This window comes from Pseudomonas sp. MDT1-16 (assembly GCF_054898115.1).
Map to the genome: position 1 here is coordinate 5,229,536 of NZ_CM142717.1, position 57,264 is coordinate 5,286,799.

Genomic DNA, 57,264 nt, shown 5'->3' on the forward strand with positions numbered 1-57,264 from the left:
CACCGAAAAAGCCTGGCGCATGGGCCACCGCATCTATCTGCATTGCAGCGATGCTGCACAGCGCGACGATCTCGATGCGCGTCTGTGGGCCTTCAAGGGCGAAAGCTTCGTGCCTCATGGCCCTGCTGAAAATGAGCCCGACGGTTTGATTGTGCTGGGTCTTGGCGATGACTGCGGTCAGCATCAGGACCTGCTGGTCAACCTCGACTTGAAGGTCCCGGCCTTTGCCAACCGGTTCGCCCGCGTGGCGGAAGTGGTGGTGGAAGATCCGACCATTCGTACGGCTGCGCGGGAGAGTTTCCGCTTCTACCGCGAACAGGGCTATCCTCTGCAAGATCACCGTTTACAGCGACTCTGAGCATTCCGATGGACACTCCAAAACCGCAACAAAAGTCCGCGCACCTGCTGGACGACCTCGAGTCGATCCGCCAACTGCTCGGCGATGACAACCTGCAACCACCCTTGCTCACCGACACGGTCGAGGAAGGTGATCAGGAACAGATTCCGATGCTGTTCGATATGGTCGGCGTCAACCCGCCAACCCTCGCACCGGCTGCGCCCGCCCCTGCCGCCCAACCGGCACCCTCCGCCAGTGGGGGTCCGGACGACCTGCTGCACCTGGACAGCGAACTGCGCGCCGCCGCGCAATTGATCATGCAAGACGTGATCGACGACTTCGCGCCGCACATCGAAACCGAAATCAAACGCCGCCTCAGCGCGCGGATGGAACGGTTGTTGAGCCAGTACGAGTAACCCCCCATCCCCTGTGGGAGCGAGCTTGCTCGATAGCGATGTAACAGCCAGCAGAGATGTTGAATGTTATGCCCTCATCGCGAGCAAGCTCGCTCCCACATTAGTTCTGCGCCCTGTCTGCACCTGCTCGCCCTACGCCCCATGCCCCGCTATACTTGCCGGCTTTTCCTGAATAAATGCCAATAGGGTCCCGCCGCGCATGGATAAGACCTACCAGCCGCACGCCATTGAAACTTCCTGGTACAACACCTGGGAGTCAGAGAATTACTTCGCCCCGCAAGGCGCGGGCGAGTCCTACACCATCATGATCCCGCCGCCGAACGTCACCGGCAGCCTGCACATGGGTCACGGCTTCAACAACGCGATCATGGACGCCCTGATCCGTTTCCGTCGCATGCAGGGTCGCAACACCCTTTGGCAACCGGGTACCGACCACGCCGGTATCGCCACGCAAATGCTGGTGGAGCGTCAACTCGAAGCCCAGGGCCAGAATCGCCACGATCTGGGCCGCGAAAAATTCCTCGATAAAGTCTGGGAATGGAAGGATCAGTCTGGCGGCAACATCAGCCGTCAGATCCGACGCCTCGGCTCGTCCGTGGACTGGAGCCGCGAGCGCTTCACCATGGACGATGGCCTCTCGGAATCGGTGAAAGAAGCCTTTGTGCGTCTGCACGAAGACGGCCTGATCTACCGCGGCAAGCGCCTGGTCAACTGGGACACCAAGCTGCACACGGCGATTTCCGACCTCGAAGTGGAAAACCACGATGAGAAAGGTTTCCTGTGGAACCTGAAATACCCGCTGGCCGACGGTGCCAAGACCGCTGAAGGCAACGATTACCTGATCGTCGCGACCACTCGTCCGGAAACCATGCTCGGCGACGCCGCCGTAGCGGTTAACCCGAACGATGAACGCTACCAGGCCCTGATCGGCAAATTTGTCGAGCTGCCGCTGGTCGGCCGCCGCATTCCGATCATCGCCGACGATTACTGCGATCCAGAATTCGGCACCGGCTGCGTGAAAATCACCCCGGCCCACGATTTCAACGACTACGAAGTTGGCAAGCGCCACCACCTGCCGCTGCTGAACATCTTCGACAAGAACGCCGCTGTATTGCCGGCCTGTCAGGTGTTCAACCTCGACGGCACGCTCAACGAAAGCATCGACGGCAAGATCCCGGCCGAATACGCCGGCCTCGACCGTTTTGAAGCGCGCAAGCAGATCGTTGCTGCGTTCGATGCTGCCGGCCTCTTGGTCAGCGTCAACGATCACGCCCTGAAAGTGCCGAAAGGCGACCGTTCCGGGACCATCATCGAGCCATGGCTGACCGACCAGTGGTACGTGTCGACCAAGCCATTGGCCGAGCCTGCGATTGCCGCCGTTGAAGACGGCCGCATTCAGTTCGTGCCCAAGCAATACGAAAACATGTACTTCTCGTGGATGCGCGACATCCAGGATTGGTGCATCAGCCGTCAGCTGTGGTGGGGCCACCGGATTCCGGCCTGGTACGACGAGTCGGGCAAGGTCTATGTCGGTCGCGACGAAGCCGAAGTCCGTGCCAAGCACAACCTCGGCCCGGACATTGCCCTGCAACAGGACAACGACGTTCTCGACACTTGGTTCAGTTCCGGCCTGTGGACGTTCTCCACGCTCGGCTGGCCTGAGCAGACCGAATTCCTGAAGAAATTCCATTCCACCGACGTGCTGGTCACCGGCTTCGACATCATTTTCTTCTGGGTTGCCCGGATGATCATGCTCACCATGCACTTGGTGAAGAACGAAGACGGCACGCCGCAGGTTCCGTTCAAGACCGTTTATGTTCACGGTCTGGTGCGCGATGGCCAGGGCCAGAAGATGTCCAAGTCCAAGGGCAACGTTCTGGACCCGCTGGACATCATCGACGGTATCGAGCTGGAAGCGCTGGTGCAGAAACGCACCTCCGGCATGATGCAGCCGAAACTGGCGAAGAAGATCGAGAAGCAGACCCGCGACGAATTCGCCGACGGCATCGCCAGCTACGGCACTGACGCCCTGCGTTTCACCTTTTGCTCGCTGGCCTCCACCGGTCGCGACATCAAGTTCGACATGGGCCGCGTTGAAGGCTATCGCAACTTCTGTAACAAGATCTGGAACGCCGCGCGCTACGTGCTGGACAAGGGCGAAGACTGCGGCCAGAACGGCGAGGCTTACGAGCTGTCGCTGGCGGATCGCTGGATCATTTCGCAGCTGCAACGCACCGAAGCCGAAGTGACCCGTCAACTCGATCAGTTCCGTTTCGACCTGGCCGCACAAGCCTTGTACGAGTTCATCTGGAACCAGTATTGCGACTGGTACCTGGAACTCTCCAAGCCTGTGCTGTGGGACGAGAACGGTCCGATCGAGCGTCAACGTGGCACACGTCGCACGCTGGTACGGGTGCTGGAAGTTGCCCTGCGTCTGGCGCACCCGTTCATGCCGTTCATCACCGAAGAAATCTGGCAGCGTATCGCGCCGCTGGCCGGTATCGAAGGCAAGACGATCATGCTGCAACCCTGGCCAGTGGCCAATGAAGAGCGCATCGATCCGGCCGCCGAGAACGACATCGAATGGCTCAAGGAGTTGATGCTCGGCACGCGCAACATCCGTGGCGAAATGAACATCGGTCCAGGCAAGCCGCTGAACCTGTTCCTGAAAAACGTCAGCGCCGAAGATCAGCGTCGTCTCACCGAGAACGAAGCCTTGCTGAAGAAGCTGGCTCGCCTCGAATCGATCACCGTGTTGGCCGCCGGCGAAGAAGCGCCGCTGTCCGCCACGGCTCTGGTCGGCGAGATGGAAGTGCTGGTGCCGATGGCTGGCCTGATCGATAAAGATGCCGAGCTGGCGCGTCTGGACAAGGAAATCCTGCGTCTGCAGGGCGAAGTTCAGCGCGTGGGTGGCAAGCTGTCTAACGCTGGCTTCGTCGACAAGGCTCCAGCCGAAGTCATCGACAAGGAACGCGCCAAACTGGCCGAGGCTGAACAGGCCCTGGGCAAGCTGGCCGAGCAGCATGCGCGGATTGCCAGCCTGTAACGGCAAATCGCAATGAACAAGGGAGGCCCGAGACGGCCTCCCTTTTTTGTGCCTGCCCCTTTTCGCTTTCTGTAGGAGCGAGGCTTGCCCGCGAAGAACGATAACGCGGTCTACCTGATTGACCATGTCGCGTCCTTCGCGGGCAAGCCTCGCTCCTACAGGAGGATCCCCGCGTTGCCATCGACTGTGGGACAATACCCGCCACTTTTAGCCATACCCGAATCGACAACGCCCATGAACGCCCCCCGTACACCAAGACCTGCGCGCAAGAAGCCTGACACCGCCACCCCGGCCAAAGCCGTGGAGCCTCGTGAGAAGGCCAGCCTGCATCCGCGCAACCGCCATCAGGGTCGTTACGACTTCCCGGCGTTGATCAAAACCACGCCGGAACTGGCGAAGTTCGTGATCATCAACCCGTATGGCAAGGAAAGTATCGACTTCGCCAGCCCGGACGCGGTGCGTGTGTTCAACCGGGCGCTGCTCAAATCGTTCTATGGCATCGCCCACTGGGACATCCCGGCCGATTACCTCTGCCCCCCGGTTCCGGGCCGTGCCGATTACGTGCATTTCCTGGCCGACCTGCTGGCCAGCGTCAACGACGGCGAGATCCCGCGCGGCGCGCCGGTCAAGGTGCTCGATATCGGCATGGGCGCAAACTGCGTCTATCCGCTGATCGGCTACAGCGACTACCGCTGGCACTTCCTCGGCTCGGAAGTCGACCCGACGGCCGTGGCCGCTGCCAAAGCCATCGTGCAGTCGAACGGGCTGAACAAAGCCATCCAGTTGCGTCTGCAAAGCAATCCCAAGCACATTCTGCTGGGCCTGCTGGAACCCGGCGAACGCTTTGACCTGACCATGTGCAACCCGCCGTTCCACGCATCTATGGACGAGGCCACCAAGGGCAGCGAGCGTAAATGGCGCGCGCTGGGCCGTGCCGACCCGAAACGCAAGCTGCCAGTGCTGAACTTTGGCGGTCAATCGGCCGAACTGTGGTGTGAAGGCGGCGAAGCACGGTTTGTGACGCAATTGATCGCCGAAAGCGCCCATTTCCAGCACAAAGTACTGTGGTTCAGCACCCTGGTTTCGAAGGCCTCGAACCTGCCGGCGATCCAGACGGCGCTGAAAAAGGCGGGCGTACTGGAAAGCCAGGTCGTGGAAATGTCCCAAGGGCAGAAGCAAAGCCGCTTCGTCGCCTGGACCTTCCAAACCAAATCCGAGCAACAAACCTGGCGCGAACGCTGGGCTCGCAAAAGCTGAGTAGCAACTGAAACAGCGATTGGCCCCTGGTCAATCGCTGAATCGCAGACGCAAAAAAACCGTGCCCGGATTGCTCCGGAGCACGGTTTTTTTTACTGCGTCTTACTTGTTAACAGCGTCGGTCAGGCCTTTGGCCACAACCAGCTTGATAACTTTCTTGGCAGCGATTTCGATGGCAGCGCCAGTCGAAGGGTTGCGGCCAGTACGGGCAGGACGCTCGGTCACTTTCAGTTTGCCGATACCTGGCAGAGTGATTTCGCCGCCGTTTTCCAGCTGATCGGCAACGATTTGGCCCAGTTGGTCCAAAGCATTACGCGCGGTGGTTTTTGGCGCGTCGATAGCTTCAGCGATGTCGGCGATCAGTTGGTCTTTAGTAAGAGCCATGTAGTGTTCCTTCCCTATCAAATTCATATGGATTGCAGAGTGCAGTGTCAGCCATCGAGCCCGATCTTCTGGATCTGGCACCCTCGGCCAATAACCACGGGATCGGGGTTATAGATACCGAAATCAGGGTTTGGTTCGACCTGACAAATGCTGAATGCACGCTTAACGCAGTGACTTCGCGTAAGACCGGGCAAAACTAGCACAGAGACGGGGAAATATCCGCCTCTAGCTACCCAAATGGTCAGCTTTATTACCCTAAAACCGTAAAAAACAGCATAAGCGTCATCGGACACCCGCGAATCGCCCTTCGTGCCGCGCCGAAACCAGTGGTTGCGGTACACTGAGCGCTTTTTCGGGGAGCACGCCCTCCTCTCTTCAATCAGCCGAGAAGCCCATGCCGATCCGTCATTGCATCGTCCACCTGATCGACAAAAAACCCGACGGCACACCAGCAGTTCTCCATGCTCGCGACGAAGCACTGCCCGAGTCGAGCGCCATCGAGTACATGCTTGCCGACCTCAACGAGAGCTACAACGCCAAACAAGGCAAGGCCTGGGGTTTCTTCCATGCCGAGTCCGGGGCGCATCCGTTCAGCGGCTGGCTGAAGGAATACCTCGATGGCGGCAAGGATTTCACCGCGTTTAGCCGTGTGGCGGTAGAACATCTGCAAAAGCTGATGGAAGAGTCGAACCTCTCTGTGGGCGGTCATGTGCTGTTTGCGCATTACCAACAAGGCATGACCGACTACCTGGCGATCGCCCTGCTGCACCACAGTGAAGGCGTTGCAGTGACCGATCAGCTGGACGTGACCCCGTCCCGGCATCTGGATTTGGGCCAACTGCATCTGGCGGCGCGGATCAACGTCTCCGAATGGCAGAACAACAAGCAGTCCAAGCAGTACATTTCGTTCATCAAAGGCAAGAACGGCAAAAAGGTTTCGGAGTATTTCCGCGACTTCATCGGCTGCCAGGAAGGCGTCGACGGCCCGGGCGAAACCCGCACCTTGCTCAAGGCGTTCAGCGACTTCGTCGAAAGCGAAGACCTGCCGGAAGAATCCGCCCGCGAGAAAACCAAGACTCTGGTGAATTACGCCAGCAGTCAGGCAAAATTGGGCGAGCCCATGGGCCTGGAAGAACTCTCGGAACTGATCGACGAAGAGCACCCGAAAGCCTTCTACGACCACATTCGCAACAAAGACTACGGCCTGTCCCCGGAAATCCCGGCAGATAAACGTACCCTCAATCAGTTCCGCCGCTTCACCGGTCGCGCCGAAGGCCTGTCGATCAGCTTCGAAGCGCACCTGCTGGGCTCGAAGATCGAATATGACGAAGAAGCCGGCACGCTGATCATCAAAGGCCTGCCGACCCAACTCACTGACCAGCTCAAGCGACGCAACTGATGTTGGGCGGCGTGCTGAAGAAAATCCTGCTGATCTTGCTGGTGGTCGTGGTTTATCAGAACTGGGGCAAGATCGAGCGGGTGTTCCACCCGGCGCAAGTGGTGTCCGAGCAGACTCAGGCCAAGGCCAACGTCGTGCTCTACGCCACCGAATGGTGCGGATACTGCAAATTGACCCGGCGCTTTCTCGACCAGAAAGGCATTCCGTACAAGGAATTCGATATCGAGAAAGATGCCGAGGCGCGCAAGGCTTATGAGGCGCTGGGTGGCGGCGGGATTCCGATCATCGATGTGAACGGGACGTTGATTCGCGGGTATGACCCGGATGCGATTCTCGCGGCCCTAAAATAATTCGATCGGGGTAATTAATACTTGTGTCAGCGTGCCTCGATGCGGAACCCGAACCGCGGAAAATGCACATGCACCAACCCGCCACGCTCGTCTTCACGGCGCAAAATCAATTCCTCACGCCCCGCAAACAGCAGCTCACCGGCCACCGAATCAACGCCGTAGTCAGTGGCCGCAATCACCACCAATTGGCCCACCTCAAACCCGTTCGGCTCATCGAACTGCTCATCCGGCAATGCGGCCGGTGTGGCATTACGCGCGACCTCCAGCGCCTCCTCGGACGTCATCTCGCTGAACGCGCCATGACCGAAGCCCATCACGCGCCCGAACCATGCGCTGACCGCGGGATAGGCATCAACCAACGGTGAAGTTACCGGTGTGGCTTTGAGGAACCACAGCGGATGGGCCAGGGCAAAGTCGGCAATCGACGGCTCGCCGAACAGGAAGTCGCCCTGTTCGCGCTGAAGCTGCTGCTCCAGACGTCCCATGATCGTCGGCCATTGATGCTTGGCCTGCTCTGCGGACAAACGTGTAGCGCTGCCTCCACTGAACAGCCCGGCGCGATCGGCCATGAATGCCTTGATCGCCTCTGGCGGTAATGCGCCAAAGCGCACGGCCACCGATTCCGGCTGAAACACCAGGCTCACTGCATGCTGGAACACCACAGAATCTGCCCACGCTGCGAACGTCGCGGCGATCATTTCCTGACCTTCCGGGAAGAACGCCGGCAAGGCTTTTTCCTGTTCCAGACGGCGGGCGATCAGCGACGTGTCGCAATAGATATCTGCGCCAATCTGCAACACCGGTGTCTTGCGGTAGCCGCCGGTCAGCGCGGTCAAATCGGGTTTAGGCATCACCGGCGAGATCTTCACCGAGCGCCAGGACAGCCCCTTGAAACCCAGCAGCAGGCGGGCCTTTTCGGCGAAAGGGGACGTCGGGTAATGATGAAGAATTAACTCTGACATGCTCGGCTCCGCCGCTGGGAAAGGAATCCGCAGCTTAGCGCGCAATACGCCAGCAGCCTACAGATCTGCCTGATGGGCACTGATCATTCAGATTGATAAGCCCGCAGAAAAGGTCGTCACCAGACATTCCTTGGCGCTTTTCTTGAGTTTTTTGATCAAGCGTTCCTGACGCAGCGCTTCGCTTTTGTCGCGGCAGACTTCGGTGTAAACCAAGGCCACGGCTGGGCTGGAGAGGAAGAATCGCGCACCCTTGCCGCTCTGGTGAGTGGCGAATCGGCGCACGGGATCATTACTGATCCCGCAGTAGAGCGAACCATTGGCCGCGCGTACGAGGTAGACGAACCAGGGTTTGCTCACCGGCGTGTCGGCATCGACGGAGATTTCGCAGAGGGTGTTCACGTGACGATCAAGGCTTGAAAGGAAACAAGCCGCGATCTTATCAGCGACTGGCCTGGAATGCCTTCAGCCCCTTCAAGGCCTGAGCACGAACGGCGTTTCTCACCAACGGCGTCCAGCCCAGCAGCAGACCTTTAGTGCCCAGCGCCTGTCGAGACCAAGTCCACATGTCGAAGCTGTCGTGATGCTCGCAGATCTTGCCATCGCGAAAAAAGAAGCGAGCCTGAATATCGTTGACCACCGTGTTGCCGGTCTGGCTGAACAGGTACGTTGCCACCCAATGGGCACCGCCCGTGCGCTCATCGCTGCGCACGTTATCGAACGTCAGGGAAAAGTCCTTGGCCCGGGTGGTGAGCATGCGCCACATGTCGCCGGCATCGCGGCCATGCAGCTCGCCGAACGCTGGATCACTGAACACCACGTCATCGGTATAGCAGGCACTCATGGCCTCGGCATCCAGCCGCTGGAAGGCTTGGTAGAACTGGGTGATCAATGCGCTGTGGGCATCACTCATGGGCAGGTTCCCTGATGTGCAAAGCTTCGAAAGATTGCCTGCACGATAGTCAACAAACGCCTGGAACACTATCGGCATTCGTGGGCCGAATACCGACAGTGCGCGGGTGTCAGACCTTTTCGCTTTCGACCTGGACGTACAGCGAACGTCCGGCACCGAGGCCGGCGATAATCGCCCCGAGGCCAATGATGCCGAAGATCCAGCCCAGGGCGTTCCAGCCGCCGGTCCAGTCATGCACGATACCCACCGCGAACGGCCCCATGGACGCCAGGGTGTAACCAAAGCCCTGGGCCATGCTCGACAGGTTCGCCGCGACATGCGAGTCCCGCGAGCGCAGCACAATCAGCGTCAGCGCCAGACTGAACGTACCACCCTGCCCCAGACCGAGCAGGATCGCCCAGCCCCACAAGCCTTCGATCGGAGCGTAGAGGCAACCGAATAAACCGCCAAGGGTCAGTAGCATGACGATAACGATCGCCAGACGCTGATCCTTGCCGCGGGTTGCCAGCCACGGCGCGGCCAGTGAACTGGCCAACTGGATAAGGACAGAACCCGAGAGCACCAGGCCGGCCTGGGTCGGGGTCAGGCCGCGGCCAATCAGGATCGACGGCAACCAGCCGAACACGATGTAGGCCAGAGAAGATTGCAGGCCCATGTAGAGCGTCACTTGCCAGGCCAGCGGATCACGCAACAGACCGCGAACCCGATAGGCGACGTTGTGCGCACCGTGTTTCTGACCGACTTGTGGCAACCAGAAAATCGCCGCGACCAATGCCGGCACCACCCAGAAGCCGAGACCCAGTGCCCAGCGCTTGTCGAAATGCTCGCTCAACGGCACGGTCGCGCCCGCCGCCATCGCCGCGCCCAGACACAGCGCCATGGTGTAGACGCCTGTCATGGTCCCGGCGTGTTTAGCGAAGTCGCGCTTGACGATACCCGGTAACAAAACGCCTATCACGCCGATGCTCGCACCGGCCAGCACGCTGCCGGCAAACAGGCCGATTGTGCCGAACGAACTGCGCAGGATGATCCCGCCGGCCAACATCAAAAGAATCCCCAATACCACCCGTTCGGCGCCGAAACGTCGTGCCAGCACGGGCGCCAGCGGTGCAAACAAGCCGAGGCACAGCACCGGCAACGTCGTCAGCAAACCGGCCTGAGCTGACGACAAACCGAGAGTCTTCGAGACCTCGCTGAGCATCGGCGCCATGCTCGACAGCGCAGGGCGCAGGTTCAGCGCCACCAGAATCAGGCCCAGCAGCAACAGCCATGGACGACGCAGGATCGGGTGGCTTTGCTGGACTTCTTCGTCATTGGCCTCGGCGTCGATCAGCAGTTCTTCGAGCTCCGCCGTGCGCTTGGGTTGCGTGATGTTGCTGTTATTGGCAGACATGGAATTCTCGGTTTCAAGGTTCATTGATCAACTGCCTCGACAGGGCTTTGGCCCGTTCCGGGTCGCGTTGCTCGACGGCATCAAGCAGTGCGATATGAAGGTCGAACACCTCCTGGCGTCGGGGGCTGATGTTCAGGGTCTCGCGCAGATGCGCGCCGACGATGCTGGAGAAATAGCGATACAACTCGCTGAGCGTCGGGTTGTGCGCGGCGTCCACCAGACGGCGGTGGAACACCAAGTCGCAGGCGATATAAGTGTCGAGATCGCCGTGATAGTGGCTGCCGCTGACGCCCAATGCTTCGCGCAACGCCACAAGGTCTTCGTCGGTACGCCGCAGTGCGGCCAGACCGATGGCCTCGACTTCCAGAATGTGCCGAGTCTCCCGGGCTTGCTCGTGGGAGCAGCGGGACAACGCCTTCAGGGTGTCGAGCGGATCAACCACCGCCCGCAGGTAGCTGCCATCGCCCTGACGGATTTCGATCAACCCGGAAAACGCCAACACGCGCATGGCTTCGCGCACGGTGTTACGGCTGATGCCCAGTTCTGCGGACAGTTCAGGTTCTGTGGGCAAGCGCTGACCGACCACCCAAACGCCTTGGTTGATGCGCAGGCGCAATTGGTCCAAGGCCTGGTCGACCAGGGACCGTTTAACTAGCGGAGAAATGTCTGACATAGGATTCGCCCTTTCATCCAATCATAGGATGAATTTTCTGACATGTTAGTCAGCATCACCCAAGAGAACAAGCGCCAAAGGAGCAGGATTCGATTACCACGACTGAAAAAACCTTCATTACCACTGTCGGAAACACCTTCGAATTGAGGATTTGCCCTACGACCATTCAGGCCAGGAACTGACTTCATACAGTGCTCCCGCCCTTCAGACTCAAGGACCTTACCCCGCAGGCATTTTCGTCTGCGACTTTGAAACAGATGGAAAACCCCATGGAAGAAGTCAACTTCGGTAAAAAGCACAGTCACTCTTTCTTTCTGCAGAAAAGTCAGGAGATGATCGCGGTACGCAGTCAGGCGGGGAAAAAACTCGCCTCGGCGCTGTGCTGCGAGCAAGCGCATCAGGCGATAGGCGACAGTGAACGGGTGATGCACATCGAAGACGCGGACGTACAGGTCTTCAAACTGCCACCGGATTCGGATCTGTCCAAGCGCAAGGCTTTATTGCGCGAATTGCCAGACGTGCGTTTCGCCGCAAGTGTGCTGGTCGATCCTCTTACTCAAGAACCCGTTCTTTACACAGAGAACATCTTTTTGAAATTCACTGATCAACTCACCCCTACACAGTGCCTGGTCACACTCAATGAGCTGGGAATGACCATCAAGCAACAAGTCCCCTACGCGGCCAACGCATTCTTCGTTCACAACAAAGACTGTCACGGTACGGACGTGTGCTCACTCACACTCAAACTGCTGGAGCGTGAAGACATCGAATACTGTCACCCTGAAATACTGCGCCAGGGACAACGCAGGGCCATCCACGATAACCAGTGGCACCTGAAAAAAACCACGGTCACCTATCAGGCTCAGATCGACGCGAGTGCCAACGTCGAAGCCGCTCATGAGTTTGCTCAGGGCCTAGGTGTAGTGATCGCCGTCATCGACGACGCCATTGATATCGACCATCCCGAATTCGCCGGTCCCGGCAAAATAGTCGGTGCACAGAACTTTGATCGCCGCAATTCCAAACAAGGCCCACGACCGAAAAACGCCCTCGAACGCCACGGAACAGCGGCCGCGGGCGTAGCGTGCGCCAATGGCCAGGTCGGTGCCAGTGGGGTCGCGCCACGGGCGCGCCTGATGCCGCTCAAACTCACCAAACCCCTAGGTGCACGCGCTGAAGCCGATGCCTTTTTTTGGGCCGCCGATAATGGGGCTGACATCATTTCCTGCAGCTGGGGCCCCGCTGAAGGTCATTGGGCCGATCCTACCGATCCCAGACACACCCAAACGTTTCCATTGGCGGCCAGCACGCGTCTGGCCATTGAATATGCTGCGACCAAGGGCCGCAATGGCAAAGGTTGCGTCATCTTTTTCGGGGCCGGCAACGGTAACGAGAGTGTGGACAATGATGGTTACTCCAGCCATCCAATGGTGATTGCAGTCGGCGCCTGCAATGACCAAAGCCGCCGCAGCGCCTACAGCGACTTCGGTAAAGCGCTCTGGTGCTGCTTTCCCAGTGGCGACCAACCGCACCCGGATCCGAAATTCAAACCCGCCACTTCAATCCCGCAAACCCGGGGAGTTCGCACAACGGACCTGAGTGGCAAGTTTGCCGATTCGAGCAATGGCGCCTTCACCGATTTATTCAGCGGCACCTCAAGCGCCTGCCCGGGAGCCGCCGGAGTGGCTGCGCTTGTGCTGGGTGTCAACCCGATGCTGGATCGCCAGGCAGTGCGACAAATCCTTGCCGATTGCTGCGACAAGATCGGGCATGCCGACGATGGACCGCTCGGCCACTATGACCTCAATGGCCATAGCCACTACTACGGGCACGGGAGGCTCAACGCCCTTCGTGCCGTACACCTGGCACTCGAACGCCTGTAGCGAATCTGCACGAACAAAAAAGCCCCGCAGAAAATTCTGCGGGGCTTTGAGTTAACGCTATGATTCAACCCATCAATGCAGAATCTGACTCAAGAACAACTGGGTCCGCTCATTCTGCGGATTATCGAAGAAGTCGTTCGGCGCGGCCTGTTCGACGATTTCGCCCTTGTCCATGAAGATCACGCGATTGGCCACGGTGCGGGCGAAGCCCATTTCGTGGGTTACGCAGAGCATGGTCATGCCGTCTTCAGCCAGGCCGATCATGGTGTCCAGAACCTCTTTCACCATTTCCGGGTCGAGCGCCGAGGTCGGTTCGTCGAACAGCATGATTTTCGGTTTCATGCACAAGGCACGGGCAATCGCCACACGCTGTTGCTGACCGCCGGACAGTTGCCCCGGGAATTTATGCGCCTGCTCCGGAATGCGGACGCGTTCCAGGTAATGCATGGCGATTTCTTCGGCCTGGCGCTTGGGCATCTTGCGCACCCACATCGGCGCCAGCGTGCAGTTCTGCAGGATGGTCAGGTGCGGGAACAGGTTGAAGTGCTGGAACACCATGCCGACTTCACGGCGGACCGATTCGATCTGCTTGAGGTCGTTGGTCAGCTCCACGCCATCGACCACGATGCGGCCCTGCTGGTGTTCTTCCAGACGGTTGAGGCAACGAATGGTGGTGGACTTGCCGGAACCCGACGGGCCGCACAGGACGATACGCTCGCCCTGTTTAACGTTCAGGTTGATGTCTTTCAACACGTGGAACTGGCCGTACCACTTGTTGACGCCCTGCATCTGAATAATGCCTTCAGGGCTCACAGGCTGTTTGATCGCTTCACTCATAAACTACGCTCCTAACGCTTGTGGCCAGTGTCCAGCTTACGTTCCAAATGCATGGAATAGCGGGACATACCAAAACAGAAAATCCAGAACACCAGGGCCGCGAACACATAGCCTTCGGTGGCCATGCCCAACCATTTCGGGTCGGCGGCAGCTTGTTTGACGCTGTTGAGCAAGTCGAACAGGCCGATGATGATCACCAGGCTCGTGTCCTTGAACAGCGCAATGAAGGTGTTGACGATGCCAGGGATCACCATCTTCAGGGCTTGCGGCAGAATCACCAGGCCCATGCTGCGCCAGTAACCGAGGCCCATCGCGGCAGCCGCTTCGTACTGACCTTTGGGAATCGCTTGCAGACCACCGCGCACCACTTCGGCCACGTAAGCCGACTGGAACAGGATCACGCCGATCAGCGCCCGCAGCAGTTTGTCGAAGTTCATGCCTTCAGGCAGGAACAACGGCAGCATCACCGAGGACATGAACAGCACCGTGATCAACGGCACGCCGCGCCAGAATTCGATGAAGGTCACGCAGACCACCCGAATCGCCGGCATGTTCGAACGACGGCCCAGCGCCAGGACGATACCCAGCGGCAACGCACCGGCAATACCGACGGTGGCGATCACCAGGGTCAGCATCAGGCCGCCCCATTGGCTGGTCGCCACGGCGCTCAGGCCGAACACGCCGCCGTGCAGCAGGCACCAGGCGACAATCGGGTACAGCACCAGGAAGCTCAGGCCATACACCGCTTTATGGTGAAAACGCGAGATGAACAACGGTGCCACGCCGATGACCGCCAGCCACACGGTCAGGTCCACGCGCCAGCGCAGGTCCACCGGGTAGTAGCCGTACATGAACTGGCCGAAGCGCTGCTGGATGAACACCCAGCAGGCGCCCTCCTTGGTGCAGTCAGCCTGGGTGGTGCCGACCCAGTTGGCATCGAGGATCGCCCAGCTCAGGATCGGCGGCACCACCAGGTAGATCAGGTAGAACGCGAACAGGGTCAGCAGGGTGTTGAGCCAGCTGGAGAACATGTTGGCGCGCATCCACGCCACGACACCGATGCTGCGGCTCGGGGGTGGCATGTCAGGTTTGAAAGTATGAGTCGTCATGCGCTTTTCCTTACCGCTCGATCAGCGCAATGCGCTTGTTGTACCAGTTCATCAGCAGGGAAATGCTGATACTGATCGCCAGGTACACGCTCATGGTGATGGCAATCACCTCGATCGCCTGCCCGGTCTGGTTCAGCACCGTACCGGCAAACAACGAGACCATTTCCGGATAACCGATACCGGCCGCCAACGAGGAGTTCTTCGCCAGGTTCAGGTATTGGCTGGTCAGCGGTGGAATGATCACGCGCAGGGCTTGCGGGATGATCACCTTGCGCAGCGTCGGACCGTTGCGCAAACCCAACGAGTGCGCCGCTTCGGTCTGGCCGTGGCTGACCGACTTGATGCCCGAACGCACGATCTCGGCGATGAACGCCGCGGTGTATACGGTCAGGGCCAGGGTCAGCGCCAGCAGTTCAGGGATCAGCACCCAGCCACCGACGAAGTTGAAGCCCTTGAGCTCCGGCATTTCCCAATGCACGGGGGCGCCGAAGATCAGCGCACACAGCGCCGGGATCACCAGCAACAGCGCCAGGCCGGTCCAGAACTTGCGGAACGGAACGCCGGTGGCTTCGAAGCGTTTGTTGGCCCAGCGGCACATCAGCACGATGGCGACGATGGCCACGACGACGCTGACCACAAACGGCCAGAAACCGTCCGCCGCCAACGCTGCGGGCATATTCAGGCCGCGGCTGCTGACGAAGAAGGTGTCGCCGAAGTTATGGCTGTTGCGTGGCCCTGGCATGGTCAGGAACACCGCGAAGTACCAGAACAGGATTTGCAGCAGCGGCGGAATGTTGCGGAAGACTTCCACATAAACAGTCGCCAGTTTGGCAATGATCCAGTTCTTCGACAGCCGTGACACACCGACGATGAACCCGAGGATCGTCGCCAGGATCACGCCGATGAAAGTCACCAGCAGCGTGTTGAGCAAGCCGATGACAAACACCCGGGCATAACTGTCCGATTCGGTGTAGTCGATCAGGTGTTGAGCGATGCCGAAACCGGCACTGCGCTCCAGAAAGCTGAAGCCGGAGGTAATGCCCCGGTGCTGAAGGTTGGTCTGTGTGTTATCGAACAGATACCAGCCCATCGAGACCACCGCCACAATGGTGATGATCTGAAATAGCCACGCACGCACTTTCGGATCGCTGAGGCTGAGCCTCTGCTTTGGTGCGCCGATTGAATTTTGCATGAAGTGCCCCGCAAATAATGGAACAGAACATCACCCGGCGGTTGGCCCACCGGGTGATAGAACCATCAGCGCACTGGTGGTGCGTATTGAATGCCGCCGTTGTTCCACAGAGCGTTCAGCCCGCGGTCAATGGCCAGTGGAGTGCCCTTGCCGAGGTTTTTCTCGAACACTTCACCGTAGTTACCTACTTGCTTGACGATCTGAACGACCCAGTCTTTCTTCACTTTCAGGTCTTTGCCGTATTCACCGTCAGCGCCCAGCAGACGAGCAACGTCCGGGTTCTTGGTGGCTTGGGCTTCAGCTTCAACGTTTTTCTGGGTGATGCCCATTTCTTCAGCGTTGAGCATCGCGAACAGGGTCCACTTGACGATGCTGAACCACTCTTCGTCGCCTTTACGCACGACCGGGCCCAGAGGCTCCTTGGAGATGGTTTCCGGCAGAACGACGTAGTCGGTCGGGGTCGCCAACTTGCTGCGTTGTGCGTAGAGCTGGGATTTGTCGGAGGTCAGCACGTCGCAACGACCGGATTCCAGCGACTTGGCGCTTTCATCGGAGGTGTCGAAGGTGATCGGGGTGTATTTCAGACCGTTGCCGCGAAAATAGTCGGAAACGTTCAGCTCGGTGGTGGTACCGGCTTGAATGCAGATGGTGGCGCCGTCGAGCTCTTTAGCGCTCTTCACACCCAGTTTGTTGTTCACCAGGAAGCCGATGCCGTCGTAGTACGTTACGCCGGCAAACACCAGACCCATGCCCGAATCGCGCGAGCTGGTCCAGGTGGTGTTACGCGACAGCACGTCGATTTCGCCGGACTGCAGCGCGGTGAAGCGCTCTTTGGCGTTCAACTGGCTGAATTTGACTTTGGTCGCATCGCCGAAAACGGCAGCGGCCACAGCGCGGCAGACGTCAGCGTCGATGCCGATGATCTTGCCAGTGGAGTCTGGAACCGAGAAGCCTGGCAGGCCGTCACTTACACCGCACTGTACGAAACCTTTCTTCTGCACTGCATCCAGGGTTGCACCCGCCTGAGCGAACCCACTGACACCGAGTACTGCGGCTGCAGTCACGATAGCCAGGGTGGATTTCAACATCTTCATTCAAACCTCCAGTTTTGCTCTTGTTGTGTCGGAGCTTGAGTCCAGTCGCACCCTTATGAGGCGTTGTTGACCCGTGTTGGCTTTTTTTGGGGTCAACCGACGTAAGACCTGCGCTATGAGTCTAGTAGGAGAAAATCCACATCATGGACAACTCACTTCTCACCAATCGGCCGAACGGGCTGTAGCCCTTTCACGTTCGCGAAGCCCGTAGCGGCCACTGGCGAACATCCATCACCGGATTCTTTGCTATCCCACCGCCAGCAGTACACTGATAGTGTTACCGCAAGGCGCGAGATGGGTTGCACCGTTTTCCCATAGCAAAGCCCGTACCAGACCGCTCGCAGAAGCGATTGCGCGACAGGTCAATAGCAATACTTGTAGCCTTGCGACATCTTCTTAACTGATCAACCAAGCGCGCACTCACCTCTCGCACTCAATGAGAGCGCATGCACAAAATTGGAGCAACCATGACCGAGCCCTTGATTCTTCAACCCGTAAAGCCCGCAGACGCCTGCGTTATATGGCTGCACGGCCTGGGCGCCGACCGCTACGACTTCCTGCCGGTGGCCGAAGCGCTGCAGGAAAGCCTGCTGACCACCCGCTTCGTTCTGCCTCAGGCGCCGACCCGAGCCGTTACCATCAATGGCGGTTACGAGATGCCGAGCTGGTACGACATATTGGCCATGAGCCCGGCACGCGCGATCGACCGCGAGCAGCTGGAAGCGTCGGCGCAACGGGTCTTTGATTTGATAGAAGAGCAGCGCGCCAGCGGAATAGACGCCTCGCGGATCTTTCTGGCAGGTTTTTCCCAAGGTGGCGCGGTGGTGTTACACACCGCGTTTCTGAAATGGCAGGGGCCGTTGGGTGGCGTACTTGCCCTCTCGACTTATGCACCGACCTTCAGCGACGAACTGGAGCTTTCCGCCAGCCAGCAGCGCATTCCTGTGCTGTCTTTACACGGCCAGTACGATGACGTCGTTGAAAACGCCATGGGCCGGACCGCCTACGAGTATTTAAAGCAGCATGGTGTCACCGCGACATGGCAGGAATACCCAATGGGCCACGAAGTGTTACCCGAGGAAATTCGCGATATTGGCGTCTGGCTCGCCGAGCGCTTGCGTTAACCGCTTATGTAAAAACAGCCCATTGATCCATCCCACTACGCCGCGCCCGATTCTTGCATTACACTGGCCGGCGTATATTCCTTAATCAATTGATGAGATGACCGTGCTCAAAGCACTCAAGAAAATGTTCGGTAAAAGCGAGACTGAGCAGCTCGCGCCAGTCTCCAGCGCTCCGTCTCACCATCCCAGCCACCGCACCGACGGTAATCAGTCTGGCCGGACCGCAACCGTAGCGGTACCGAAGCACGAACCGATGGCCACACCGACCGTCCAACCCGTTGAGGCTCAAGCCTCTGAAGAACCGAGCAGCGAAGCTGCGAAACCTGCCAAACCGCGTCGCGAACCGAAGCCAAAAGCGCCGGTTATTCCCTGGAAACTTGAAGACTTCGCCGTCGAACCCCAGGAAGGCAAAACCCGTTTCCACGATTTCAAACTCGCCCCTGAACTGATGCACGCCATCCAGGACCTGGGCTTCCCGTATTGCACGCCAATTCAGGCACAGGTGCTTGGCTTCACCCTGGCGGGCAAAGACGCCATCGGTCGCGCCCAGACCGGCACCGGCAAAACCGCCGCATTCCTGATTTCGATCATCACCCAACTGCTGCAAACCCCACCGCCGAAAGAGCGTTACATGGGCGAGCCGCGGGCGCTGATCATTGCGCCGACCCGTGAACTGGTGGTTCAGATCGCCAAGGACGCGGCCGACCTGACCAAATACACCGGCCTCAACGTCATGACGTTTGTCGGCGGCATGGACTTCGACAAACAGCTCAAGCACCTCGAAGCCCGTCATTGCGACATCCTCGTGGCCACCCCGGGCCGTCTGCTGGACTTCAACCAGCGCGGCGACGTGCACCTGGACATGGTCGAAGTCATGGTCCTGGACGAAGCCGACCGGATGCTCGACATGGGTTTCATCCCACAAGTGCGTCAGATCATTCGCCAGACTCCGCCGAAGGACGAGCGTCAGACGCTGCTGTTCTCCGCGACTTTCACCGAAGACGTGATGAACCTGGCCAAGCAATGGACTACCGACCCGTCCATCGTCGAGATCGAGTCGCAGAGCGTGGCCAGCGAAAACGTCGAGCAACACATTTACGCCGTGGCCGGCGCCGACAAATACAAACTGCTCTACAACCTGGTCAACGACAACGGTTGGGAGCGGGTGATGGTGTTTGCCAACCGCAAGGACGAAGTGCGGCGCATCGAAGAACGCCTGGTCCGTGATGGCGTCAATGCCGCGCAACTGTCCGGCGACGTGCCGCAGCACAAACGCATCAAGACCCTCGAAGGTTTCCGCGAAGGCAAGATCCGCGTACTGGTCGCCACCGATGTGGCCGGCCGCGGCATTCACATCGACGGCATCAGCCACGTGATCAACTTCACCTTGCCGGAAGTCCCGGACGACTACGTGCACCGTATCGGTCGCACCGGTCGTGCTGGCGCCGATGGCGTGTCCATCAGTTTTGCCGGTGAAGACGACTCCTACCAGCTACCGTCCATCGAGGCACTGCTGGGGCGCAAGATCAGCTGTGAAACGCCACCGACGCATCTACTGCGGGCGGTTGAGCGCAAGGGTCCGTAACGCGGGTCGCACTAAAAGAGGCGCAGCCGGAAACGGACTGCGCTTTTTTTTCGTCCGGCTTTTTTTCAACAGAAGCTTGCTCGTGATAACTAAAAGTCCATAATGGACAAATTAGTTTACTTCCAGCCCCGGAGCCGACCATGTCCAGTACGCCTTACGTGATCACCCAACCTCAGGCCCGCGAGCTGCTGGCGCAGGTCGACGTGCCGCAGATCCTGCGCAAACTGTTCCGCGACCTGGCTGCCGGACAAGCCGTGCAACCGGCGCAGCAATTGGTTGAGTTCCCGCAGGGCGCTGGCGACTTCATCAACTACCTGGGCGTGCTGGCCGAAGACGGCGTTTACGGGGTCAAGACCTCGCCGTACATCGTGCGTGAACAAGGCCCGTTGGTGACCGCCTGGACGCTGCTGATGTCGATGCAGACCGGCCAGCCGCTGTTGCTCTGTGATGCCGGCGAACTGACCACGGCGCGCACCGCTGCAACCACGGCCGTGGCGGTCGACGCTCTCGCCCCGCTAAAGGCCCGGCGCCTGGCGATCATCGGCAGTGGCAAGGTCGCCCAGGCGCACCTGCACTACGTCAAAGGTCTGCGTGACTGGCAAAGCGTCAGCCTCTACTCGCCGAGCCTGAGCGACAAGAATCCCAAAGTATTGGCGCAGCTCAAAAGCCTCGATCCACGCCTGACCATCGTCGACAGTCGTGAAGCGGCCATTCAGGACGCTGACGTGATCATGCTCTGCACCTCGTCCGCAGGGCCGGTGATCGACCCTTCAAGCTTGAGCAAACCGGCGCTGATCACCTCCATCAGCACCAACGCACCACGGGCCCATGAAGTACCGCCGCAGAGCCTCAATGACATGCAAGTGTTCTGCGACTATCGTCTGACCACCCCAGGCTCGGCCGGCGAAATGCTGATTGCCGGTGAACAGCATGGCTGGGACAAGCACGCGATCATCGGTGACCTGCCGGATCTGCTCAGCGAAAAAGTCCAGCGCCCCGACTACGACCGCCATGTGTTCTTCCGCTCCATCGGTCTGGGCCTGGAAGACATTGCGCTGGCCAATGCCCTTTACCAACTACAGCACTAACACCACGAACCCTTGTAGGAGCGAGGCTTGCCCGCGAAGGCGGTGTGTCAGTAAACATAAATTTCGACTGATACACCGCCTTCGCGGGCAAGTCGGATCGCCGCCCGCTCGCTCCTACAGGGGTCATCTACACATTCGGCATTTACGCCCCATCAGGAGACGTTCATGAGCCAGGCAGATTTCATCATCATCGGCGGCGGGATTGCCGGCGCTTCCACCGGTTTCTGGCTGTCGCAGCACGCCCGAGTGATCGTGCTCGAACGCGAATCTCATCCGGCTTACCACTCCACCGGACGTTCGGCCGCGCTGTTTACCGCCGCATACGGTACGCCTCAAGTTCGGGCGCTGACCCAGGCCAGCCGTGATTTCTTCGACGCGCCGCCAGCCGGTTTTTGCGAACACCCGCTGCTGACCCCGCGTGGCGAGATGACCGTGGACTTCACCGGCGACCCCGCCGAACTGAACAATCAATACCAGAGCGCCAAAGCCACGGTGCCGGAAATGCAGCTGCTCAGCGCCGATGAGGCCTGCGTGCGCTTGCCGATCCTGCGCCGGGAAAAAGTCCATGGCGCGATTTACGACCCGACCGCCAGCGACATCGACACCGATGCCCTGCACCAGGGTTACCTGCGCGGTATCCGACGTAACAAGGGCGAAGTTCATACCGACAGTCAAGTCCTGAGCCTGACCCGTGATGCCGAAGGTGTCTGGCAAGTACACACCAACGGTCAGACCTTCAGCGCCCCGATCATCATCAACGCGGCAGGCGCCTGGGCCGACAAAATCGGTGAGTTGGCCGGTGCCAAACCACTGGGCCTGCAACCCAAGCGGCGCGCGGCGTTCATCTTCGCCGGCCCCGAGGGCGTGGACATCCATCATTGGCCAATGCTGGTCAGCCTCGACGAATCCTTCTACATGAAGCCCGACGCGGGGATGTTCCTCGGCTCGCCAGCCAACGCCGACCCGGTAGAACCGCACGACGTGCAGCCCGAAGAGTTGGACATCGCGATGGGCATCTACCAGATCGAAGAAGCCACCACCCTGACCATCCGCCGTCCGACCCGCACTTGGGCCGGCTTGCGCAGTTTCGTGAGCGACGGTGATTTGCTGTGCGGTTTCGATCCGCAGGTACCGGGGCTATTCTGGGTAGCGGCACAAGGCGGTTATGGCATCCAGACCTCGCCGGCCATGGGCCAGGCCAGCGCTGCACTGGTGCGCGGTGAAGCCTTGCCCGAGCAACTGACTCGCTTCGGTCTGAACACCGAGATGCTCTCCCCCGCGCGGCTGGGCTGACGTTCAGACTCAGGTGACGTGTCGACACGATTGCGGCAAACTTCCAGCGCCCCTTTTTGACGGGGCGCTGATGCTGCCTGGAGCTCCACTTTATGAACGCCCAAGAACACGATCCGGCCCTTGATGACTCTGCATTGAAGCGCTCGCCGCTGGACAACTTTCGAGCGATCGCCGATGCCATCGCCACGTTGCTCTTTCCTCACGCCGAAGTGGTGCTGCACGATCTGCGCACACAGAAGGTCGACTACATCGCCAACAACCTGTCCAAGCGCGAAGTCGGTGACGACTCGGCGCTGGGGGACATGCTCAGCGAAGAGATCAGCGAACGAAACATCGGGCCGTACGAAAAACTCAATTGGGATGGTCAGAAGATTCGCAGCCTGAGCAGCGTGCTGCGCGACAGTGAAGGCCGTCCGCTGGCGGTGCTGTGCATCAATCTGAATATTTCTCTGTTCGAAAATGCCAAGGCCGCTTTGGATCTGTTCCTGTCACCGAGCAAGTTGATTCCGCAACCCGATTCGCTGTTTCGCGATGACTGGCAGGAGCGGATCAACACCTTCCTCCACGCCTGGCTGCGCGAACGTCAGCTGAGCCTGAACCTGCTGACCCGCGACCATAAACGCGAACTGGTGCTGGCACTGCACGCCGAAGGCGCCTTCAAAGGTAAAAGCGCCTCCAACTATGTGGCGAACGTGCTGAACATGGGCCGGGCGACGGTGTACAAACATTTGAAGGAAGTGAAGGGCTGAAAGACCGACAAGCACTCGTAGGAGCACGGCTTGCCGGCGAAGGCGTCCTTAAGATCGCCTTCGCCGGCAAGCCGTGCTCCTACAAGATAAGCGGTTACTCCAACGACGAAGCCGGTCCGAAGAATTCGTAACGGCTTTGCTTCTCCGGCACACCCAAGGCTTTGAGGTGGCGCTTGATCGCCGCCATAAAGCCTTTTGGCCCAAGGAAGTAAGCGTCCAGATCGCGCTGTTGCGGCAACCACTCGCCCAGTTGCTCCTGGCTCAACAAGCCAACCTTGTGCGCCGCCGGGCTCACGCCATCATCTTCGTCGTAGCAATAGAAGCGTTTGAGTTGCGGGTGATGCTCGGCCAAGCCATCGATCCAGTCGCGGAAGGCGTGAACGCTACCGTTGCGTGCGCAGTGAATAAAGTGCACCGGCCGCTTGGTCGCCAGCGCCGCTTCGAGCATCGCCAGCGTCGGAGTGATCCCGACGCCGCCGCTGATCAGCACCAACGGTTTGGCGCTTTCGGTCAGGGTGAATTCGCCCGATGGCGGGAACAGCTGGATGCTCGAGCCTACATGTAACTGATCGTGCAGATGGTTGGAGGCGCGGCCACCGGTTTCACGCTTTACGCTGATCCGGTACTGGCCCTGGTTCGCCAAAGCCGACAGCGAATAGTTACGACGAATCTCTTCGCCATCGAGGATCAGTTGCATGCCGATGTACTGGCCTGGCTCTGCCGCCAGAATCGGGCCTTTGTCAGCCGGTTCGAAGTAGAACGAGGTGATTTCCGCGCTTTCGTCGACCTTGGCCACCACGATGAAGTCCCGCGCCCCGCGCCAGCCGCCCGGTGCCTGTTCCTTTTGGTCGTAGATGCTGGTTTCGGCGCCGATCAGGATGTCGGCCAATTGACCGTAAGCAGCCCCCCAGGCGGCCATCACTTCAGGTGTGGCAATCTCGTCGCCCAGCACTTCGGAGATGGCTCGCAGCAGGCAGGAGCCGACAATCGGGTAGTGTTCCGGGAGAATTTGCAGGGCCACGTGCTTGTTGATGATCTTGGCCACCAGGTCGCCCAACTGGTCGAGCTGGTCGATGTGCCGCGCATACATCAAGACACCGTTTGCCAGGGCACGCGGCTGATCACCGCTGGCCTGGTGAGCCTGGTTGAACAGCGGGCGAACTTCCGGATACTCGGAGAGCATCATGCGGTAGAAATGAGTGATCAACGCTTCGCCACCGCTTTCCAGCAAGGGCACGGTGGATTTGACGATTGCACGGTCTTGAACGCTAAGCATAAGGCGACTCCTGAACTACTTGGATTGCTAACTGACTGCCTTGGACTTATCAGTTTCCGTGCCAAAAATTAAAACGTTATAAATCAATTACTTGAATTCTTAGTAGTCATATCGACACAGACTGTTTTATAGTCATACCGACTACACGGAGTCACTATGACTGCAAAATCTCTACTGACCGCCCTGCTGCCACTGGTCTCCGACCTGTCCCGTGAACTCCCCGAAGGCGAGCGTTATCGGCGCTTGCTCGAAGCCATGCGCGCCCTGCTCCCCTGCGATGCCGCCGCCCTGCTGCGCCTCGATGGCGAATGGCTGGTGCCGCTGGCCGTCGACGGGTTGAGCACCGACACCCTCGGCCGACGCTTTAAAGTCAGCGAACACCCGCGTTTCGAAGCGCTGCTCAGCAGTCACGGCCCGACCCGTTTCGCCGCTGACAGCGACTTGCCCGACCCTTACGACGGCCTGGTCGATGGCCTCGACGATCATCTGGAAGTCCATGACTGCATGGGTTGCCCGCTGTTTATCGACGAGCGTCCGTGGGGTTTGCTGACCCTTGACGCACTCGATCCGGAGCGCTTCGAACCGATCGAACTGGACGCCCTGGAAGCCTTCGCCAGCCTCGCCGCCGCCACCGTCAACGCCGCCGAGCGCATCGAACGCCTGGCCAATCGTGTCGAAGACGAACATCAGCGCGCCGAGGTTTACCGACAAGCCAGCGGCCAGCAGAACCGCGAGATGATTGGCCAGAGCAAGGCCCACAAACGGCTGGTGGAAGAAATCAATCTGGTGGGCGGCAGCGATCTTACCGTGCTGATCACCGGCGAAACCGGGGTCGGCAAGGAACTGGTCGCCCAAGCCATCCACGCCGCATCGCCCCGGACCGACAAGCCGATCATCAGCCTCAACTGCGCCGCGCTGCCGGACACGCTGGTGGAGAGCGAGTTGTTCGGCCATGTCCGCGGTGCCTTCACCGGCGCAATGAACGATCGGCGCGGCAAGTTCGAACTGGCCAATGGCGGCACGCTGTTTCTCGATGAAGTCGGTGAGCTGTCCCTGACCGTCCAGGCCAAATTGCTGCGAGTCCTGCAAAGCGGTCAATTGCAGCGATTGGGTTCGGATAAAGAGCATCAGGTCGACGTACGACTGATCGCCGCGACCAACCGCGATCTGGCGGAGGAAGTGCGCAGCGGCCGCTACCGTGCCGACTTCTATCACCGCCTGAGCGTTTATCCGTTGTTGGTGCCAGCACTGCGTGATCGTGGGCGGGATGTGTTGCTGCTCAGCGGCTATTTCCTGGAGCAGAACCGCTCACGCATGGGCCTCAACAGCCTGCGCCTGAACAGCGACGCTCAGGCTGCATTGCTGGCGTATACATGGCCGGGAAATGTGCGGGAACTGGAGCACTTGATTGGCCGCAGTGCCTTGAAGGCGCTCGGTAACTGCAAGGAACGGCCGAAAATTCTAAGCTTGAGTGCGGCGGACCTGGATTTGCCCACTGGCAGTGTTGCGCTTGCAGCCGAGCCAGCCACTGTCAGCCCTGTTGCGTTGGTCTCGGGAGACTTGCGGGCGGCGACCGAGGATTATCAGCGTCGACTGATCAACGCCTGTCTGGAACGACACCATAACAATTGGGCGAGTGCGGCGCGTGAGCTAGGCTTGGATCGGGCGAATCTTGGAAGGATGGCCAAACGCTTGGGAATGAAATAACGCGATCCCTTGTAGCAGCTGCCGAAGGCTGCGTCCGAGGACGCAGTCCTCGCCAAACCATTCACCGCGCTATATTCGGTGCACCGAGAGCTCGGCATTTACGACTGCTTCGCAGCCGGACGCAGCCTTCGGCAGCTGCTACAGGGATCACACTGACCGGTCTGGCGACGGAATAACCCTAAAGCCTGCCCGCAACAAGTCGATAACCCGGCATCGATGCTGTTGGCGATCCCGCGGTCGCCCATCACCTTTTTCCACAGAAGGTTTTTATGTCTTCAAACAAAGCCCGCGCAGACTCACTTTCGCTTCTGCTGTTTACCTTGCGCAGCGGCAAGCTGATGGCGATCAACCTGCTGAAAGTCAGTGAAATCATTCCCTGCCCGCCGCTGACCAAGCTGCCGGAGTCGCATCCCCACGTCAAAGGCATCGCCACCCTGCGCGGTGCGTCGTTGTCGGTGATCGACCTCAGCCGTGCCATCGGTGAACGGCCGCTGGAAGACCCGAACGGTGGCTGCCTGATCGTCACCGATGTCAGCCGCTCCAAGCAGGGTTTGCACGTTCAAGCGGTGAGCAAGATCGTCCACTGCCTGACCACCGACATCCGTCCGCCGCCCTTCGGCTCTGGCGGCGTGCGTTCGTACATCACTGGCGTGACCTCGGTCGACGGCACGTTGGTACAAGTGCTGGACATCGAAAAAGTGATCCATGGCATCGCCCCGGCGCAGATCGAAACGGCCCCGACCGAACTGAGCATGGAAGACGCCGAAGTCCTCGGCAACGCGCGGATTCTGGTGGTCGATGACAGCCAGGTTGCGCTGCAGCAATCGGTTCACACCCTGCGCAACCTCGGCCTGCAATGCCACACCGCCCGCAGTGCCAAGGAAGCCATCGACTGCTTGCTGGACCTGCAAGGCACGGCCCAGCAGATCAATCTGATCGTTTCGGACATCGAAATGTCGGAGATGGACGGCTACGCCTTCACCCGCACCTTGCGCGAAACCCCGGATTTCTCGCACCTCTATGTGCTGCTGCACACCTCTTTGGACAGCGCGATGAACAGCGAAAAGGCCCGTCTTGCCGGCGCGAACGCGGTGTTGACCAAGTTCTCCTCTCCGGAATTGACCAAGTGCCTGATCGAAGCAGCCAAGGCTGTCGCTGAACAAGGTCATTGAGTCTTGTCCAAGGACTTCTGCTTTCTGATGCGGCGCAACCTCACTGAAGGTATGCCTGCAATCGTTTGGCCTCAGGGAATCGTCCTCAGCGAATACCGCCCCGATCTGGCAGAAGCCGTTCATCGTTTGATGGAACTGGGCTATCAGGAAGGAGGCGGTCGCGTACCGGCACTGGACGTCTGGCAACAGCGTTTTGAAACCGATCAGGAATACGACCCGACCCTGTGCTTCATCGCTCTGGATGCCGAAGGTATTGTGGGTGTTTGCCAGTGCTGGACAAGTGCCTACATCAAGAACCTGGTGGTGCATCCTCGAGCTCAGGGCCTCGGGCTAGGCCGTGCATTGCTGGCACAAGCTTTCAAGGTGTTTCAGGAACGTCGCGAAGGTTTTGTAGATTTGAAGGTGCTTGAGGACAACCTTCGGGCGCAGCGTTTGTATGAAAACGCCGGAATGCGTGTGATCCGCCGGGAACCGGTTCCGGCCTGGCATACTCAGACCTAGGTCTATACCCACCCACGGATGCCAGAATATGAAAGCCTCAACCCTGACCTTCCTCTGCCTCAGCGCCCTGACCACCCAGGCCTACGCGTCCAGCCCCGACGCCTGGGCCGCCTACGACAAAGCCGTGCTCGCCAGCTGCACCAAGGCCAGCGGCCTGAAGAATGCCAAACCTGTTGGCAACGCCGCACAGTTTGACGACCGGGTTGGCTACACCGCACTTCTGTTGCAAGGCCAATACCCGCAAAAACACATGAAAGGCCAGCAAGGCACCGAACTGTGCCTTTACAACAAGAAAAGCAAAACCGCTTATGTCACCGAATGGGACTCCATCCGCCCGACCGCCAAGGCGCAATGACTGGCGCATAACTTGCTTCGACAGTGGCCTTTGCGGCGGCATTCTGTCGCCGCTTCATACCCTCACAGGCGACTGGCCGCTCAATGAATACGACGTTTTCCTGCGTTGGTTGTGGCAAATGCTGCAACGACCACCACGTGCCCCTGACCCTGAGCGAAGCCCGGATGTGGGCGGCCGATGGCGGTCAGGTAATCGTGCTGGTGGAAGGTTTCCTGGGCAATGGCCTGGGCCTGCCCATGCCGCAACGCGAGCACGCCGAACGTCGTTCGGTGAGGGTTCGAAGCGGCGCATCCGAGGCGTACATCGCCATCACCTTTGCCGCCTACAACGTCGGTCCTTGCCGGAATCTTGACGAAGACAACCTCTGCCGCATCTACGAACGTCGGCCGCTGGTGTGCCGCATCTACCCGATGGAAATCAATCCGCACATTCCCCTGAACATTGCGGCGAAGGAATGTCCGCCCGAGTCGTGGGAAAAGGGACCGGATTTAATTGTGGGTGGTGAATGGGCGGATCAGGAACTGGTCGGGTTAATCCAGCACTCTCGTCAGGCTGATCGCGATGACGTTCGGACCAAGGATGCGATTTGCGCGTTGCTAGGAATTCGGACTACAGCGTTGAAGGGCGATGGCTTTACCGCTTATCTGCCGGACATGACCGCGTTTGCGAGGGTCATCGATCAGGTTGCGGCGCAGCCGCTGGCTGAATCACACGCTGATTGGCTGTTTCATGTGTCAGGGGAGGACATTGCCGGACACGTGCAGGCGGCCGGTGCGCAAGTGGCGACAGATACACCCGTGAACTATGCGTTTATTTCGTTGCGCGCGGCTTGATCCAGAACGTGTATTGCCTTTGATGGCCCCTTCGCGAGCAAGCTCAGCTCCTACAGTGGATTTGCGTCGTACACAGATCAACGGTAGGAGCCGAGCTTGCTCGCCGCAGAGTTTAAAACTCAGCGTTTACCCATCGAGCGGCGAGTGCCGGGTGGCGCTACGCCCGGAGTCTTGGTATGGCCGTTCTTGGCGCCATTCTTGTACCAGGGCTGGCTGGCGTTCTTCGCTGCGGCCAGGTCGCCCGGCTTGAACGGGAACTTGAACGCTGGGATCTCGGCTTTGGTTTCGCTGTCTGCGCTGGAGTCGACGCTGTCTGGCAGGTCTGCCTGGTCGTCGCTCAAAGCGTCGGCAACCGGCGGTTGTGTCGGGGAAGTCATGAAAGCTCCGGGTGATGCACATAGAGTCGGGCCCGGTCAGCGAGCCGCGAAAGGCGGCAGTATACCTGTGTCGGGAGCTGCAAGCTTCACGCTGCAGGCGAGTCCGTCGGGTTTTGTGTTCACGGAACTGACGCTATCGTCGGAACGCAGCCCGGAGCAAGCTCGCTTGTATGGATCCTGGCGGTGCTGGTGGCGGTGTACATCATTCTCGGCGTTCTGTACGAGAGCTTCGTCCATCCGCTGACCATCATCTCCACCCTACCCTCCGCCGGGCTCGGCGCGGTGATCATGTTGTGGATTTGCGGGCAGGACTTCTCGATCATGGCGTTGATCGGGCTGGTGCTGCTGATCGGGATCGTGAAGAAGAACGGCATCCTGATGATCGACTTCGCGCTCGAAGCCCAACGCAAAGGTGGCTTGCCACCGGAAGAGGCGATCTACCAGGCCTGTATCACGCGGTTCCGGCCGATCATCATGACCACCCTCGCCGCCCTGCTCGGCGCGCTGCCATTGATGCTCGGCTACGGCACCGGCGCCGAACTGCGCCAACCCTTGGGGATCGCGGTCGTGGGCGGCTTGCTGGTGAGCCAGGCGCTGACGCTGTTTACCACTCCGGTCATATACTTGTGGCTTGAGCGGCTTTTCCATCGGCCTAAACCAGCCCCAGCACCGATGCCGGCGCTGGCGACCACAGACTGAGGCGGGGTCATGCGCGTTCTGATTATCGAAGACGAGGAAAAAACCGCGGATTATCTTCACCGCGGTCTGACGGAACAGGGTTACACCGTGGACCTGGCGCACGATGGCGTCGAAGGCCTGCACCTGGCGCTGGAAAGCGACTACGCGGTGATCGTCCTCGACGTCATGCTGCCGGGCCTCGACGGCTTTGGCGTACTGCGCGCCTTGCGTGCGCGCAAGCAAACCCCGGTGATCATGCTCACCGCCCGCGAGCGTGTCGAAGACCGTATCAAAGGCCTGCGCGACGGCGCCGACGACTACCTCGGCAAACCGTTTTCCTTCCTCGAACTGGTAGCGCGCCTGCAAGCGCTGACCCGCCGCAGCGGCGGTCACGAACCGGTGCAGGTGAGCATCGCCGACCTGTGGATAGATTTGATCAGCCGCAAAGCGACCCGCGCCGGCACCCGCCTGGACCTGACCGCCAAGGAGTTCTCTTTGCTCAGCGTGCTGGCCCGCCGCCAGGGTGAAATTCTTTCGAAAACCGCCATCGCCGAAATGGTCTGGGACATCAATTTCGACAGCGACGCGAACGTCGTCGAAGTCGCGATCAAACGCTTGCGCGCCAAGCTCGACGGGCCGTTCGACGAGAAACTGCTGCACACAATTCGTGGCATGGGTTATGTGCTGGAGAGCCGCGGTGTTTAGGGTAGGTCATCATTCATTTCCTGCGCCGCGTTGCCGTCTGAAAGCGGGCCAGGCAAGGCGCAGCCCGAAGGTAAGGGTTGTTTCCTTGCCAAGGGCTGCAACGCAGCATGGCCCGCTTTCAGACGACAACCCGGAGGGCCGAGCCTGCTGTTGCGCAGGGCTGCGTTGCTCGGAGCTTATTTGGAACAACCAAACCGCGCTCCTCGCGCCTTGCCCTGCGCAACAGCAGACTCGGCGCGGCGCAGGAAATGAATGATGACCTACCCTCGCAACTCGATTGCGCTGCGCCTGAGCGGGATGTTTACGCTGGTGGCGCTTTTGGTGTTTCTGTTGATTGGTTGGGCGCTGTATCAACAGGTCGATAAAGGTCTGGGTTTGCTGCCCGAGGCTGAACTGGACGCACGTTACAGCGTGCTCGAATCCACGGTCGGCCGTTACGGCACGCCTGAGCATTGGGTGAAGATCAATAACAAGCTCAAGCTGCTCGGTGAGGAAGACAAACGCATCAGCTTCTGGATCATCAGCGGGGATCCGCGCTACGAATACGGCAACCTGACGCCGCAGATCCGCACCTTCGCCGAAGGGCCGCTGGGCAGGCGCGACTTGCAGCTGCCGGATCAACCTTATCCACTCAAAGTGCTGGTCAGTCAGTTCCCGGCCAAGGATCAACGTCCACCGCTGCGCTTCATGATCGGCATCGACACCGAGACGTTTTTGCAGACTCAACACCATTTGCTGATTGCCCTGATCAGCCTGGCGATCATCGGCGTGTTGCTGGCGTCGGCCCTCGGTTACTGGGTGGCGCGGATCGGCCTCAAGCCGCTGATCAAGTTGTCCCAGGAAGCTCAGCGGCTGGCCCCGCCGCTGTTGTCCGGTCGGCTGCAATTGTCACCGCTGCCGCCGGAACTGAATCAGTTCGTCAATTCGTTCAACTCGACACTGGAGCGGGTCGAACAGGCTTACTCGCGCCTTGAGTCGTTCAACGCCGATGTGGCCCATGAACTGCGCTCGCCGCTGACCAACCTGATCGGCCAGACCCAGGTGGCGTTGACTCGCGGGCGATCCGCCGAACACTATTTTGAAGTGCTGCAATCGAACCTTGAAGAGCTTGAGCGACTGCGTTCGATCATCAATGACATGCTGTTTCTTGCCAGCGCGGATCAGGGCAGCAAGGCCACCAAACTGACGTCCACCTCACTCGCCGAAGAAGTGGCGACGACGCTGGAGTATCTGGATTTCATTCTGGAAGACGCGCAGGTTCAGGTGCAGGTCAGTGGTGATGCCCAGTTGCGGATCGAGGTCGCGCATTTGCGCCGGGCGTTGATCAACTTGCTGAGTAACGCGGTGCAGCACACCGAGCCAGGGCAAGTCATTCAGGTGCGAATCGAAGTCGAGGAGCATCAGGTCAGTATCGGTGTCGCGAACCCCGGTTCGCCGATTGCCAGCGAGCATTTGTCGCGGTTGTTTGAGCGTTTTTATCGGGTGGATGCATCGCGCAGCAACAGTGGGAACAACCATGGGCTGGGGCTGGCGATCGTCAAGGCGATTGCGTTGATGCATGGGGGGGATGTGTTTGTGCGCTGTGACCACGGCATGAATACCTTCGGCATTCATTTGCCCGTATGACCCGTACCGGCATTTGGACTGCACCCGGTCCTTGTAGCAGCTGGCGAAGCCTGCGTCCGGCTGCGAAGCAGTCGTGAGATCCGACGCTGCGGTCTGTCAGGTATACCGCGTGTACAGGATTTACGACTGCTTCGCAGCCGAACGCAGGCTTCGCCAGCTACTACATGTACTGCGTCGCCCTACCTACTGTTGCCTTAAGCGCAACAGTCCTTTCATAAACCCGCTCTTTTTCCCTTCTCCAAACCCCCTTATCGTTGCCGCACCAAACAGCACTTGCCAAGCAAGAAGGTTTAAAAGATGTCCAACACTATGGGTATTGCCAGCGCTTTCGTTATGTCCTCTATGTTTCTGTCTCCGTTCGCCATCGCTGAAGAGTCGCAGGCGTTCGTCGTGCAAAATTCCGCACGAGCTGCTGCGTTCGAACAGTATCAGAGCGAAATGACGGCCAAAGCTCAGGAAGCTGCGCAAACCCCGCAAGCGTCGACTACTCAAGCCCAGCCGCGGGTTGAGAAAGACAGCTGATTATCAAGTATCGATCTGTTTCCCTCGACACTATTCATCGGCTCTTTCCTTTGAAAAGTTGTCTTCAAGCCGCTGCTCTCAGCGGCTTTTTTTCGTTGTGGTTTTGAACAGCTTCAGTTCGTCTCCCTTAACAAGAAACATTCTGAGTCTCAAAACAATGAGGCTCTTAATTGACCCAAGGAGCTTTACCGCTAGTGCGTTTCCCTCTTAGATTCAGCCCGTTATTCATTGCAATCGCTGCGACGGTGACTCCTGCTGCTCACGCCGCAGACGACTCAAACGCCGAAGGTTTTGTCGAAGGCTCAAGCCTCAACCTCAACGCCCGACACTACTACATGAACCGCAATCGCCTGCAGCAGGCGGACGACAACATTGAATGGGGCCAGGGTTTCCTCGGCATTTTCGAATCAGGCTATACCCAGGGCACCGTCGGTTTCGGCGTTGATGCCCACGCCATGCTCGGGCTCAAGCTCGACGGCGGTGGCGGTACCGATGGGTCGAGTATCCTGCCGATCAGCGATGGCAACGGCAAAGCGCCAGGTTCGTTCTCGACGGCGGGCGGCACGCTGAAAATGCGTGCCCTCGATACCGAACTGAAGGCCGGTGACTTGTTCCTCACCAATCCGGTGATCGCCGGCGGCGAAACCCGCATGCTGCCCCAGACCTTTCGCGGCGTCAGCCTGACCAACCACAGTTTTGACGGCTGGATGATTGAAGGTGGCCAGGCGAGTTTTACCAAACCTTACAACCAGAGCGGACACACCCGAATAGGCACGTCCTATGGCAGTCTGTCCGAGGGTGACGAAAGCCGGCACCTGAACTGGGCCGGCGTCGCCTGGAGCGGTCTGCCGGGGCTGACCAGCAGCCTCTATGCTTCCGAACTCAAAGACATCTGGAACCAGTACTACTACGACCTGGATTACACCTACGCGCTGAACGACCTGGTCAGCCTTAACCCGGGCCTGCACTTCTATCACACGCAAGACACTGGCGATGCGCTGTTGGGTAACATCGACAACAACACCTACAGCCTGCATTTCACCGTCGGTGTGGGCAATCACAGCGTCACCGCCGCGTATCAGCGGGTCAACGGCAACACGCCGTTCGACTACATCAGCCAGGGCGACAGCGTCTTCCTCGACAATTCCCAGCAGTATTCGGACTTCAACGGCCCCAATGAACGCTCGTGGAAACTCAAGTACGCCTATGACTTTGTCGGGCTCGGCCTGCCCGGCCTGACCTCAGCGGTCTCTTACTCCCAGGGTGAACTGGACCTGACCAAGGTCGATCCGGACAGCCCTGGTTATGCCTCGTGGTACAGCGCTGACGGCAAAAACGCCAAGCATTGGGAACGCGACATCGATCTCAAGTATGTGGTTCAGGGCGGCAAGGCCAAAAACCTGGCGCTGCGCCTGCAATGGGCATCCAACCGTGGAGGCAACGGCTACGGCGTGCTGGATCAGGACACCGATGAATACCGGGTGATCGTCGACTACCCGCTCAATGTCTTCTAAGCTTCAATAAGTAAAAGGCCAGCACGTCTTGCTGGCTTTTTTTTTATCCGGGATTTGTACAGGCGCTCTGAACGAAAACGGTTTCTGGGGTTCTGCCCGATTCTTGTAAAAAACTTTCATAACGCCTCATTAGCAGAAGTCAGAACCATGAGTGTGAGCCGTGCAACATCTCACCATCCGATCCTGTCGACGCGGTCGGAGCGGCTTCTGGTTCTCGGCAGTTTGCTGTTGGTGATTGCGATATTGAGCATCGTGGCGTTCCTGCTCATTCGCGAACGTGCCAATGCTGAACAGTCTGCCACTCGCGCAGCAACCAATATCGTGCAACTGATCGACGCAGACGTGCTGCGCAATATCGAACTCTATGACCTGTCCTTGCTCGGTTTGATCGCTGCCTCGCAGCGTGAAGACCTCAAGAGCGTTTCTCCTGCCATCCGACACCTGGCCTTGTTTGACCGTGCCACTGCGGCACCCTACAAGGGCGACATTTTGTTGCTGGACAACAAGGGCGACGTGATCGCCGACTCGGCCTCGGTAGAACCCAGAAAGGGCAATTTTGCTGACCGCGAATACTTTCAGTCGCACGTGACCAATCGCGACCCGAGCATGCACATCAGCCGTCCCTTCCGTTCCAGACAGGCTGAACATGAATGGCGAATCAGCTTCAGTCGTCGGGTCAGCGGCTCACAAGGCGAATTTCTTGGCGTAGCCGAAGCCGCCATGCGCTTGAGTTATTTCGATCAGTTGTTCAACAGTTTGAGCATCGGTCGTGACAGCTCGGTCAACCTGATCAGCTCGGACGGTATTCTTCTGGCCCAGGAGCCCCGTCTGGCCGAAGAGCTGATTGGCAAGGACTTCAGCAACCGTCCCAACTTCCAGCGCATTGTCAAAGAAGGCAACGGCAGCTTCACCGGTATTTCAAGCCGCCACAAGGATAAACGCCTGTACACGTTCTCCAAGGTGGGCAACTTGCCGTTGATCGTCATCGTTGCGTTGTCCAGTGATGAAGTGTTGTCGTCGTGGAAGCGCACGGCGGTGGTGGTCAGCGTTGCGACTATTGCGCTGTGCGTCAGTCTGCTCTGGCTGACCTGGTTGCTCTGCCGGGAATTGCGCCTGCGCTATCACGCCGAGCAGGAACTGGCTCAACTGGCGGCCACCGATGCCTTGACCGGCCTGGCCAACCGCCGAACGCTGGATCAGGTCCTGCGTCATGAGTGGTTTCGCGCTCAACGTTCCGGCCAGCCGTTGTCGCTGCTGATGATCGATGCCGACCACTTCAAGGCGTTCAACGATCGCCATGGGCATCAGAGTGGCGATGATGCCTTGCGCTCGGTGGCCAAGGTCATCTCCGCCAATGTGCGGCGCCCAGCGGATCTGGCCGCCCGCTACGGCGGCGAGGAGTTTTCGGTGATCCTGGCGGAAACCGACAGCCAGGGTGCGCAACAGATTGCCGAACACATCCGAGCGACCGTGGAGCAATTGCCGTTGGTGGCAGGTGCCGAGTCGCGGATTACTGTCAGTATTGGTATCAGTACCTGGACCACATCCGCCGAGATCGGTCTGGAACAACTGCTGTTTGCAGCGGACAAGGCGCTGTATCAGGCCAAGGAAGCGGGCAGGAATCGGGTGGTCGCAGGATGATCGTTCCCCCACTCTGAGTGGGAACGATCGGGCATAAAAAAAGGCCACCCGAAGGTAGCCTTTAAAAACTAGAGAGGTTTTTTACTTACACGGCCGCAACAGGGCGCATGTAAGAGATTGGTGCAGTGCTAGCGTCATCGAACGTCACGACTTCCCAAGCATCTGTCTGCTCAATCAACTTGCGCAGCAGCTGGTTGTTCAATGCATGTCCGGACTTGAAGCCCCTGAACTCACCAATCAGGCTATTGCCCAACAGGTATAGGTCACCAATTGCATCGAGGATTTTGTGCTTCACGAATTCGTCTTCATAGCGAAGGCCGTCTTCGTTCAGTACACCATCCGCGTCGACCACAATAGCGTTTTCAACGCTGCCGCCGAGTGCGAGGTTGTGCTTGCGCAGGTACTCGATGTCACTCATGAAACCAAAGGTACGGGCGCGGCTGACTTCTTTTACAAACGAAGTGCTGGAAAAATCCACGCTTGCACTTTGTGTGCGGTCACGGAAAACCGGGTGATCGAAATCGATCTCGAAGCTCACTTTGAAGCCTTCGAAAGGGACGAAAGTGGCGCGCTTGTCGCCGTCTTCCACTGTCACTTCCCGCAGGATCCGGATGAACTTCTTGGCGGCGTCCTGTTCTTCCAGGCCAGCCGACTGAATCAGAAATACGAAGGGTCCAGCGCTACCATCCATGATCGGAACTTCGGACGCGGAGAGCTCGACGTAGGCGTTATCGATGCCCAGGCCAGCCATGGCCGAGAGCAAGTGCTCCACCGTATCCACTTTGGTGTCACCACTGACCAACGTGGTCGACATCGTAGTTTCACCAACGTTTTCCGCGCGGGCAGGAATCTGCACCACAGGGTCGAGGTCGGCACGAACAAACACAATGCCGGTGTCGATAGGTGCGGGCTTGAGGGTCAGGTATACCTTCTCCCCGGAGTGCAGGCCTACACCTGTAGCACGGATAATATTTTTCAGTGTGCGTTGTTTAATCATGGCTTGGGCCGCTTCAGCGCAAATTGCGAACTGGTATCAACAAAGGCTGGCGATAATAGCAGACCAGGCCTTTGCTGAACACCAATCACCTTCATAGCCCTGATACATTCCATCAATCAGCCTGACGACGCAGGAAAGCCGGGATGTCCAGGTAGTCCAGATCATCTTGCGGATTCATCTTCGCGGCAGTCGCAGCACCGGCCTGAGCCTGGTTGCGCATGACGGTCGGACGGTCCAGGTCACGGTAGTTTACCGCTGGCTGTTCCTGACGTGCAGGGGTTTGTTGTTGTGGCTGGGAAGCCATGGAGGTGTGAACGGTATTGTCGATGACCTTCACAGGTTTCTCGATTTTCGCGCCCAGACCGGTGGCAACCACGGTCACGTGCAGCTCGTCGCGCATGTCCGGATCGATAACGGTACCGACCTTGACCATCGCGTGTTCGGAAGCAAAGGCTTCGATGATGCTACCCACGTCGGAGTACTCACCCAGGGACAGGTCAGGACCGGCGGTGATATTCACCAGGATGCCGCGTGCGCCTTGCAGGTTCACGTCTTCCAGCAGTGGGTTGCGAATGGCCGCTTCGGTGGCCTCACGTGCACGGTTCGGACCGCTGGCGCAGCCAGTGCCCATCATCGCCATGCCCATTTCGCTCATCACGGTCCGTACGTCGGCAAAGTCGACGTTGATCATGCCCGGACGCTTGATGATGTCAGAGATACCGCGAACGGCACCGGCCAATACATCGTCGGCCTTGGCGAATGCGGACAGCAGGCTTGCGTCCTTGCCAAGGATGGTCAGCAGCTTCTCGTTGGGAATGGTGATCAACGAGTCGACGCTTTCAGACAGCAGACGGATACCCTCGTCGGCGATCTGCATGCGCTTGCGGCCTTCGAACGGGAACGGACGGGTCACCACCGCAACGGTGAGAATCCCCATTTCCTTGGCCACTTCAGCAATGATCGGCGCAGCACCGGTACCGGTACCACCGCCCATGCCAGTGGTGATGAACACCATATTGGTGCCCTGCAGGACTTCGGCAATGCGCTCACGGTCTTCGAGAGCGGCCTGACGACCTACTTCAGGGTTGGCGCCAGCGCCGAGACCTTTGGTCACGCCGGTGCCCAGTTGCAGGATGGTCCGCGCGCCGATACTTTTCAGCGCCTGGGCATCAGTGTTGGCGCAGATGAATTCAACGCCTTCAATGTTGCTCTTGACCATGTGGTTGACAGCGTTGCCGCCGCCTCCGCCAACACCGATAACTTTAATAACCGGGCTTGCGGGGATGTTGTCTACGAGTTCGAACATTTTCCCTCTCCTTACATTCTCTAGTTTTTTCGCCTACTGCTTTTTGAAGCGGTGTTGCGGTGCTGCGGTAAAGCTTTAGAAGTTGCCTTGTACCCAGCTCTTGAAGCGATCGAGCAAGGCGACTTTCGGTTCTTCATTGCTGTAGCTGTCGCGGCTGCTGATGCCCGAGAACGAAATCCCGTCGGACTGCTTCTGCAGGCCGTACATCAACAGGCCAACGCCAGTGGAATAAATCGGGTTACGGACCACATCATCCAGGCCCTTGACGCCATGCGGCACGCCCAGGCGGACCGGCATGTGGAAGATCTCTTCGGCCAGTTCGACCGCGCCTTCCATCTTCGACGTACCGCCGGTCAACACGATGCCGGCCGGGATCAGGTCTTCGTAGCCGCTGCGACGCAGTTCGGCCTGGATCAGCGTGAACAGCTCGTCGTAACGCGGCTCGACCACTTCAGCCAGGGCCTGACGGGACAGCTCGCGCGGTGGACGGTCGCCGACACTTGGGACCTTGATGGTTTCACCGGCACCGGCCAGTTTGGCCAGGGCGCAGGCGTAGCGAATCTTGATTTCTTCGGCGTACTGGGTCGGGGTGCGCAACGCCATGGCGATGTCGTTGGTCACCTGATCGCCCGCAATCGGGATCACCGCGGTGTGACGGATCGCGCCTTCGGTGAAGATCGCGATGTCGGTGGTGCCGCCACCGATGTCCACCAGGCACACGCCCAGCTCTTTCTCGTCGTCGGTCAGGACCGAATACGCGGAAGCCAGCTGCTCAAGAATGATGTCGTCGATTTCCAGACCGCAGCGACGCACGCATTTTTCAATGTTCTGTGCGGCGTTGACGGCGCAGGTGACCACGTGAACCTTGGCTTCCAGACGTACGCCTGACATGCCCAAAGGCTCACGAACACCTTCCTGGTTATCGATCACGTAATCCTGCGGCAGGGTGTGCAGCACGCGCTGGTCAGCCGGGATCGCTACGGCCTGGGCGGCGTCGAGAACACGCTCAAGGTCGGCGGAGCTGACTTCGCGATCACGAATTGCCACGATGCCGTGGGAGTTCAGGCTGCGGATGTGATTGCCGGCCACGCCGACGAACGCCGAGTGAATGCGGCAACCGGCCATCAGCTGCGCCTCTTCGATCGCGCGCTGGATCGATTGCACGGTGGACTCAATGTTCACCACCACGCCTTTCTTCAGGCCACGGGACGGATGGGTACCGATCCCGACGATTTCCAGCGTGCCGTCGTCCGAGACCTCGCCGACCAGCGCCACCACCTTGGAGGTGCCGATATCGAGACCGACGATCATTTTGCCGCTTTGCACGTTTGCCATGGGTCCTGCCTCTTCTTAATTCTTCGCGACAGCGGGTTGGGCTGTCGTGGGCGCTACAGGTTCCCGCCAGCCAACAGCGAGGCCGTTGGCGTAGCGCAGATCAATGCGCGCAATGTTCGTAATCTGTTCTTTAAGCGTCTTGTCATAGATGGCAATGAAGCGGCGCATCTTTTCCACCAGCTTGCCGCGTCCCAGCAGCAGTTCGATCCCCGGGCCCGCGCTGCCAGCGCCGGTGGTCAAGAACCAGCTGCCTCGTTCACGCAACTCCAGGCGTGCAATCGAGAAGCCCAACGGCCTGAGCATCTGGCTCAGCACCTGGTATTGCTGCATGACCTGCTGTTGAGCCCGTTGTGGGCCGAACAGCTGGGGCAAGTGTTCGTAGTTCGCCAGTTCACGCGGGGTGAACGCCTGACCCTGGTTGTTCAACAGCGATTCATCGCCCCATCGGGCCACTGGCAGTTGTTCTTCCAGGCGGATCACCACTTGATCCGGCCACACCCTGCGCACTTCGGCGTGGGCAATCCATGGCATCCGTTCAAGCTCGGTGCGCATGCTCGCAAGATCGATGGTGAAGAAGCTCGACGCCACGTATGGGGCGATACGCTGCTGCACCGCTTGCTGGCTGATGTAACTCAAATCGCCCTGCACGTTGATCTTGGTAATCGGCCGGTCGGCGTAAGGCAGCAAGCGCTGCGCGCCTTCGTAAGTGCCGAACCCCAGCGCTACCAGCAGCACTGGCCAAAACAGGCTTTTCAGAAAACCAAAATTGGCTTTCGGCAGGCGCGCAGACATCGGCTCTTTGGCCACCATTCGACTGGCACCCCGCGGTACCGGCTTGCGGCCGGGTGGTGCGGAGGGCTGATGTCTCAGCTGGGCGCCTTGCATGGTCTTAACCTCGCGGCTCTTCGTTGCTGCCAACGTTTGCTGCCAAAATGGCCAGAACCAGTTGCTGGAAATCCAGACCGGCAGCACGGGCCGCCATCGGAACCAGACTGTGATCGGTCATGCCCGGTGCGGTATTGACTTCCAGGAACCAGAACTGCCCGTCGGCGTCCTGCATCACGTCTGCCCTGCCCCAACCGGCGATACCCAGCGCATCACAGGCTTTCGCCGTGAGGTCCATGAGTTCTTTTTCTTTGCTGCTGTCGAGGCCACACGGGATCCGGTACTGGGTATCGCAAGCCACGTACTTGGCGTCGTAGTCGTAGAAACTGTGTGTCGTGCCCAGGGCAATCGGTGGCAATACCTGGTCACGCAGGGTGGCGATGGTGAACTCCGGACCTTGAATCCATTGCTCGACCAACACTTGCGAATCGTAGGTACTGGCCGCTTTCCACGCGTCGATCAACTCAAGCGCTGAAGACACTTTGGCCATCCCGATACTTGAACCTTCATGGGCCGGTTTGACGATCAAAGGGAAGCCCAGTTCCGTCGCTGCCGAAATACAATCGGCCTCAGAGCTCAGTACCGCGTGGCGTGGCGTCGGAATACCGAGGCTGTGCCAGACCTGTTTGGTGCGCAGCTTGTCCATGGCCAATGCCGAGGCAAGAATGCCGCTGCCGGTGTACGGAATGCCCAGGCATTCGAGCAGGCCCTGCATGCTGCCGTCTTCACCGCCACGACCGTGGAGAATGATGAAGGCACGGTCGATCTTTTCGTTCAGCAGACGCTGCAACAGGTCATTGCCCACGTCGAGGCCGAACGCGTCCACACCGGCGCTTTGCAGCGCGTCGAGAACCGCGTTACCCGACTTCAGGGACACCTCACGCTCGGCACTCTTGCCGCCGAACAACACGGCGACGCGGCCGAAGTCTTTCGGCGCAAGTGTGGAGACGAGGTTGGCGTAAGCAGCAGTCATTTCAACTTCCCCACAGTTGGCGCGGCAACCGCACCCACGAACAACGGACTGTTCAACAATTTCGGTGCGAGACCACCAATATCACCAGCACCCTGGCACAGCAGGATGTCACCAGCACGCAACAGCGGTTTGACGATGGGCGCGAGGTCGACACCGCGCTCGATGTAGATCGGGTCGAGCTGACCGCGCTGACGGATGCTGTTGCACAACTTGCGGCTGTCGGCGCCCGGGATCGGCTCTTCACCGGCCGGGTAGACTTCCATCAGCAGCAGAACGTTGGCGTCGGCCAATACATTGACGAAATCGTCGTACAGGTCACGGGTCCGGCTGTAACGGTGCGGCTGGTAAACCATCACCAGGCGACGTTCCGGCCAGCCACCGCGCACGGCTTTGATCACGGCGGCGACTTCGGTCGGGTGGTGACCGTAGTCGTCGACCAGCATCACGTTGCCGCCTTCTACCGGCAGTTCGCCGTAGACCTGGAAGCGTCGGCCAACACCCTGGAACCCGGACAGGCCCTGGACGATGGCTTCATCGCTGACGCCCTCGTCGGTGGCAATGCAGATGGTTGCCAGTGCGTTCAACACGTTGTGGTTACCCGGCATGTTCACCGAGACATCCAGCGGATCGCGATCAGGACGCAGCACGGTGAAGAAGGTCTGCATGCCCTGCTGACGCACATTGATCGCACGCACATCGCAGTCATCGCCGAAGCCGTAAGTGACCGTAGGACGTTTCACCAGCGGCAGGATTTCACGCACCACCGGATCGTCCAGGCACACCACCGCCAGACCGTAGAACGGCAGGTTGTGGAGAAACTCGACGAAGGTTTTCTTCAGTTTGTTGAAGTCACCGTCGTAGGTCGCCATGTGGTCGGCGTCGATGTTGGTGACCACGGCCACCAGCGGCTGCAGGTGCAGGAAGCTGGCGTCGCTTTCGTCGGCTTCGGCGATCAGGTAACGGCTGGTGCCAAGCTGGGCATTGGTGCCCGCGGCATTCAGACGGCCACCGATGACGAATGTCGGGTCCAGGCCACCGGCGGCAAACACCGAAGCGATCAGGCTGGTGGTGGTGGTTTTGCCATGGGTACCGGCGACGGCGATGCCGTGGCGGTAGCGCATCAGCTCAGCCAGCATTTCAGCACGCGGCACTACCGGAATGCGGCGCTCCAGGGCGGTGGCGACTTCCGGGTTGGACGTGTTCACGGCACTGGAGGTGACCAGCACATCGGCGGTCGCGGCGTTCTCGGCGCGGTGGCCGATAAAGATCTGGGCACCAAAGGACTCGAGACGCTCGGTCACCGGCGAAGCTTTCAGGTCGGAACCGGACACGTCATAGCCCAGGTTCAGCAACACTTCGGCGATGCCGCACATGCCCACGCCGCCGATCCCGACGAAGTGGATTCTACGGATGCGGCGCATTTCCGGGTGCGGCATGGCTTTCTGATTCTCAACCATGGGCCACCTCCAGGCAGGTATCGACCACATTACGGGTTGCATCGGGTTTGGCCAGGCGGCGTGCAGCGGTGGCCATGTCGGTCAGTCGTTGTGGTTGCATCAGGACCTCTGTCAGGCGTGCGGCAAGATCCGCTGCGCCAGTCGTTCTTTGCGGCATCAGGAAGGCAGCGCCTTCACGGGCCAAATAATCGGCGTTGCGGGTCTGGTGATCGTCGATCGCATGGGGCAAAGGCACCAGCATCGAGGGCAGACCGGCGGCAGCCAGTTCACTGATGGTCAGCGCACCTGCGCGGCACACCACCAGGTCGGCCCAGCCATAGGCTTGGGCCATGTCTTTGATGAAAGGCTGCACTTGCGCCTCGACGCCAGCCGCGCGATAGCGCTCTGCAGTCACTTCATCGTGGTTTTTGCCGGCCTGATGAAACACTTCCGGGCGCAGGTCGGGGGCGACTTGCGACAGGGCTTCAGGCAGCAACTTGTTCAACGGCTCTGCGCCCAGGCTTCCGCCCAGAATCAGCAAACGCGCCTTGCGACCGGCCAAAGCCTGTCGCGGTGTGTCGAGGAACAGCTCGGTGCGCACCGGGTTACCGGTGGTCCGACGGCTGTCCGACAGGGTAAAGGTGTCGGGGAACGCTTCACAGACTCGGGCGGCCAACGGCACCAGCAACCGATTGGCGGTACCGGCCACCGCGTTCTGCTCATGAACGATCACCGGCACGCCGGCCAGTTTGGCTGCAACGCCGCCAGGACCGGTCACATAACCACCAAAGCCAACCACACACACCGGCCGCAGCTGACGAATGATCGCCCGCGCCTGCCAGATCGACTTGAGCAACATGAGCGGTGCCTTGAGCAAGGACAGCTTGCCCTTGCCGCGCAAACCGCTGGCATTGATCCGGTGCAGCTCGATTCCGGCCATCGGCACCAGATCGTTCTCGATGCCACGCGGGGTCCCGAGCCAATGCACGGTGTACCCACGGGCCTGGAATTCGCGGGCACACGCCAGCGCCGGGAACACGTGGCCACCGGTGCCGCCCGCCATGATCAATACATTAGCGCCCATGGGTCGGCTCCTCGGCGAAGTCGCTCTCATGGAACTCCATCTCTTCACTGCCCAAATGGGTTCGACTTTCCCACTCGATACGCAGCAACAAGCCGAGACAGGCACAGCAGATCACCAACGAACTACCGCCATAACTGAGGAACGGCAGGGTCAGACCCTTGGTCGGCAGCAGGCCGACGTTCACTCCGATGTTGATCAGGAACTGACCAATCCACAGGAATGACAGGCCGTACGCGATGTAGGCAGCGAAGAATTGCTTGGCCTTCTCGGCCCAATAGCCGATGTACATGCCACGCACACAAACAAAGACGAACAGCGCCACTGTGCACAAGGAACCCACGGCACCCAGCTCCTCGGCCAGGACCGAGAACACGAAGTCGGTGTGGGCTTCCGGCAGGTAGAACTGTTTCTGCACGCTGTTGCCCAGGCCTACGCCCAGCCATTCCCCGCGACCAAAAGCGATTAATGCTTGGGACAACTGGTACCCAGCACCGAACTGGTCGGCCCACGGATCCGCAAAGTTGGTCAACCGCGCCATTCGATACGGCTGCACTTGAATCAGCAACACCACCGCCCCGACCGCGAGGATAACCATCAGGGAAAAACGGAACAGCCCGACCCCGCCGAGGAACAGCATCGCCGCCGCAGCCCCCATCATCACGACGGTGGCACCGAAGTCCGGCTCCATCAGCAACAGACCCGCCATTGGCAGCAGAACGATGAACGGCTTGAAAAAGCCCATCCAGCTTTCACGCACTTCTTTCTGGCGACGCACCAGATAACCGGCGAGGTAGATCACCACGAACACCTTGGCGATCTCGGAAGGCTGGACGTTGAAGAAGCTGAAGCCGATCCAGCGCATCGAACCGTTCACTTCACGGCCGATCCCCGGGATGATCACCATCACCAGTAAACCGAACGCACCAATCAGCATCAGCCAGCCCAGACGTTGCCAGGTGGCGATCGGAATCATCATGGTGACGATGCAGGCGCCAAGGCCCAGCACCACGTAGATAAGGTGGCGAATCATGTAATACAGGGCACTACCCGACTGCACCGCTGCTACTTCGGTCGATGCCGATGCAATCATGACCAGCCCGAGGCCGATCAATGCCAGGCAGCCGGCGAGCATCGGGAAGTCGAGGTCGATACCGCGCCCGGTGATGATCGGCGACGGGTATGGCTTGATGATATTTCTCAGGCTCATGCCAGATCCTCCACAGCGCGGACGAACTGGTGACCACGGTCTTCGTAATTCTTGAACATGTCGAAACTGGCGCAGGCTGGCGACAGCAGCACCGCGTCGCCCGGTTCGGCGATGGCGCGGCATTGCGCGACGGCTTCGTCCAGCGAGTTGACGCGAATCAGTGGCACGGCATCGCCGATGGCCTGAGCGATCAGCTCGGAGTCGCGACCCATCAGCACCACGGCGCGGCAGTTAACCGCGACCGGATCACGCAGGTCCTTGAACTCGGCACCCTTGCCATCGCCACCGGCGATCAGCACGAGCTTGCCGTCGATGTCCGCGCCCAGGCCTTCGATGGCAGCCAGTGCGGCGCCGACGTTGGTGGCTTTGGAATCGTTGTAGTAGCCCACGCCATTCAGGTCGCGGACCCATTGGCAGCGATGCTCAAGCCCGGCGAAAGTACGCAGGCTCGACAGCATGGCATCGAACGGCAGGCCAACAGCATGGCCCAGGGCCAAGGCCGCCAGGGCGTTGGACTGGTTATGGGCGCCGCGAATCTTCAACTCGCGCACCGGCATCAGGTTCTGGAACTCGAAGGCCAGGTACTTCTCGCCGTCTTCTTCGCGAATACCGAAGGCCTTGAAATCAGGTTTGCTCAAACCGAAAGTCCAGCATGGCTGACCTTCGCCCATCAGCGGACGGCTCAGGGCATCCTGACGGTTGACCACAAACTGCTTCGCACCTCGGAAGATCCGGTGCTTGGCCAGGTGATAGGCCGGCAGACCGCTGTAGCGGTCCATGTGGTCTTCGCTGACGTTGAGCACGGTCGCCACTTCGGCGTTCAGTTGATCGGTGGTTTCGAGCTGGAAGCTCGACAACTCCATCACGTACAGCTCGACGTCGTCACTGAGCAGATCCAGCGCCGGCGTACCGAGGTTACCGCCGACGGCGACACGCTTGCCGGCCGCTGCAGCCATCTCGCCCACCAACGTGGTGACGGTGCTTTTCGCGTTGGAACCGCTGATGGCGACAATCGGCGCTTTCGCGTTACGCGCGAACAGCTCGATGTCACCGGACAATTTCACGCCACGGAGGGCGGCGGCCTGCAGGGCCGGGGTCGCCAGCGCCAGGCCGGGGCTCACGTAGAGCTCGTCGGCGCGGCACAGGAACTCGACGTCCAGCTCGCCACAACGCACTTCCACGTGCGGATAGTCACGCTTGAGCGTGGCCAGTTCCGGTGGATTTTCCCGCGTATCGGCGACAGCAAACGACACGCCCCGGTTCGCCAGGAAGCGAACCAGGGACATGCCGCTCTTGCCGAGGCCGACAACGATGCGGAAGTGGTCAGAAGCGATCAGAGACACTCGTTCTACCTCAGCTTCAGGGTGGCAAGGCCAACCAACACGAGAATCACGGTGATGATCCAGAATCGGACGATCACACGTGGCTCGGGCCAGCCCTTGAGTTCAAAGTGGTGGTGAATCGGTGCCATGCGGAACACACGGCGACCGGTGAGCTTGAAGGAAGCAACCTGGATGACGACTGACAGGGTCTCCATCACGAACACGCCGCCCATGATGAACAGGACGATTTCCTGACGGACGATCACCGCGATGGTGCCCAGGGCCGCGCCCAGTGCCAGTGCGCCGACGTCGCCCATGAACACCTGAGCCGGATACGTGTTGAACCAGAGGAACCCGAGGCCCGCGCCGATCAACGCGCCGCAGAACACAATCAACTCGCCTGCGCCCGGCACATACGGGATCAACAGGTATTCAGCGAATTTCACGTTACCCGACAGGTAGCAGAAGATCCCCAACCCGCCGCCGACCATGACGGTGGGCATGATCGCCAGACCGTCGAGGCCGTCGGTCAGGTTGACCGCGTTGCTCGAGCCGACGATCACGAAGTACGTCAGGACGATGAAACCTGCGCCCAGCGCAATGCTGTGGTCCTTGAGCATCGGCAGGATCAGGGTGGTTTCCACCGGTGTCGCTGCGGTCATGTAAAGGAAGATTGCCGCGCCCAGGCCGAACACCGATTGCCAGAAATACTTCCAGCGGCTCGGCAAGCCACGGGAGTTCTTCTCGATCACTTTGCGGTAATCGTCGACCCAGCCGATGGCGCCGAACAACAGGGTCACCAGCAGCACGGTCCACACGTAACGATTGGACAGGTCAGCCCAAAGCAACGTGCTGACGCCGATGGACGAAAGAATCAGTGCGCCGCCCATGGTCGGGGTGCCCGACTTGGACAAGTGCGATTGTGGACCGTCGTTGCGAACGGATTGACCGATCTGACGGTTCTGCAAAGTGCGGATCATCCACGGGCCAAAGCACAGCGACAAAACCAACGCGGTCAGCACACCGAGAATCCCGCGCAGGGTCAGGTACTGAAAGACCGCGAAGCCTTTGTAGAACTGTTGCAGATACTCCGCTAGCAGCAGCAGCATTAATGTTTCTCCAGGCTGGTCCCGCACAAAGCGGCGACGATGTTTTCCATCGCAGCGCTGCGCGAGCCCTTGATCAAAATGGTGGTGTTTGTGTCTTGCTCGGCGCCCAGGGCCTTGATCAGCTCAGCCTGAGTGGCGAAGTGAAAAGCCTGCGGACCGAAAGCGTTCACCGCGTGAGCCATCATTGGCCCGACGGCGTAAAGCGCGGAAACCTTGCCGCGGGCGTACTCGCCCACATCGCGATGTCCCTGCTCCGCCCAATCGCCCAGCTCGCCGATATCTCCGAGCACCAGAACGGTGCGACCGGAAAAGCCGGCGAGTATATCAACGGCGGCGCACATAGAGGTGGGGTTCGCGTTGTACGTGTCATCGATCACGCGCATGCCATGGGTGGCCAGTTGCGCGACGGTGCGCCCCTTGACCGGTTGCACCGCGCCGAGACCGCTGGCGATGCCGGACAGCGACACGCCCAGCGCATGGGCAGCGGCTGCGGCGGCCATGGCATTGGCAACGTTATGGGTGCCGAGCAGGTTCAGTTGGACGCGTTCCATACCTTCAGGACTGTGCAGATTGAACGCCGGGCAACCGCGAGCGTCACGGTCCAGATCGCTGGCATAGAAATCGGCGCTGACATTGCTCAGGGCGAAGGTCAGCACTTTGCGACCGGCAGCGCGGGTCTTCCAGATGCCGAACGCCTTGTCGTCAAGATTGAGAACGGCGACGCCATCGGCATCCAGCCCTTCAATAATCTCGCCCTTGGCTTCAACGATTTTTTCCGGCCCGCCGAACTCACCGACGTGGGCGGTCCCGGCGTTGTTGAGCACGGCCACATGAGGTTTGGTCATGCCGACGGTGTAGGCAATTTCGCCGAGCCGCGAAGCACCCAGTTCGATCACCGCAGCGGTATGTTCCGGCGCGAGTTCAAGCAGGGTCAGCGGAACGCCGAGATCATTGTTCAGGTTGCCGCGGGTCGCCAGCACCGGACCACGGGTGCGCAGGATGCTTGCGAGCATTTCCTTGACCGTGGTTTTACCGCTGGAGCCAGTGATGGCCGCGACCGGGTTGGTATAAGCAGCACGGTTCATCGCGCCCAGTTGGCCGAGGGCCTGGCGGGTGTCTTTGACCAGCAATTGCGGGAGTGCGCTGTCGGCGACTTCGCGCTCGACCAGCGCCGCTACGGCGCCTTTTGCGGCAACGTCATTGAGATAGTCATGACCATCGAAACGCGGACCGGTCAGGGCAATGAAGAGTTGGCCGGGTTTGATCGCACGGCTGTCGATGCTGACACCGTCGAAGCTGGCATCGGCAGCGATCAAGCGGGCATTCAGCGCGCCGGTCAGTTCGCTCAGTTTCAAGGCTTTAAGCATGAGCCACCTCCCACGCGGTGAGGGCGTGATCCGCTTCGACCAGGTCGGAGAATTCGTGACGCTGGCCGTTGATTTCCTGATAGTCCTCGTGACCTTTACCGGCCAGGACAATCACGTCATCCGCCGAAGCGCTGGCGATCAATTGGGCAATCGCCTGGCCACGGCCAGCGACGAAAGTGACTTTATCCACAGCCTTGAAACCGGCGCGGATGTCGTCGAAGATCACTGCCGGGTCTTCGGTTCGCGGGTTGTCATCGGTCACCAGCACGCCGTCAGCCAGACGCTCGACCACTTCGGCCATCAGCGGACGCTTGCCGCGATCGCGATCTCCGCCGCAACCGAACAGGCACAGCAAACGGCCCTTGGCGTGAGGACGCAGGGCCATCAGGACTTTTTCCAACGCATCCGGGGTGTGGGCGTAATCGACCACGACCAGCGGCTGATTGCCACCGCCGAGGCGCTGCATGCGTCCGGCCGGGCCTTCAAGTTTTGGCAGGACCTTGAGGATTTCGTCCAGCGCGTAGTCCAGACCGAGCAAGGCGCCGACCGCGGCCAGCACGTTGCTCAGGTTGAAACGACCGAGCAAGGTGCTGCGCAAATGATGCTCGCCCTGCGGCGTAACCAACGTGGCGCGTACACCTTCGTCGCCGAATTGCGCTTCACGGCAATAAAGGTAAGCACTGGCATCTTCCAGGCTGTAGGTGATCAAGCGCGATTCGCGTTTATCCGCAGCCAGTTGCCGGCCGAAATCGTCGTCGAGATTGACCACCCGGCATTTCAAATCATTCCAGGCAAACAGCTTGGCCTTGGCTTCGCCGTAGGCTTGCATGGTGCCGTGGTAATCCAGGTGATCACGGGACAGGTTGGTCATCACCGCCACATCGAACGCCAGTGCGGTCACGCGGCCCTGGTCCAGACCATGAGACGAGACTTCCATGGCAACCGCTTTGGCGCCGGCCTTTTTCAGGTCAGCAAGGGTCGCTTGCACGGCGATCGGGTTCGGCGTGGTGTGCAAGCCGCTTTCGAGCGCGCCGTAAAAACCGGTACCCAACGTGCCGACGATGCCGCAGTGCTGACCGAGCAGGTCGAGCGCCTGGGCAACCAACTGAGTCACGCTGGTTTTGCCGTTGGTGCCGGTCACGCCGATCAGGTTCAGGTGACGACTAGGGTCGCCATAAAAGCGTCCGGCGATGTCGGACAACTGCGCCGCCAGGCCTTTGACCGGAATCAACGGCACATCGGTAATCGGCAACACGGTCGCACCTTCGACCTCATACGCCACAGCGGCAGCGCCGCGTTGCAGGGCGTCGGCAATGTGCGCACGACCGTCGAACTTGCCGCCAGGGACGGCGAGAAACAGGTCGCCAGCCCGCACGTTGCGGCTGTCCAGGGTCAGTTCGCGGATCAACAGATCGCGGCCCGCGTGGGCGAAAATCTTGTTCAGGCTCAGAGACATCAGCCGCGCCCTCCATTGGCTTTCAGCGGAACGACCGGTACTGCGTTCGCTTGTTGAGTAGGTGGCAGATTGTCCGGGGTGACGTTCATCAGGCGCAGCGTCCCGGACATCACTTTGCTGAACACCGGCGCCGATACCAGACCACCGTAGTAACCGGCCTTGGTCGGTTCATCGATCACCACCACGATGGCGTAGCGCGGATCGCTCATCGGGCCGAAGCCGGCGAACAGCGAACGGTAGGAATTCTCGGCGTAGCCTTTGGTACCGACCGACGTTTTACGCGCGGTACCCGACTTGCCGCCCACGTGATACGCCGGCACCTGCGCACGGAACACACCGCGCGGCGCTTCGATCACTTGCTGCAGCATGGTCTGCATGGTTTTCGCCACCGTTTCCGGTAGCACTTGCGTGGTTTGCGGCGCCTTGTCGGTTTTGATCAGGGTCAGGGGCGCGAGGCGACCGTTGTTCGCCAACGCGGAGAAAGCGTGGACCAATTGGATCGCGGTCACGGAAATGCCGTAACCGTAGGACAGCGTGGCGGTTTCAGCCTTACGCCATTCGCGGTAGTTAGGGAGGTTGCCCACGCGCTCGCCTGGGAAACCCAGGCCGGTGTCCTGGCCAAGGCCGACTTTCTGCGCCAGGCGGAAAATGGTTTCGCCGCCGATATCAAACGCGACCTTACTCATGCCGACGTTACTGGAATTGATCAGAATGCCGGTCAGGTCGAGCACCGGGCCTTCAGTCTTGGAGACGTCGCGAATGGTGTATTTGCCGATTTGGAGCGTGCCTGGGTAAACCTCGACGGTGTCGGTCGGTTTCCAGCGACCGGTTTCAATCGCAGCGCTCATGGAGATCGCTTTCATGGTCGAACCCGGTTCGAACACGTCGATCATCGCGCGGTTGCGCATCATCGCCGGTTGCAGGTTGCGACGGTTGTTTGGGTTGTAGGTCGGCTGGTTAACCATGGCGAGGATCTCGCCGGTCTTCACGTCCATGATCACCAGGCTGCCAGCCTTGGCGCCGTTCTCGATGATCGCGTTACGCAGTTCGCGGTTGGCCAAATATTGCAGACGCAGATCAATGGACAACGCCAAGGGCTTGCCGGCCTTGGCGTTTTTGGTCACCTGAACATCTTTGATAAGTCGACCGCGCCGGTCCTTGATGACCTGCCGCTTGCCGGGGACACCGGCCAGCCATTCGTCATAAGCCAGCTCGACACCTTCTCGACCGTGATCATCGATGTCGGTGAAGCCGACCATATGGGCGGTGACTTCACCGGCCGGGTAGAAACGGCGGAATTCTTCGATGCCGTAAACGCCCGGCACTTTCAGGTCGAGCACAGACTGCCCCTGCTCGGGGGTCAGCCCGCGCACCAGGTAGATGAATTCTTTATTGGCTTGGGCTTCGAGACGCTCGGCCAGGGCTTTAGGGTCCTGGCCCAGAGCGGCCGCCAGTGCAGGCCACTTCTCTTTGGCCAGCTGCATTTCCTTGGCGTTGGCCCACAGCGTGGTGACCGGCGTACTGACGGCCAAAGGCTCGCCGTTACGGTCAGTGATCAGACCACGGTGAGCCGGAATCGGAATATGACGAACGCTGCGCGCATCGCCCTGACCTTTAAGGAAGGCACGGTCAACCACTTGCAGGTCGATAATGCGCCAGGCAATCGCCGCGACCATAACGCCAAGCAAACCCAGCACCAAGCGGAATCGCCACGGAAAGAGTGCGCCCTCGAGTTTCATCATGGCGCCACCATCTGCACTTCAGCTGCGCCAGGAATACGCATCTTCAGTTGCTCGGTCGCCAGGACTTCGATACGGCTGTGGGCGGTCCAGGTGCTCTGTTCGAGAATCAAACGGCCCCACTCCGCTTGCGCCTTGTCACGCACGCTCAATTCGTTGTACAGCAAATTCAACAGCTGACGGTTCCAGTGGGCGCTGTAGGAAACACCGATGGCCGACACGAGCACGCCAATAAACAGCAGCAGCATGAAAAAGCTTCCGCCGGGAAGTGGCTTGGCGAAAAGCTTGCTCACCGCAGCTTCTCGGCGACGCGCATGACGGCGCTACGGGAACGTGGGTTGGCTTTGAGTTCGGCCTCGGAGGCGGACTGCGCTTTGCCATGGATTTTGATGATCGGTTCGAAGGCGACGTGACGTACCGGCAGGTTGCGCGGCAGGTTGTCGGCTTCGCCTTTCACCAGTTTGCGCATGAACAGTTTGACGATGCGGTCTTCCAGCGAGTGGAAGCTGATGACGACCAGACGGCCGCCGACTTCAAGGCATTCCAGTGCGGCTTCGAGGCCAGCTTCCAGATCGCCCAGTTCGTTGTTGACGTGAATCCGCAAGCCCTGGAACGCACGGGTCGCCGGGTTCTTGCCCTTTTCCCACGCCGGGTTGGCCACTTTCAGGACTTCAGCCAGATCGGCAGTGCGCTCGAACGGCTTGATGTCGCGACGCTCGGCCACGGCACGGGCCATCCGGCCGGAGAAACGTTCTTCGCCGTATTGCTTGAACACCCGGGCGATTTCTTCCACCGGGGCGGTGTTGACGAATTCGGCAGCGCTGATCCCGCGGGACGGATCCATGCGCATGTCCAGCGGGCCATCATTGAGGAAACTGAAGCCGCGCTCAGGGTCGTCGAGCTGCGGCGAAGACACGCCGAGGTCGAGCAAAACGCCGCTGACCTTGCCGGCCAGACCCCGTTCGGCGACTTCCGAACCGAGCTCGGCAAAGCTGCGCTGTACAACGACAAAGCGGCCGTCTTCGGCCGCTAGCGTTTGCCCGGTGGCAATCGCTTGAGGATCTTTATCGAATCCGAGTACCCGTCCATCGGGACCGAGCTGGCTCAAGATCAACCTGCTGTGTCCGCCACGCCCGAACGTACCGTCCAGATAGCAGCCATCAGGACGTACGGCGAGAGCCTCCACGGCTTCGTCAAGCAGTACGGTGATGTGGTTAAAGCCGCTATCAATAGTCACAGGATCAAATCACGCAGTTCATCAGGCATGGCGCCCGGTTGTTGAATGGCAGCCAGGTCAGCGGCAGAAACCGCATCCCAGGCATCCTCGTCCCACAATTGGAACTTGTTCAGTTGGCCTACCAACATCGCGCGCTTATCCAACTTGGCATATTCACGAAGACGCGGCGGAACCAGAAAACGACCACTGCCATCGAGCTCGAGGTCGACGGCATTACCAATCAGTAAACGTTGCAGGCGGCGGTTCTCTTCGCGAAGCGAAGGCAGTGCGCGCAGTTTGGTTTCAATAATTTCCCACTCATCGAGGGGGTAAACACACAAACACGGATCAACGGCATCGATTGTGACGATTAACTGACCGGAACTACGCGAAACGAGTTCGTCACGGTACCGGCTCGGCATAGCGAGACGGCCCTTTGCGTCGAGACTGATAGCGTTAGCTCCGCGAAACACGTCAGCGTTTCTCCAAATATTAGCGTTTTGAGTTCAAAAAACCCACTTCATGCCACTTTCCGCCACTTGTGCACACTATAGGAATGCGGCCACTGCACCGTCAAGGCGCGGATTAAAGGAAAAGCCTTACAGAACTGAGATTTAGGAGCGTATTAGGAGGGGCAAGGAGAATCAGACGTGTCTTTCGGCTCAATAACTTGAACCAGCACTGATGGCTGCGTTCGAAAGTTAAAGTAATTTATTAAGAGTAAGATTTTTTTGGTATTACGAAAGTGCTTCTGCCGACGATTGTGTAAGGAAGGGAATTGCCATCACCAGCGCCCTGCTCAATGATTTAAGCAGAGGAGAGAAAAAGGTGGAGAGTCGATCTGTAAGCCGGGTTCTGTCTTGAACAGTCATTCGTCTACGATGGCCATCACTGGACATCTTTAGCAACCTACCCGGTCCCAGCGCGGGCCACGCCTTGGGACCCTATTTGGTCTTGCTCCAAGTGGGGTTTACCTAGCCACGAACTGTTGCCAGACGTGCGGTGCGCTCTTACCGCACCTTTTCACCCTTACCGGCGCCGAAGCGCTTAGGCGGTTATTTTCTGTGGCACTTTCCGTAGGCTCACGCCTCCCAGGCATTACCTGGCACTTCGCCCTATGGAGCCCGGACTTTCCTCCCCCCCCTAATTTTCATAGAGGGCAGCGACTGTCCGATCGACTCTCCGCCGCAAAGGTTAACGGCAGAGCGTCTGAAGAACAAGTGCTAAACGCCTTGAACCCCTTCTACACGTCGGGTTTTACTCGCCCTTCTGTTTGTCCAGCGCAACCTGGTAGAGAACATTTTTGCGCTCCCCGGTAATTTGCGCCGCCAAGGCTGCGGCACGCTTGAGCGGCATTTCTTCAAGCAACAGATTCAGAATGCGCATCGCTTCACTGCTGACGGCGTCCTCGGTCTCGGGGGCAGACCAACCCGCCACCAACACCACGCACTCGCCGCGCTGCTGATTGCTGTCTGACTCGACGAACTCGCGTAATTCGGCCAGCGGCAAGCCTTTAAGGGTTTCGAAAGTCTTGGTCAGCTCGCGCGCCAGCAACGCTGGACGTTCGCCGCCGAATACCAGCTCCATGTCTTGCAGGCACTCAAGGATCCGGTGCGGGGCTTCATAGAAGATCAGCGTGCGCGGTTCTTCCTTTACCAACTCCAGACGAGCGCGCCGACCGACAGCCTTGGCCGGCAGGAAGCCTTCGAAGATGAAACGGTCCGACGGCAGCCCCGCCGCCGACAACGCCGCGATCAGAGCGCAGGCGCCCGGAACCGGCACAACATTAATTCCCGCAGCACGGGCCTGACGCACGAGGTGATAACCCGGATCGGAAATCAACGGCGTGCCGGCATCGGAAATCAGCGCCACATCGTCGCCGGCGAGCAAGCGGGCGATAAAGCGGCTACCTTCATCCCGTTCATTGTGTTCATGGCAGGCCGCCAGCGGTGTAGGAATGCCGAAATGCTGCATCAATCGCTGGGAGTGGCGGGTATCTTCGGCGGCGATCAGGGCGACCTCGCGCAGGATCTTCAGCGCACGCGCACTGATATCGTCCAGGTTGCCGATGGGCGTCGCCACCACATAAAGCGAGCCAGCAGCGGAATTCAAAGCACCTGGAGCAGTCAAAGCGCACACCTCATGATCGGTAAAAGCCGCCATTGTAGCGCGTCGTGACGCTCGCGATACGCGCAAGCAGCCCTCGGCTTTGCAGCCTTTTTTGCAGTGCCGCAACATTTGCACGAGCTAAATTGATCGATTCACACCAGTAACATCGCGCCCCGGCCAGTGCTTGGGTACAATTCCACGCTAATTTGATCGAGTATCAGGAACACTTACATGATCGCTTGCCTGCGGCTGCTCACTGCCCTCTGCCTCGCTGCCTTGCTGGCGGCTTGCGCCAGCTCGCCCTCCTCCAGCCTTGGCGAACTTCCACGGACCCCGGATGCCAGTATCGAGCAATTGCTCGCACAGGCCGCCCAAAGCAAAGACCCGGAAAAAGCCGCCCTGTTGCGCCTGAGCGCGGCTGACCTGGCTTATCGTCAGGGGAATGCCGGCCAGTCCGCGCAAATCCTGCAACAAGTCCCCGTCGAACAACTCAAGCCTGGCCAACAGGTTTTCGCCAGCACCCTGGCGGCTGAACTGGCCATGGTTCGCAATCAGCCCAAAGCGGCGCTGACGGCCTTGAGTCATCCAAGCCTGCAACGCCTGAGCGAACTGCCGGTCGAGCAACAGGTTCGCACCGGCACCGTTCATGCACGCGCCCTTGAAGCCGATGGCCAGACCCTGGCCGCCGCACGGGAGCGCATCTTTATTGCGCCAATGCTCGAAGGTGAAGCGGCCAGCAAAAACCACGAAGCGATCTGGACCCTGATCGCTTCGTTGCCAACCGATCAATTGCAGCCAACCTCCACCGACGACCTCGGCGGCTGGATGGGCCTGGCACTGGCGGTGAAAACTGCCGGCACCCTGGAACAGCAGCAAGCCGCGATCGACAACTGGCGCGCGCAGAATCCAAAGCACCCGGCCGCCATTCAATTGCCGTTGCCACTGACCAAGCTCAAGGAGCTGGCCAGCCAGCCCCTGGGCAAAATCGCCCTGCTGCTGCCACAAGACGGCCCGCTGGCGTCGGTCGGCAAAGCACTGCGCGAAGGCTTCATGGCCGCTCACTACCAGGCGCAACAAGCCGGGCAGAAGCCGCCAGCCATCGAGTTCTATGACAGCTCGCGCCTGACGTCCATGGATGAGTTTTATCGCAAGGCGCAGGCCAATGGCGTGCAACTGGTCGTCGGCCCGCTGGAGAAGCCGCTGGTCAAACAGCTCAGCGCTCGCCCACAACTGCCGATCACCACCCTGGCGCTGAATTACAGCGAAGGCGAACAAGGTCCGGCCCAGCTGTTCCAGTTTGGTCTTGCTGCTGAAGACGAAGCTCGCGAAGTGTCGCGTCGTGCTCGCGCCGATGGCCTGCATCGCGCAGCCATCATGGTGCCAAAAGGCGAATGGGGCGATCGCGTGTTGAGAGCGTTCAGCCAGGATTGGCAGGCCAACGGTGGCAGCATCGTCGCTACCGAACGGGTCGACCAACCGGTTCAACTGGCCCAGCAGATTGCCGACATGTTCCAGCTGCGTCAGAGCGAAGGTCGTGCCAAGAGCCTGCAAAGCACCGTTGGCTCGCAGGTAGCCGCACAGCCTTCGCGTCGCCAGGACATCGAGTTCATCTTCCTGGCCGCAACGCCTCAGCAAGCCCAGCAGATCAAGCCGACCCTGAACTTCCAGTACGCCGGTGACGTGCCGGTTTACGCCACCTCCCACGTGTTCAGCGCCAGCGGTGATGTGAATCAGT

52 protein-coding genes, 1 other RNA gene and 1 pseudogene (2 of these 54 only partly in view) are annotated in these 57,264 nt (G+C 59.5%); 24 read left to right on the forward strand and 30 right to left on the reverse strand.

Annotated features, from left to right (window positions below; genetic code table 11):
* From ACYZT3_RS24100 to rlmF, 4 genes are all read left to right on the forward strand, one after another.
* On the forward strand, positions 1-358 hold the 3' portion of the coding sequence (locus ACYZT3_RS24100; protein WP_282382572.1) for a DNA polymerase III subunit chi. 71 nt of this gene lie to the left of the window's left edge; only the last 358 of its 429 coding nucleotides appear in the window; its start codon lies off the left edge, out of view; its stop codon occupies positions 356-358.
* Positions 359-366: 8 nt separating this feature from the next.
* On the forward strand, positions 367-753 hold the full coding sequence (locus tag ACYZT3_RS24105) for a DNA polymerase III subunit chi (protein ID WP_462030902.1): 387 nt from the start codon (positions 367-369) through the stop codon (positions 751-753).
* A gap of 199 nt (positions 754-952) precedes the next feature.
* The gene (locus ACYZT3_RS24110; protein ID WP_282382576.1) at positions 953-3,799 is read left to right on the forward strand and encodes a valine--tRNA ligase; all 2,847 of its coding nucleotides are present in this window, start codon (positions 953-955) and stop codon (positions 3,797-3,799) included.
* Between the two features lie 234 nt (positions 3,800-4,033).
* The gene (gene rlmF / locus ACYZT3_RS24115; RefSeq protein ID WP_282382578.1) at positions 4,034-5,056 is read left to right on the forward strand and encodes a 23S rRNA (adenine(1618)-N(6))-methyltransferase RlmF; all 1,023 of its coding nucleotides are present in this window, start codon (positions 4,034-4,036) and stop codon (positions 5,054-5,056) included.
* Positions 5,057-5,158: 102 nt separating this feature from the next.
* Here rlmF and ACYZT3_RS24120 read toward each other — a convergent pair whose 3' ends face one another.
* Positions 5,159-5,440, reverse strand: coding sequence for an HU family DNA-binding protein (locus ACYZT3_RS24120; RefSeq protein ID WP_007905514.1), 282 nt, complete (start codon positions 5,438-5,440; stop codon positions 5,159-5,161).
* Positions 5,441-5,834: 394 nt separating this feature from the next.
* Between ACYZT3_RS24120 and yejK the strand changes: the two genes are divergently transcribed.
* Both yejK and ACYZT3_RS24130 read left to right on the forward strand, forming a co-directional pair.
* The gene (yejK, locus tag ACYZT3_RS24125) at positions 5,835-6,839 is read left to right on the forward strand and encodes a nucleoid-associated protein YejK (RefSeq protein WP_462030903.1); all 1,005 of its coding nucleotides are present in this window, start codon (positions 5,835-5,837) and stop codon (positions 6,837-6,839) included.
* A complete protein-coding gene (locus ACYZT3_RS24130) occupies positions 6,839-7,189 on the forward strand; it encodes a glutaredoxin family protein (protein WP_282382588.1) in 351 nt (116 codons plus the stop codon). Before yejK ends, ACYZT3_RS24130 begins: the two co-directional genes overlap by 1 nt.
* Positions 7,190-7,215: 26 nt before the next feature.
* On the opposite strand, the gene ACYZT3_RS24135 is transcribed toward ACYZT3_RS24130, so the two are convergent.
* The 5 genes from ACYZT3_RS24135 to ACYZT3_RS24155 form a co-directional block, all read right to left on the reverse strand.
* Complete coding sequence (locus tag ACYZT3_RS24135) at positions 7,216-8,151, reverse strand: glutathione S-transferase family protein (RefSeq protein ID WP_282382590.1); 936 nt, start codon at positions 8,149-8,151, stop codon at positions 7,216-7,218.
* Positions 8,152-8,238: 87 nt separating this feature from the next.
* Complete coding sequence (locus tag ACYZT3_RS24140) at positions 8,239-8,550, reverse strand: GIY-YIG nuclease family protein (protein WP_462030904.1); 312 nt, start codon at positions 8,548-8,550, stop codon at positions 8,239-8,241.
* Between the two features lie 40 nt (positions 8,551-8,590).
* Positions 8,591-9,061 carry a nuclear transport factor 2 family protein gene (locus ACYZT3_RS24145; RefSeq protein WP_282382598.1) on the reverse strand — a complete coding sequence of 157 codons (471 nt, stop codon included), beginning with the start codon at positions 9,059-9,061 and terminating at the stop codon, positions 8,591-8,593.
* A gap of 109 nt (positions 9,062-9,170) precedes the next feature.
* On the reverse strand, positions 9,171-10,478 hold the full coding sequence (locus tag ACYZT3_RS24150; protein ID WP_462030905.1) for a CynX/NimT family MFS transporter: 1,308 nt from the start codon (positions 10,476-10,478) through the stop codon (positions 9,171-9,173).
* The gene (locus tag ACYZT3_RS24155; protein WP_282382603.1) at positions 10,468-11,127 is read right to left on the reverse strand and encodes a FadR/GntR family transcriptional regulator; all 660 of its coding nucleotides are present in this window, start codon (positions 11,125-11,127) and stop codon (positions 10,468-10,470) included. Before ACYZT3_RS24155 ends, ACYZT3_RS24150 begins: the two co-directional genes overlap by 11 nt.
* A 269-nt stretch (positions 11,128-11,396) precedes the next feature.
* On the opposite strand from ACYZT3_RS24155, the gene ACYZT3_RS24160 reads away from it, so the two are divergent.
* Positions 11,397-13,010 (forward strand): S8 family peptidase, encoded by a 1,614-nt coding sequence (locus tag ACYZT3_RS24160; protein WP_462030906.1) that lies wholly within the window; start codon positions 11,397-11,399, stop codon positions 13,008-13,010.
* Positions 13,011-13,082: 72 nt separating this feature from the next.
* On the opposite strand, the gene ACYZT3_RS24165 is transcribed toward ACYZT3_RS24160, so the two are convergent.
* From ACYZT3_RS24165 to ACYZT3_RS24180, 4 genes are all read right to left on the reverse strand, one after another.
* Positions 13,083-13,847 (reverse strand): amino acid ABC transporter ATP-binding protein, encoded by a 765-nt coding sequence (locus ACYZT3_RS24165; RefSeq protein WP_462030907.1) that lies wholly within the window; start codon positions 13,845-13,847, stop codon positions 13,083-13,085.
* Between the two features lie 11 nt (positions 13,848-13,858).
* Positions 13,859-14,956 carry an amino acid ABC transporter permease gene (locus ACYZT3_RS24170; protein WP_462030908.1) on the reverse strand — a complete coding sequence of 366 codons (1,098 nt, stop codon included), beginning with the start codon at positions 14,954-14,956 and terminating at the stop codon, positions 13,859-13,861.
* Between the two features lie 10 nt (positions 14,957-14,966).
* Positions 14,967-16,148 (reverse strand): amino acid ABC transporter permease, encoded by a 1,182-nt coding sequence (locus ACYZT3_RS24175; RefSeq protein WP_449643016.1) that lies wholly within the window; start codon positions 16,146-16,148, stop codon positions 14,967-14,969.
* 65 nt (positions 16,149-16,213) lie between these two features.
* Entirely contained in the window at positions 16,214-17,242 is a 1,029-nt protein-coding gene (locus ACYZT3_RS24180; RefSeq protein ID WP_462030909.1) for an amino acid ABC transporter substrate-binding protein, read from the reverse strand.
* 467 nt (positions 17,243-17,709) lie between these two features.
* Here ACYZT3_RS24180 and ACYZT3_RS24185 point away from each other — a divergent pair, with 467 nt between their 5' ends.
* The 5 genes from ACYZT3_RS24185 to ACYZT3_RS24205 all read left to right on the forward strand — a co-directional run bounded on the left by ACYZT3_RS24185 (position 17,710) and on the right by ACYZT3_RS24205 (position 23,081).
* Positions 17,710-18,366, forward strand: a complete 657-nt coding sequence (locus ACYZT3_RS24185) for an alpha/beta hydrolase (protein ID WP_282379054.1) — start codon at positions 17,710-17,712, stop codon at positions 18,364-18,366.
* A 97-nt stretch (positions 18,367-18,463) separates the two neighbouring features.
* Entirely contained in the window at positions 18,464-19,951 is a 1,488-nt protein-coding gene (gene rhlB / locus ACYZT3_RS24190) for an ATP-dependent RNA helicase RhlB (RefSeq protein WP_462030910.1), read from the forward strand.
* 140 nt (positions 19,952-20,091) lie between these two features.
* Complete coding sequence (locus ACYZT3_RS24195; protein WP_462030911.1) at positions 20,092-21,039, forward strand: ornithine cyclodeaminase family protein; 948 nt, start codon at positions 20,092-20,094, stop codon at positions 21,037-21,039.
* A gap of 165 nt (positions 21,040-21,204) precedes the next feature.
* Positions 21,205-22,332 (forward strand): NAD(P)/FAD-dependent oxidoreductase, encoded by a 1,128-nt coding sequence (locus tag ACYZT3_RS24200; RefSeq protein WP_462030912.1) that lies wholly within the window; start codon positions 21,205-21,207, stop codon positions 22,330-22,332.
* Between the two features lie 92 nt (positions 22,333-22,424).
* On the forward strand, positions 22,425-23,081 hold the full coding sequence (locus tag ACYZT3_RS24205) for a helix-turn-helix transcriptional regulator (RefSeq protein ID WP_462030913.1): 657 nt from the start codon (positions 22,425-22,427) through the stop codon (positions 23,079-23,081).
* 94 nt (positions 23,082-23,175) lie between these two features.
* Here ACYZT3_RS24205 and hmpA read toward each other — a convergent pair whose 3' ends face one another.
* Entirely contained in the window at positions 23,176-24,357 is a 1,182-nt protein-coding gene (hmpA, locus tag ACYZT3_RS24210; protein ID WP_462030914.1) for an NO-inducible flavohemoprotein, read from the reverse strand.
* Between the two features lie 156 nt (positions 24,358-24,513).
* On the opposite strand from hmpA, the gene norR reads away from it, so the two are divergent.
* The 5 genes from norR (at position 24,514) to ACYZT3_RS24235 (ending at position 28,925) form a co-directional block, all read left to right on the forward strand.
* A complete protein-coding gene (norR, locus tag ACYZT3_RS24215; protein WP_282379042.1) occupies positions 24,514-26,064 on the forward strand; it encodes a nitric oxide reductase transcriptional regulator NorR in 1,551 nt (516 codons plus the stop codon).
* A gap of 269 nt (positions 26,065-26,333) precedes the next feature.
* Positions 26,334-27,236, forward strand: coding sequence for a chemotaxis protein CheV (locus tag ACYZT3_RS24220; protein ID WP_008147551.1), 903 nt, complete (start codon positions 26,334-26,336; stop codon positions 27,234-27,236).
* Between the two features lie 27 nt (positions 27,237-27,263).
* A complete protein-coding gene (locus tag ACYZT3_RS24225; protein WP_282379039.1) occupies positions 27,264-27,737 on the forward strand; it encodes a GNAT family N-acetyltransferase in 474 nt (157 codons plus the stop codon).
* 28 nt (positions 27,738-27,765) lie between these two features.
* A complete protein-coding gene (locus ACYZT3_RS24230; protein WP_282379038.1) occupies positions 27,766-28,092 on the forward strand; it encodes a hypothetical protein in 327 nt (108 codons plus the stop codon).
* An 83-nt stretch (positions 28,093-28,175) separates the two neighbouring features.
* Positions 28,176-28,925, forward strand: a complete 750-nt coding sequence (locus tag ACYZT3_RS24235) for a YkgJ family cysteine cluster protein (protein WP_282379036.1) — start codon at positions 28,176-28,178, stop codon at positions 28,923-28,925.
* 119 nt (positions 28,926-29,044) lie between these two features.
* Here the strand turns inward: ACYZT3_RS24235 and ACYZT3_RS24240 are convergent, their stop codons facing one another.
* Positions 29,045-29,302 carry a hypothetical protein gene (locus ACYZT3_RS24240; RefSeq protein WP_282379034.1) on the reverse strand — a complete coding sequence of 86 codons (258 nt, stop codon included), beginning with the start codon at positions 29,300-29,302 and terminating at the stop codon, positions 29,045-29,047.
* A gap of 156 nt (positions 29,303-29,458) precedes the next feature.
* Here ACYZT3_RS24240 and ACYZT3_RS24245 point away from each other — a divergent pair.
* The 6 genes and pseudogenes from ACYZT3_RS24245 to ACYZT3_RS24270 form a co-directional block, all read left to right on the forward strand.
* A pseudogene (locus ACYZT3_RS24245) lies at positions 29,459-30,001 on the forward strand (efflux RND transporter permease subunit); the annotation flags it as partial.
* A gap of 9 nt (positions 30,002-30,010) precedes the next feature.
* Complete coding sequence (locus tag ACYZT3_RS24250) at positions 30,011-30,685, forward strand: heavy metal response regulator transcription factor (protein ID WP_462030915.1); 675 nt, start codon at positions 30,011-30,013, stop codon at positions 30,683-30,685.
* A gap of 255 nt (positions 30,686-30,940) precedes the next feature.
* Entirely contained in the window at positions 30,941-32,311 is a 1,371-nt protein-coding gene (locus tag ACYZT3_RS24255; RefSeq protein ID WP_462032419.1) for a heavy metal sensor histidine kinase, read from the forward strand.
* A gap of 297 nt (positions 32,312-32,608) precedes the next feature.
* Complete coding sequence (locus ACYZT3_RS24260) at positions 32,609-32,833, forward strand: hypothetical protein (RefSeq protein ID WP_282379029.1); 225 nt, start codon at positions 32,609-32,611, stop codon at positions 32,831-32,833.
* A 194-nt stretch (positions 32,834-33,027) separates the two neighbouring features.
* Positions 33,028-34,347, forward strand: coding sequence for an OprD family porin (locus tag ACYZT3_RS24265; protein ID WP_282379027.1), 1,320 nt, complete (start codon positions 33,028-33,030; stop codon positions 34,345-34,347).
* Positions 34,348-34,494: 147 nt separating this feature from the next.
* On the forward strand, positions 34,495-35,988 hold the full coding sequence (locus ACYZT3_RS24270) for a sensor domain-containing diguanylate cyclase (RefSeq protein WP_462030916.1): 1,494 nt from the start codon (positions 34,495-34,497) through the stop codon (positions 35,986-35,988).
* An 85-nt stretch (positions 35,989-36,073) separates the two neighbouring features.
* Here ACYZT3_RS24270 and lpxC read toward each other — a convergent pair whose 3' ends face one another.
* From lpxC to rsmI, 18 genes are all read right to left on the reverse strand, one after another.
* Positions 36,074-36,985 carry a UDP-3-O-acyl-N-acetylglucosamine deacetylase gene (gene lpxC / locus ACYZT3_RS24275; protein ID WP_282379021.1) on the reverse strand — a complete coding sequence of 304 codons (912 nt, stop codon included), beginning with the start codon at positions 36,983-36,985 and terminating at the stop codon, positions 36,074-36,076.
* Positions 36,986-37,097: 112 nt separating this feature from the next.
* The gene (ftsZ, locus tag ACYZT3_RS24280; RefSeq protein WP_282379019.1) at positions 37,098-38,291 is read right to left on the reverse strand and encodes a cell division protein FtsZ; all 1,194 of its coding nucleotides are present in this window, start codon (positions 38,289-38,291) and stop codon (positions 37,098-37,100) included.
* Between the two features lie 75 nt (positions 38,292-38,366).
* Positions 38,367-39,626, reverse strand: a complete 1,260-nt coding sequence (gene ftsA / locus ACYZT3_RS24285) for a cell division protein FtsA (RefSeq protein ID WP_033061341.1) — start codon at positions 39,624-39,626, stop codon at positions 38,367-38,369.
* Between the two features lie 15 nt (positions 39,627-39,641).
* On the reverse strand, positions 39,642-40,511 hold the full coding sequence (locus tag ACYZT3_RS24290) for a cell division protein FtsQ/DivIB (RefSeq protein WP_282379014.1): 870 nt from the start codon (positions 40,509-40,511) through the stop codon (positions 39,642-39,644).
* Between the two features lie 4 nt (positions 40,512-40,515).
* On the reverse strand, positions 40,516-41,484 hold the full coding sequence (locus ACYZT3_RS24295; protein WP_462030917.1) for a D-alanine--D-alanine ligase: 969 nt from the start codon (positions 41,482-41,484) through the stop codon (positions 40,516-40,518).
* Positions 41,481-42,941: a UDP-N-acetylmuramate--L-alanine ligase gene (murC, locus tag ACYZT3_RS24300; RefSeq protein WP_282379010.1), complete on the reverse strand. Its 1,461-nt coding sequence runs from the start codon at positions 42,939-42,941 to the stop codon at positions 41,481-41,483. Before murC ends, ACYZT3_RS24295 begins: the two co-directional genes overlap by 4 nt.
* On the reverse strand, positions 42,934-44,004 hold the full coding sequence (gene murG / locus ACYZT3_RS24305) for an undecaprenyldiphospho-muramoylpentapeptide beta-N-acetylglucosaminyltransferase (protein WP_282379008.1): 1,071 nt from the start codon (positions 44,002-44,004) through the stop codon (positions 42,934-42,936). The genes murC and murG overlap by 8 nt, the downstream gene beginning before the upstream one ends.
* Positions 43,994-45,211: a putative lipid II flippase FtsW gene (gene ftsW, locus ACYZT3_RS24310; protein ID WP_462030918.1), complete on the reverse strand. Its 1,218-nt coding sequence runs from the start codon at positions 45,209-45,211 to the stop codon at positions 43,994-43,996. The genes murG and ftsW overlap by 11 nt, the downstream gene beginning before the upstream one ends.
* A complete protein-coding gene (murD, locus tag ACYZT3_RS24315) occupies positions 45,208-46,554 on the reverse strand; it encodes a UDP-N-acetylmuramoyl-L-alanine--D-glutamate ligase (RefSeq protein ID WP_282379007.1) in 1,347 nt (448 codons plus the stop codon). Before murD ends, ftsW begins: the two co-directional genes overlap by 4 nt.
* A gap of 5 nt (positions 46,555-46,559) precedes the next feature.
* Entirely contained in the window at positions 46,560-47,642 is a 1,083-nt protein-coding gene (mraY, locus tag ACYZT3_RS24320) for a phospho-N-acetylmuramoyl-pentapeptide-transferase (RefSeq protein ID WP_282379005.1), read from the reverse strand.
* Positions 47,642-49,009 carry a UDP-N-acetylmuramoyl-tripeptide--D-alanyl-D-alanine ligase gene (locus ACYZT3_RS24325; RefSeq protein WP_282379003.1) on the reverse strand — a complete coding sequence of 456 codons (1,368 nt, stop codon included), beginning with the start codon at positions 49,007-49,009 and terminating at the stop codon, positions 47,642-47,644. Before ACYZT3_RS24325 ends, mraY begins: the two co-directional genes overlap by 1 nt.
* Entirely contained in the window at positions 49,002-50,465 is a 1,464-nt protein-coding gene (locus ACYZT3_RS24330) for a UDP-N-acetylmuramoyl-L-alanyl-D-glutamate--2,6-diaminopimelate ligase (protein WP_282379001.1), read from the reverse strand. The genes ACYZT3_RS24325 and ACYZT3_RS24330 overlap by 8 nt, the downstream gene beginning before the upstream one ends.
* Positions 50,465-52,204 (reverse strand): peptidoglycan D,D-transpeptidase FtsI family protein, encoded by a 1,740-nt coding sequence (locus tag ACYZT3_RS24335; protein ID WP_282379075.1) that lies wholly within the window; start codon positions 52,202-52,204, stop codon positions 50,465-50,467. Before ACYZT3_RS24335 ends, ACYZT3_RS24330 begins: the two co-directional genes overlap by 1 nt.
* Positions 52,204-52,497 (reverse strand): cell division protein FtsL, encoded by a 294-nt coding sequence (gene ftsL, locus ACYZT3_RS24340; protein ID WP_462030919.1) that lies wholly within the window; start codon positions 52,495-52,497, stop codon positions 52,204-52,206. The genes ACYZT3_RS24335 and ftsL overlap by 1 nt, the downstream gene beginning before the upstream one ends.
* Positions 52,494-53,441, reverse strand: a complete 948-nt coding sequence (gene rsmH / locus ACYZT3_RS24345; RefSeq protein WP_008147489.1) for a 16S rRNA (cytosine(1402)-N(4))-methyltransferase RsmH — start codon at positions 53,439-53,441, stop codon at positions 52,494-52,496. Before rsmH ends, ftsL begins: the two co-directional genes overlap by 4 nt.
* Positions 53,438-53,893: a division/cell wall cluster transcriptional repressor MraZ gene (gene mraZ, locus ACYZT3_RS24350; protein ID WP_008147486.1), complete on the reverse strand. Its 456-nt coding sequence runs from the start codon at positions 53,891-53,893 to the stop codon at positions 53,438-53,440. The genes rsmH and mraZ overlap by 4 nt, the downstream gene beginning before the upstream one ends.
* 355 nt (positions 53,894-54,248) lie before the next feature.
* An RNA gene (gene rnpB, locus ACYZT3_RS24355) (RNase P RNA component class A) lies at positions 54,249-54,602 on the reverse strand.
* 75 nt (positions 54,603-54,677) lie between these two features.
* Positions 54,678-55,583 (reverse strand): 16S rRNA (cytidine(1402)-2'-O)-methyltransferase, encoded by a 906-nt coding sequence (gene rsmI, locus ACYZT3_RS24360; RefSeq protein WP_282378997.1) that lies wholly within the window; start codon positions 55,581-55,583, stop codon positions 54,678-54,680.
* A 177-nt stretch (positions 55,584-55,760) separates the two neighbouring features.
* On the opposite strand from rsmI, the gene ACYZT3_RS24365 reads away from it, so the two are divergent.
* Positions 55,761-57,264, forward strand: the 5' portion of a protein-coding gene (locus ACYZT3_RS24365) for a penicillin-binding protein activator (RefSeq protein ID WP_282378996.1). Its footprint extends 308 nt past the window's final position; only the first 1,504 of its 1,812 coding nucleotides appear in the window; it begins with the start codon at positions 55,761-55,763; its stop codon lies off the right edge, out of view.

Excerpts from the sequence above, each read along its gene's own strand:
- ACYZT3_RS24105 (WP_462030902.1), top strand. The coding sequence starts at position 367 with ATGGACACTCCAAAACCGCAACAAAAGTCCGCGCACCTGCTGGACGAC.
- ACYZT3_RS24110 (WP_282382576.1), top strand. The coding sequence starts at position 953 with ATGGATAAGACCTACCAGCCGCACGCCATTGAAACTTCCTGGTACAAC.
- rlmF (WP_282382578.1), top strand. The coding sequence starts at position 4,034 with ATGAACGCCCCCCGTACACCAAGACCTGCGCGCAAGAAGCCTGACACC.
- ACYZT3_RS24120 (WP_007905514.1), bottom strand. The coding sequence starts at position 5,440 with ATGGCTCTTACTAAAGACCAACTGATCGCCGACATCGCTGAAGCTATC.
- yejK (WP_462030903.1), top strand. The coding sequence starts at position 5,835 with ATGCCGATCCGTCATTGCATCGTCCACCTGATCGACAAAAAACCCGAC.
- ACYZT3_RS24130 (WP_282382588.1), top strand. The coding sequence starts at position 6,839 with ATGTTGGGCGGCGTGCTGAAGAAAATCCTGCTGATCTTGCTGGTGGTC.
- ACYZT3_RS24135 (WP_282382590.1), bottom strand. The coding sequence starts at position 8,151 with ATGTCAGAGTTAATTCTTCATCATTACCCGACGTCCCCTTTCGCCGAA.
- ACYZT3_RS24145 (WP_282382598.1), bottom strand. The coding sequence starts at position 9,061 with ATGAGTGATGCCCACAGCGCATTGATCACCCAGTTCTACCAAGCCTTC.
- ACYZT3_RS24150 (WP_462030905.1), bottom strand. The coding sequence starts at position 10,478 with ATGAACCTTGAAACCGAGAATTCCATGTCTGCCAATAACAGCAACATC.
- ACYZT3_RS24155 (WP_282382603.1), bottom strand. The coding sequence starts at position 11,127 with ATGTCAGACATTTCTCCGCTAGTTAAACGGTCCCTGGTCGACCAGGCC.
- ACYZT3_RS24160 (WP_462030906.1), top strand. The coding sequence starts at position 11,397 with ATGGAAGAAGTCAACTTCGGTAAAAAGCACAGTCACTCTTTCTTTCTG.
- ACYZT3_RS24165 (WP_462030907.1), bottom strand. The coding sequence starts at position 13,847 with ATGAGTGAAGCGATCAAACAGCCTGTGAGCCCTGAAGGCATTATTCAG.
- ACYZT3_RS24170 (WP_462030908.1), bottom strand. The coding sequence starts at position 14,956 with ATGACGACTCATACTTTCAAACCTGACATGCCACCCCCGAGCCGCAGC.
- ACYZT3_RS24175 (WP_449643016.1), bottom strand. The coding sequence starts at position 16,148 with ATGCAAAATTCAATCGGCGCACCAAAGCAGAGGCTCAGCCTCAGCGAT.
- ACYZT3_RS24180 (WP_462030909.1), bottom strand. The coding sequence starts at position 17,242 with ATGAAGATGTTGAAATCCACCCTGGCTATCGTGACTGCAGCCGCAGTA.
- ACYZT3_RS24185 (WP_282379054.1), top strand. The coding sequence starts at position 17,710 with ATGACCGAGCCCTTGATTCTTCAACCCGTAAAGCCCGCAGACGCCTGC.
- rhlB (WP_462030910.1), top strand. The coding sequence starts at position 18,464 with ATGACCGTGCTCAAAGCACTCAAGAAAATGTTCGGTAAAAGCGAGACT.
- ACYZT3_RS24195 (WP_462030911.1), top strand. The coding sequence starts at position 20,092 with ATGTCCAGTACGCCTTACGTGATCACCCAACCTCAGGCCCGCGAGCTG.
- ACYZT3_RS24200 (WP_462030912.1), top strand. The coding sequence starts at position 21,205 with ATGAGCCAGGCAGATTTCATCATCATCGGCGGCGGGATTGCCGGCGCT.
- ACYZT3_RS24205 (WP_462030913.1), top strand. The coding sequence starts at position 22,425 with ATGAACGCCCAAGAACACGATCCGGCCCTTGATGACTCTGCATTGAAG.
- hmpA (WP_462030914.1), bottom strand. The coding sequence starts at position 24,357 with ATGCTTAGCGTTCAAGACCGTGCAATCGTCAAATCCACCGTGCCCTTG.
- norR (WP_282379042.1), top strand. The coding sequence starts at position 24,514 with ATGACTGCAAAATCTCTACTGACCGCCCTGCTGCCACTGGTCTCCGAC.
- ACYZT3_RS24220 (WP_008147551.1), top strand. The coding sequence starts at position 26,334 with ATGTCTTCAAACAAAGCCCGCGCAGACTCACTTTCGCTTCTGCTGTTT.
- ACYZT3_RS24225 (WP_282379039.1), top strand. The coding sequence starts at position 27,264 with ATGCGGCGCAACCTCACTGAAGGTATGCCTGCAATCGTTTGGCCTCAG.
- ACYZT3_RS24230 (WP_282379038.1), top strand. The coding sequence starts at position 27,766 with ATGAAAGCCTCAACCCTGACCTTCCTCTGCCTCAGCGCCCTGACCACC.
- ACYZT3_RS24235 (WP_282379036.1), top strand. The coding sequence starts at position 28,176 with ATGAATACGACGTTTTCCTGCGTTGGTTGTGGCAAATGCTGCAACGAC.
- ACYZT3_RS24240 (WP_282379034.1), bottom strand. The coding sequence starts at position 29,302 with ATGACTTCCCCGACACAACCGCCGGTTGCCGACGCTTTGAGCGACGAC.
- ACYZT3_RS24250 (WP_462030915.1), top strand. The coding sequence starts at position 30,011 with ATGCGCGTTCTGATTATCGAAGACGAGGAAAAAACCGCGGATTATCTT.
- ACYZT3_RS24255 (WP_462032419.1), top strand. The coding sequence starts at position 30,941 with ATGACCTACCCTCGCAACTCGATTGCGCTGCGCCTGAGCGGGATGTTT.
- ACYZT3_RS24260 (WP_282379029.1), top strand. The coding sequence starts at position 32,609 with ATGTCCAACACTATGGGTATTGCCAGCGCTTTCGTTATGTCCTCTATG.
- ACYZT3_RS24270 (WP_462030916.1), top strand. The coding sequence starts at position 34,495 with ATGAGTGTGAGCCGTGCAACATCTCACCATCCGATCCTGTCGACGCGG.
- lpxC (WP_282379021.1), bottom strand. The coding sequence starts at position 36,985 with ATGATTAAACAACGCACACTGAAAAATATTATCCGTGCTACAGGTGTA.
- ftsZ (WP_282379019.1), bottom strand. The coding sequence starts at position 38,291 with ATGTTCGAACTCGTAGACAACATCCCCGCAAGCCCGGTTATTAAAGTT.
- ftsA (WP_033061341.1), bottom strand. The coding sequence starts at position 39,626 with ATGGCAAACGTGCAAAGCGGCAAAATGATCGTCGGTCTCGATATCGGC.
- ACYZT3_RS24290 (WP_282379014.1), bottom strand. The coding sequence starts at position 40,511 with ATGCAAGGCGCCCAGCTGAGACATCAGCCCTCCGCACCACCCGGCCGC.
- ACYZT3_RS24295 (WP_462030917.1), bottom strand. The coding sequence starts at position 41,484 with ATGACTGCTGCTTACGCCAACCTCGTCTCCACACTTGCGCCGAAAGAC.
- murC (WP_282379010.1), bottom strand. The coding sequence starts at position 42,941 with ATGGTTGAGAATCAGAAAGCCATGCCGCACCCGGAAATGCGCCGCATC.
- murG (WP_282379008.1), bottom strand. The coding sequence starts at position 44,004 with ATGGGCGCTAATGTATTGATCATGGCGGGCGGCACCGGTGGCCACGTG.
- ftsW (WP_462030918.1), bottom strand. The coding sequence starts at position 45,211 with ATGAGCCTGAGAAATATCATCAAGCCATACCCGTCGCCGATCATCACC.
- mraY (WP_282379005.1), bottom strand. The coding sequence starts at position 47,642 with ATGCTGCTGCTGCTAGCGGAGTATCTGCAACAGTTCTACAAAGGCTTC.
- ACYZT3_RS24325 (WP_282379003.1), bottom strand. The coding sequence starts at position 49,009 with ATGCTTAAAGCCTTGAAACTGAGCGAACTGACCGGCGCGCTGAATGCC.
- ACYZT3_RS24330 (WP_282379001.1), bottom strand. The coding sequence starts at position 50,465 with ATGTCTCTGAGCCTGAACAAGATTTTCGCCCACGCGGGCCGCGATCTG.
- ACYZT3_RS24335 (WP_282379075.1), bottom strand. The coding sequence starts at position 52,204 with ATGAAACTCGAGGGCGCACTCTTTCCGTGGCGATTCCGCTTGGTGCTG.
- rsmI (WP_282378997.1), bottom strand. The coding sequence starts at position 55,583 with ATGGCGGCTTTTACCGATCATGAGGTGTGCGCTTTGACTGCTCCAGGT.